The organism is Ruegeria atlantica (genome assembly GCF_013032505.1).
In the GTDB taxonomy this organism is placed as follows: domain Bacteria; phylum Pseudomonadota; class Alphaproteobacteria; order Rhodobacterales; family Rhodobacteraceae; genus Ruegeria; species Ruegeria atlantica_F.
The window spans coordinates 1-55,983 of record NZ_WQCG01000008.1 but is presented as its reverse complement, the minus strand read 5'-3'; the positions used below and the strand labels follow the sequence as shown (position 1 = coordinate 55,983).

The 55,983-nt window shown below is 57.8% G+C and carries 58 protein-coding genes and 1 tRNA gene (1 of these 59 only partly in view); 30 read left to right on the top strand and 29 right to left on the bottom strand.

The features are described from left to right. From GOW92_RS20960 to GOW92_RS20950, 3 genes are all read left to right on the top strand, one after another. Window positions 1–696, top strand: partial view of a pyridoxal phosphate-dependent aminotransferase gene (locus GOW92_RS20960; protein WP_170564453.1) — the 3' portion only. The gene continues 468 nt to the left of window position 1, outside the view; 696 of the gene's 1,164 nt are visible here — the last part of the coding sequence; the start codon falls outside the window, past its left edge; its stop codon occupies window positions 694–696. Between the two features lie 66 nt (window positions 697–762). Beyond that, a complete protein-coding gene (locus GOW92_RS20955) occupies window positions 763–1,983 on the top strand; it encodes an N-acetylmuramoyl-L-alanine amidase (RefSeq protein WP_170564450.1) in 1,221 nt (406 codons plus the stop codon). Between the two features lie 95 nt (window positions 1,984–2,078). Continuing rightward, window positions 2,079–4,565 carry a penicillin-binding protein 1A gene (locus tag GOW92_RS20950; RefSeq protein ID WP_170564448.1) on the top strand — a complete coding sequence of 829 codons (2,487 nt, stop codon included), beginning with the start codon at window positions 2,079–2,081 and terminating at the stop codon, window positions 4,563–4,565. Here GOW92_RS20950 and GOW92_RS20945 read toward each other — a convergent pair. Beyond that, entirely contained in the window at window positions 4,559–5,392 is an 834-nt protein-coding gene (locus GOW92_RS20945) for an aminoglycoside phosphotransferase family protein (protein ID WP_170564446.1), read from the bottom strand. The two genes, GOW92_RS20950 and GOW92_RS20945, sit on opposite strands and share 7 nt — an antisense overlap. A 76-nt stretch (window positions 5,393–5,468) precedes the next feature. Between GOW92_RS20945 and prfB the strand changes: the two genes are divergently transcribed. From prfB to GOW92_RS20930, 3 genes are all read left to right on the top strand, one after another. Beyond that, window positions 5,469–6,596, top strand: a complete 1,128-nt coding sequence (gene prfB / locus GOW92_RS20940) for a peptide chain release factor 2 (protein WP_170564443.1) — start codon at window positions 5,469–5,471, stop codon at window positions 6,594–6,596. 184 nt (window positions 6,597–6,780) lie between these two features. Further along, the gene (locus GOW92_RS20935; RefSeq protein ID WP_170564440.1) at window positions 6,781–8,175 is read left to right on the top strand and encodes an amidase; all 1,395 of its coding nucleotides are present in this window, start codon (window positions 6,781–6,783) and stop codon (window positions 8,173–8,175) included. A 34-nt stretch (window positions 8,176–8,209) separates the two neighbouring features. Beyond that, on the top strand, window positions 8,210–8,992 hold the full coding sequence (locus GOW92_RS20930; protein WP_170564437.1) for a DUF2189 domain-containing protein: 783 nt from the start codon (window positions 8,210–8,212) through the stop codon (window positions 8,990–8,992). A 5-nt stretch (window positions 8,993–8,997) separates the two neighbouring features. On the opposite strand, the gene GOW92_RS20925 is transcribed toward GOW92_RS20930, so the two are convergent. From GOW92_RS20925 to GOW92_RS20915, 3 genes are all read right to left on the bottom strand, one after another. Next, window positions 8,998–9,732, bottom strand: coding sequence for a helix-turn-helix domain-containing protein (locus GOW92_RS20925; RefSeq protein WP_254453105.1), 735 nt, complete (start codon window positions 9,730–9,732; stop codon window positions 8,998–9,000). A 280-nt stretch (window positions 9,733–10,012) separates the two neighbouring features. Then, window positions 10,013–10,573, bottom strand: a complete 561-nt coding sequence (gene ilvN, locus GOW92_RS20920; protein ID WP_170564431.1) for an acetolactate synthase small subunit — start codon at window positions 10,571–10,573, stop codon at window positions 10,013–10,015. 67 nt (window positions 10,574–10,640) lie between these two features. Beyond that, entirely contained in the window at window positions 10,641–12,392 is a 1,752-nt protein-coding gene (locus GOW92_RS20915; RefSeq protein WP_170564428.1) for an acetolactate synthase 3 large subunit, read from the bottom strand. A 422-nt stretch (window positions 12,393–12,814) separates the two neighbouring features. Here GOW92_RS20915 and GOW92_RS20910 point away from each other — a divergent pair, with 422 nt between their 5' ends. Next, window positions 12,815–13,660, top strand: a complete 846-nt coding sequence (locus GOW92_RS20910) for a HalD/BesD family halogenase (RefSeq protein ID WP_170564425.1) — start codon at window positions 12,815–12,817, stop codon at window positions 13,658–13,660. Window positions 13,661–13,708: 48 nt separating this feature from the next. Further along, window positions 13,709–14,092 (top strand): bleomycin resistance protein, encoded by a 384-nt coding sequence (locus GOW92_RS20905; RefSeq protein ID WP_170564423.1) that lies wholly within the window; start codon window positions 13,709–13,711, stop codon window positions 14,090–14,092. Window positions 14,093–14,175: 83 nt separating this feature from the next. Here GOW92_RS20905 and GOW92_RS20900 read toward each other — a convergent pair whose 3' ends face one another. After that, the gene (locus GOW92_RS20900) at window positions 14,176–14,823 is read right to left on the bottom strand and encodes a response regulator transcription factor (RefSeq protein WP_170564419.1); all 648 of its coding nucleotides are present in this window, start codon (window positions 14,821–14,823) and stop codon (window positions 14,176–14,178) included. Beyond that, window positions 14,820–16,253 (bottom strand): cache domain-containing protein, encoded by a 1,434-nt coding sequence (locus GOW92_RS20895; protein WP_170564416.1) that lies wholly within the window; start codon window positions 16,251–16,253, stop codon window positions 14,820–14,822. The genes GOW92_RS20900 and GOW92_RS20895 overlap by 4 nt, the downstream gene beginning before the upstream one ends. 248 nt (window positions 16,254–16,501) lie before the next feature. On the opposite strand from GOW92_RS20895, the gene GOW92_RS20890 reads away from it, so the two are divergent. From GOW92_RS20890 to GOW92_RS20880, 3 genes are all read left to right on the top strand, one after another. Then, complete coding sequence (locus GOW92_RS20890) at window positions 16,502–17,584, top strand: TRAP transporter substrate-binding protein (protein ID WP_170564413.1); 1,083 nt, start codon at window positions 16,502–16,504, stop codon at window positions 17,582–17,584. 121 nt (window positions 17,585–17,705) lie between these two features. Further along, window positions 17,706–18,632 carry a TRAP transporter small permease subunit gene (locus GOW92_RS20885; protein ID WP_170564410.1) on the top strand — a complete coding sequence of 309 codons (927 nt, stop codon included), beginning with the start codon at window positions 17,706–17,708 and terminating at the stop codon, window positions 18,630–18,632. A gap of 17 nt (window positions 18,633–18,649) precedes the next feature. Next, window positions 18,650–21,004, top strand: a complete 2,355-nt coding sequence (locus GOW92_RS20880) for a TRAP transporter large permease subunit (protein ID WP_170564407.1) — start codon at window positions 18,650–18,652, stop codon at window positions 21,002–21,004. Window positions 21,005–21,140: 136 nt separating this feature from the next. On the opposite strand, the gene GOW92_RS20875 is transcribed toward GOW92_RS20880, so the two are convergent. The 4 genes from GOW92_RS20875 to GOW92_RS20860 form a co-directional block, all read right to left on the bottom strand. Continuing rightward, window positions 21,141–21,530 carry a VOC family protein gene (locus GOW92_RS20875; protein ID WP_170564404.1) on the bottom strand — a complete coding sequence of 130 codons (390 nt, stop codon included), beginning with the start codon at window positions 21,528–21,530 and terminating at the stop codon, window positions 21,141–21,143. A 7-nt stretch (window positions 21,531–21,537) separates the two neighbouring features. Beyond that, complete coding sequence (locus GOW92_RS20870; RefSeq protein ID WP_170564401.1) at window positions 21,538–22,362, bottom strand: arginyltransferase; 825 nt, start codon at window positions 22,360–22,362, stop codon at window positions 21,538–21,540. Window positions 22,363–22,439: 77 nt separating this feature from the next. Continuing rightward, window positions 22,440–22,871: an RDD family protein gene (locus tag GOW92_RS20865; RefSeq protein ID WP_170564398.1), complete on the bottom strand. Its 432-nt coding sequence runs from the start codon at window positions 22,869–22,871 to the stop codon at window positions 22,440–22,442. Window positions 22,872–22,935: 64 nt separating this feature from the next. Then, window positions 22,936–23,358 carry a DUF2852 domain-containing protein gene (locus GOW92_RS20860; protein WP_170564395.1) on the bottom strand — a complete coding sequence of 141 codons (423 nt, stop codon included), beginning with the start codon at window positions 23,356–23,358 and terminating at the stop codon, window positions 22,936–22,938. 147 nt (window positions 23,359–23,505) lie between these two features. Between GOW92_RS20860 and GOW92_RS20855 the strand changes: the two genes are divergently transcribed. The 5 genes from GOW92_RS20855 to GOW92_RS20835 are packed head-to-tail and all read left to right on the top strand — an operon-like array spanning window position 23,506 to window position 28,723. Beyond that, on the top strand, window positions 23,506–23,895 hold the full coding sequence (locus GOW92_RS20855) for a nuclear transport factor 2 family protein (RefSeq protein WP_170564392.1): 390 nt from the start codon (window positions 23,506–23,508) through the stop codon (window positions 23,893–23,895). Continuing rightward, on the top strand, window positions 23,892–26,681 hold the full coding sequence (locus tag GOW92_RS20850; RefSeq protein ID WP_170564389.1) for a glutamine-synthetase adenylyltransferase: 2,790 nt from the start codon (window positions 23,892–23,894) through the stop codon (window positions 26,679–26,681). The genes GOW92_RS20855 and GOW92_RS20850 overlap by 4 nt, the downstream gene beginning before the upstream one ends. Beyond that, window positions 26,668–26,940, top strand: a complete 273-nt coding sequence (locus GOW92_RS20845) for a hypothetical protein (protein ID WP_170564386.1) — start codon at window positions 26,668–26,670, stop codon at window positions 26,938–26,940. The genes GOW92_RS20850 and GOW92_RS20845 overlap by 14 nt, the downstream gene beginning before the upstream one ends. A gap of 38 nt (window positions 26,941–26,978) precedes the next feature. Next, a complete protein-coding gene (locus GOW92_RS20840; RefSeq protein ID WP_170564383.1) occupies window positions 26,979–28,181 on the top strand; it encodes an RSP_2647 family RNA methyltransferase in 1,203 nt (400 codons plus the stop codon). Then, on the top strand, window positions 28,178–28,723 hold the full coding sequence (locus tag GOW92_RS20835; protein ID WP_170564380.1) for an RSP_2648 family PIN domain-containing protein: 546 nt from the start codon (window positions 28,178–28,180) through the stop codon (window positions 28,721–28,723). The genes GOW92_RS20840 and GOW92_RS20835 overlap by 4 nt, the downstream gene beginning before the upstream one ends. A 64-nt stretch (window positions 28,724–28,787) precedes the next feature. On the opposite strand, the gene GOW92_RS20830 is transcribed toward GOW92_RS20835, so the two are convergent. Next, the gene (locus GOW92_RS20830) at window positions 28,788–29,477 is read right to left on the bottom strand and encodes a M48 family metallopeptidase (protein WP_170564376.1); all 690 of its coding nucleotides are present in this window, start codon (window positions 29,475–29,477) and stop codon (window positions 28,788–28,790) included. Window positions 29,478–29,691: 214 nt separating this feature from the next. Between GOW92_RS20830 and trhA the strand changes: the two genes are divergently transcribed. After that, on the top strand, window positions 29,692–30,360 hold the full coding sequence (trhA, locus tag GOW92_RS20825; RefSeq protein ID WP_170564373.1) for a PAQR family membrane homeostasis protein TrhA: 669 nt from the start codon (window positions 29,692–29,694) through the stop codon (window positions 30,358–30,360). Between the two features lie 3 nt (window positions 30,361–30,363). Here trhA and GOW92_RS20820 read toward each other — a convergent pair whose 3' ends face one another. The 5 genes from GOW92_RS20820 to GOW92_RS20800 form a co-directional block, all read right to left on the bottom strand. After that, window positions 30,364–31,548: a vWA domain-containing protein gene (locus tag GOW92_RS20820; protein WP_170564370.1), complete on the bottom strand. Its 1,185-nt coding sequence runs from the start codon at window positions 31,546–31,548 to the stop codon at window positions 30,364–30,366. Between the two features lie 3 nt (window positions 31,549–31,551). Next, a complete protein-coding gene (locus GOW92_RS20815) occupies window positions 31,552–31,722 on the bottom strand; it encodes a hypothetical protein (protein WP_170564367.1) in 171 nt (56 codons plus the stop codon). A 3-nt stretch (window positions 31,723–31,725) separates the two neighbouring features. Then, the gene (locus tag GOW92_RS20810) at window positions 31,726–33,093 is read right to left on the bottom strand and encodes a DUF2927 domain-containing protein (RefSeq protein ID WP_170564364.1); all 1,368 of its coding nucleotides are present in this window, start codon (window positions 33,091–33,093) and stop codon (window positions 31,726–31,728) included. After that, window positions 33,090–33,539: a GNAT family N-acetyltransferase gene (locus tag GOW92_RS20805; RefSeq protein ID WP_170564361.1), complete on the bottom strand. Its 450-nt coding sequence runs from the start codon at window positions 33,537–33,539 to the stop codon at window positions 33,090–33,092. The genes GOW92_RS20810 and GOW92_RS20805 overlap by 4 nt, the downstream gene beginning before the upstream one ends. 116 nt (window positions 33,540–33,655) lie before the next feature. After that, entirely contained in the window at window positions 33,656–34,501 is an 846-nt protein-coding gene (locus GOW92_RS20800; protein WP_170564358.1) for an AAA family ATPase, read from the bottom strand. Window positions 34,502–34,873: 372 nt separating this feature from the next. Here GOW92_RS20800 and dksA point away from each other — a divergent pair, with 372 nt between their 5' ends. Then, window positions 34,874–35,296 (top strand): RNA polymerase-binding protein DksA, encoded by a 423-nt coding sequence (dksA, locus tag GOW92_RS20795; RefSeq protein WP_170564817.1) that lies wholly within the window; start codon window positions 34,874–34,876, stop codon window positions 35,294–35,296. A gap of 70 nt (window positions 35,297–35,366) precedes the next feature. Continuing rightward, the gene (locus GOW92_RS20790; RefSeq protein WP_170564355.1) at window positions 35,367–36,518 is read left to right on the top strand and encodes an FAD-dependent monooxygenase; all 1,152 of its coding nucleotides are present in this window, start codon (window positions 35,367–35,369) and stop codon (window positions 36,516–36,518) included. A gap of 4 nt (window positions 36,519–36,522) precedes the next feature. On the opposite strand, the gene xth is transcribed toward GOW92_RS20790, so the two are convergent. Continuing rightward, window positions 36,523–37,302 carry an exodeoxyribonuclease III gene (gene xth, locus GOW92_RS20785; RefSeq protein ID WP_170564352.1) on the bottom strand — a complete coding sequence of 260 codons (780 nt, stop codon included), beginning with the start codon at window positions 37,300–37,302 and terminating at the stop codon, window positions 36,523–36,525. Window positions 37,303–37,362: 60 nt separating this feature from the next. Beyond that, on the bottom strand, window positions 37,363–37,686 hold the full coding sequence (locus tag GOW92_RS20780) for a HesB/IscA family protein (RefSeq protein ID WP_170564349.1): 324 nt from the start codon (window positions 37,684–37,686) through the stop codon (window positions 37,363–37,365). A 76-nt stretch (window positions 37,687–37,762) separates the two neighbouring features. On the opposite strand from GOW92_RS20780, the gene GOW92_RS20775 reads away from it, so the two are divergent. Further along, on the top strand, window positions 37,763–38,905 hold the full coding sequence (locus GOW92_RS20775; RefSeq protein WP_170564346.1) for a deoxyguanosinetriphosphate triphosphohydrolase: 1,143 nt from the start codon (window positions 37,763–37,765) through the stop codon (window positions 38,903–38,905). Here GOW92_RS20775 and GOW92_RS20770 read toward each other — a convergent pair whose 3' ends face one another. Next, window positions 38,906–39,457 (bottom strand): hypothetical protein, encoded by a 552-nt coding sequence (locus tag GOW92_RS20770; RefSeq protein WP_170564343.1) that lies wholly within the window; start codon window positions 39,455–39,457, stop codon window positions 38,906–38,908. A gap of 131 nt (window positions 39,458–39,588) precedes the next feature. Between GOW92_RS20770 and argS the strand changes: the two genes are divergently transcribed. From argS to GOW92_RS20740, 6 genes are all read left to right on the top strand, one after another. After that, window positions 39,589–41,334 (top strand): arginine--tRNA ligase, encoded by a 1,746-nt coding sequence (gene argS, locus GOW92_RS20765; protein WP_170564341.1) that lies wholly within the window; start codon window positions 39,589–39,591, stop codon window positions 41,332–41,334. A gap of 39 nt (window positions 41,335–41,373) precedes the next feature. Continuing rightward, window positions 41,374–42,486, top strand: a complete 1,113-nt coding sequence (locus GOW92_RS20760; RefSeq protein WP_254453104.1) for an SPOR domain-containing protein — start codon at window positions 41,374–41,376, stop codon at window positions 42,484–42,486. Further along, window positions 42,483–43,490 (top strand): beta-N-acetylhexosaminidase, encoded by a 1,008-nt coding sequence (gene nagZ / locus GOW92_RS20755; RefSeq protein WP_170564338.1) that lies wholly within the window; start codon window positions 42,483–42,485, stop codon window positions 43,488–43,490. The genes GOW92_RS20760 and nagZ overlap by 4 nt, the downstream gene beginning before the upstream one ends. After that, entirely contained in the window at window positions 43,480–44,274 is a 795-nt protein-coding gene (locus GOW92_RS20750) for a segregation and condensation protein A (RefSeq protein WP_170564336.1), read from the top strand. The genes nagZ and GOW92_RS20750 overlap by 11 nt, the downstream gene beginning before the upstream one ends. Next, window positions 44,267–44,923, top strand: a complete 657-nt coding sequence (gene scpB / locus GOW92_RS20745) for an SMC-Scp complex subunit ScpB (protein ID WP_170564333.1) — start codon at window positions 44,267–44,269, stop codon at window positions 44,921–44,923. Before GOW92_RS20750 ends, scpB begins: the two co-directional genes overlap by 8 nt. A gap of 63 nt (window positions 44,924–44,986) precedes the next feature. Then, complete coding sequence (locus GOW92_RS20740) at window positions 44,987–45,157, top strand: hypothetical protein (RefSeq protein WP_170564330.1); 171 nt, start codon at window positions 44,987–44,989, stop codon at window positions 45,155–45,157. Window positions 45,158–45,209: 52 nt separating this feature from the next. Here the strand turns inward: GOW92_RS20740 and GOW92_RS20735 are convergent, their stop codons facing one another. The 8 genes from GOW92_RS20735 to GOW92_RS20700 all read right to left on the bottom strand — a co-directional run bounded on the left by GOW92_RS20735 (window position 45,210) and on the right by GOW92_RS20700 (window position 50,600). After that, window positions 45,210–46,286, bottom strand: coding sequence for a 2'-deoxycytidine 5'-triphosphate deaminase (locus GOW92_RS20735; protein WP_170564327.1), 1,077 nt, complete (start codon window positions 46,284–46,286; stop codon window positions 45,210–45,212). A 61-nt stretch (window positions 46,287–46,347) separates the two neighbouring features. Then, window positions 46,348–46,424 (bottom strand) — tRNA-Pro (locus GOW92_RS20730). A gap of 61 nt (window positions 46,425–46,485) precedes the next feature. Continuing rightward, window positions 46,486–47,127 (bottom strand): MerR family transcriptional regulator, encoded by a 642-nt coding sequence (locus tag GOW92_RS20725; RefSeq protein ID WP_170564324.1) that lies wholly within the window; start codon window positions 47,125–47,127, stop codon window positions 46,486–46,488. Window positions 47,128–47,145: 18 nt separating this feature from the next. Continuing rightward, entirely contained in the window at window positions 47,146–47,448 is a 303-nt protein-coding gene (gene ihfA / locus GOW92_RS20720; protein WP_170564321.1) for an integration host factor subunit alpha, read from the bottom strand. Between the two features lie 96 nt (window positions 47,449–47,544). Beyond that, complete coding sequence (locus tag GOW92_RS20715) at window positions 47,545–48,516, bottom strand: beta-ketoacyl-ACP synthase III (RefSeq protein ID WP_170564318.1); 972 nt, start codon at window positions 48,514–48,516, stop codon at window positions 47,545–47,547. A 21-nt stretch (window positions 48,517–48,537) separates the two neighbouring features. Continuing rightward, on the bottom strand, window positions 48,538–49,626 hold the full coding sequence (gene plsX, locus GOW92_RS20710) for a phosphate acyltransferase PlsX (RefSeq protein ID WP_170564315.1): 1,089 nt from the start codon (window positions 49,624–49,626) through the stop codon (window positions 48,538–48,540). Window positions 49,627–49,650: 24 nt separating this feature from the next. Then, window positions 49,651–49,857: a 50S ribosomal protein L32 gene (rpmF, locus tag GOW92_RS20705; protein WP_008756996.1), complete on the bottom strand. Its 207-nt coding sequence runs from the start codon at window positions 49,855–49,857 to the stop codon at window positions 49,651–49,653. 206 nt (window positions 49,858–50,063) lie between these two features. Next, window positions 50,064–50,600 (bottom strand): YceD family protein, encoded by a 537-nt coding sequence (locus GOW92_RS20700; RefSeq protein WP_170564312.1) that lies wholly within the window; start codon window positions 50,598–50,600, stop codon window positions 50,064–50,066. An 84-nt stretch (window positions 50,601–50,684) separates the two neighbouring features. On the opposite strand from GOW92_RS20700, the gene GOW92_RS20695 reads away from it, so the two are divergent. The 3 genes from GOW92_RS20695 to GOW92_RS20685 all read left to right on the top strand — a co-directional run bounded on the left by GOW92_RS20695 (window position 50,685) and on the right by GOW92_RS20685 (window position 53,866). Next, on the top strand, window positions 50,685–51,158 hold the full coding sequence (locus GOW92_RS20695) for an outer membrane protein assembly factor BamE (RefSeq protein ID WP_170564309.1): 474 nt from the start codon (window positions 50,685–50,687) through the stop codon (window positions 51,156–51,158). A gap of 98 nt (window positions 51,159–51,256) precedes the next feature. Beyond that, on the top strand, window positions 51,257–51,991 hold the full coding sequence (locus tag GOW92_RS20690; protein WP_170564306.1) for a GNAT family N-acetyltransferase: 735 nt from the start codon (window positions 51,257–51,259) through the stop codon (window positions 51,989–51,991). Window positions 51,992–52,057: 66 nt separating this feature from the next. Continuing rightward, window positions 52,058–53,866, top strand: a complete 1,809-nt coding sequence (locus GOW92_RS20685) for an ABC-F family ATP-binding cassette domain-containing protein (RefSeq protein ID WP_438826360.1) — start codon at window positions 52,058–52,060, stop codon at window positions 53,864–53,866. On the opposite strand, the gene GOW92_RS20680 is transcribed toward GOW92_RS20685, so the two are convergent. Beyond that, window positions 53,863–54,414 carry a sugar O-acetyltransferase gene (locus tag GOW92_RS20680; protein WP_170564300.1) on the bottom strand — a complete coding sequence of 184 codons (552 nt, stop codon included), beginning with the start codon at window positions 54,412–54,414 and terminating at the stop codon, window positions 53,863–53,865. The genes GOW92_RS20685 and GOW92_RS20680 overlap by 4 nt on opposite strands. A 9-nt stretch (window positions 54,415–54,423) precedes the next feature. Then, complete coding sequence (locus GOW92_RS20675; protein WP_170564297.1) at window positions 54,424–55,179, bottom strand: 3-hydroxyacyl-CoA dehydrogenase; 756 nt, start codon at window positions 55,177–55,179, stop codon at window positions 54,424–54,426. A 241-nt stretch (window positions 55,180–55,420) separates the two neighbouring features. Here GOW92_RS20675 and GOW92_RS20670 point away from each other — a divergent pair. Next, window positions 55,421–55,983 (top strand): hypothetical protein (locus tag GOW92_RS20670; RefSeq protein ID WP_217356568.1); only part of this gene is annotated, 563 nt, incomplete at its 3' end.

Below are 55,983 nucleotides of genomic sequence, written 5' to 3'. Positions count from 1 at the left end.
GGGCTCGACCTGCAGGGCCTGATGGTGGCATCTCCGGCCAATCCCACCGGAACGATGTTGGATCACAAAGCCATGGGCGCGCTAATCGAGGCCGCGCAGGGGCAGGGCGCTTCGTTCATCAGTGACGAGATTTATCACGGACTGGAATATGAGGCCAAAGCTGTTACCGCGCTGGAACTGACGGACGAGTGCTACGTGATCAACTCGTTTTCCAAGTATTTCTCGATGACAGGCTGGCGCGTCGGCTGGATGGTGGTCCCCGAGGATCAGGTGCGTGTGGTCGAACGGATCGCCCAGAACATGTTCATCTGCGCGCCGCACGCCAGTCAGATGGCAGCACTTGCCGCGATGGATTGTGACGGTGAATTGCAGACTAACCTAGACGTCTATCGCCGCAACCGCACATTGATGCTGGAAGGGCTACCCAATGCCGGTTTCACCAATATCGCGCCGCCCGATGGGGCATTCTACGTCTACGCTGACGTCTCGGACCTGACCGATGACAGCCGCGCCTTTGCAGCCGAGATTCTGGAAAAGGCTGGTGTGGCCGTCACGCCCGGTCTGGATTTCGACCCGCTGCGCGGCCATACGACGCTGCGGTTTTCATACGCCCGATCAACGGCAGACATCGAAGAGGGGCTGCAACGTCTGCACCGGTTTATGATGGAACGCGGCGCAATCAAGGAACAGGCTTGAGCCGTTCACAATTGGCCCCGGATGCGATAGGGTGCCAGACAAACGATCTCGGGAAAACTTGAGGCCATGAGCAGGATCATCTACGCCATTGCGCTTTTCTGGGCGCTGTCGACAGCTGCCGTCGCGCATGACTTCAGCGCGCTTGCACGCGTATTGCCGGATGACAGCCGAATTGTGGACGAAGGTCGCGCCGGGGTGCGGGTCAATCTTGGCCTCAGCCAGGGTGTGCCTTACCGCGTCTTCACGTTGCAAGATCCCTACCGAATGGTGCTGGATTTTCAAGAGGTTGACTGGACAGGACTTGACCGAGAGGCCTTTCTGAAGACCGATCGTATCAGCGGGGTTCAATTCGGAGCATATGTTCCCGGCTGGTCACGGATGGTTCTGGATTTGGGCGCACCTTTGGCGGTCGAACGCGCCGAGATGAAAATTGATCAATCGACCGGAGGGGCGCAGCTATCACTGCTCCTGCAAGGAACTGATTTCGATACATTTGCGGCTGGCGCAGGCGCACCCCGTCAACAAGGCTGGGATTTGCCAGAGCCTGCGGTAACCCCGGCCCAACCGCGCCGTGGCGGATCAGGTGCGTTGCGGGTCATGCTCGACCCGGGTCATGGTGGCATTGATCCGGGGGCCGAGGTCGACGGTTCAGACGAAAAGACCTTGATGTTGACCTTCGCGCGCGAGCTTCGCGAACATCTGTTGCGGACCGGAGGGTTCGAGGTCGTCATGACGCGTGTTGATGACCAATTCGTCTCGCTAGAGCGGCGCATTGCGCTGGCGCATCGGGCGGGAGCGGACGTGTTTATCTCACTACACGCGGATATTCTCTCCGAAGGGCGGGCACATGGTGCAGCAGTTTATACCCTGTCCGACGAAGCTTCGGATGTGGCCAGTGACAAACTTGCCGAAAGGCATGACCGGGGTGATCTGATCTCGGGCATTGATCTGAGCGGCGCAGATGATCAAGTGGCCGACGTATTGCTGGATATCGCCCGTCAGGAAACCAAGCCCCGAACCGACGCGCTTGCTCGGGCGCTGGCTGACGGCATGACCCAGCAGGGCGGCCCGATGAACAGCAGGCCGATCCGCACGGCCTCATTCTCTGTTCTTAAGGCGGCGGACATCCCTTCGGTGCTGGTCGAGCTTGGATTTTTGTCCAGTCCGCGCGATTTGAAGAACATCCGAAACCCGGAATGGCGCGTAGGTATGGCGCAGGGCATAGTGGATGGGTTGAAGAAATGGCGACAGGAAGACCTGATAAAACGATCCCTGATTGGTCAGTGACCCTGCGACATAAACCGGCTATTATTGGCCATCGTGTTTTGACCCTGCGCCGGGCCATCACTATATAGACGTCACCGCGAGTAAAAGGCAGTAACGTGATCCGTTTCATTCTTTCGATTTTCGGGGCGATCTTCAGCCTCGTGACTTTGGGTATCTTTATGGCCGCGCTGGTCGTCGGCGCGATCTTTTGGATGTATGGGCGCGATCTGCCCAGCCACGAGTCGCTGGCACAATACAAGCCACCGACGATCAGCCGAATCTATTCGGGCGAAGGCCAGCTGATCGACGAGTTCGCGCAGGAACGCCGTCTGTTCACACCGTCCGAGGAAATCCCCGATCTGGTGAAGCAGGCGTTTATCTCAGCGGAGGACAAGAATTTCTACACCCATCAGGGCTATGACCCGCGCGGTATCATTGCCGCCGGTGTCGAGGCGGTGAAGTCCAAGGGTGAGAATGTTCGGGGTGCCTCGACCATTACGCAGCAGGTGATGAAGAACTTCCTGCTATCCGGTGACCGCCGCGCCGAACGAAAGATTAAGGAAATCATCCTCGCCACCCGGCTTGAGGATACGCTGGACAAGGAACAGATCCTCGAACTTTACATGAACGAGATCTTTCTGGGTCAGAACTCCTATGGCGTGACCGCTGCTGCGCAGACCTATTTCAACAAGACTTTGCAGGAACTGGAACCGCACGAGGCCGCAACCTTGGCCGCGATGCCCAAGGCGCCTTCGGATTATCACCCGGTTCGGCAAAAGGACCGCCTGCTGGCGCGCCGGAACTATGTCCTGCGCGAGATGAACCAGAACGGGTATATCGATCAAGCGACCTATGAGGTCGAAGTCGAAATGCCCCTCCGCTCGGTCCAGAACGGAGATTTCGAAAGTTTCCGTACGGCGTTGCCGCCGCGTGACTATTTCACGGACGAGATCCGCCGCCAACTGAGCGAGGATTTCGGCGAGGGTGAATTCTTTACCGGCGGTTTCGCGGTTCGGGCTTCTGTTGACGAGGCAATGCAGCTTGAGGCAGCCAAGGCCTTGCGCACCGCGTTGCAGAAGTACGACCGTTCACGTGGGAAGTGGCGTGGTACGGGCGAGGTGATCCCAGAAGAAAAACTGGCGGATGAGGCGCAATGGCGCGAAGCTTTGGCCATCATGGAAATTCCCCGCGACGTGGTGCTGCCGACTCAGTGGTATCCGGCCGTTGTTCTGAGTGTGGGTGACCAGCAATTGACCGTAGGGATCGAGGACGGTCCGGCAGACGGCATCGTCCCGCGTGCTGACATCAAATGGATGCAAGGTGATTTTGCGGCGAACTTCAAGCGCGGTGACGTCATTTTGGTCATGGCCGGAGAGGAAGGCCAGTGGTCCGCCCGGCAGGTGCCCGAAGTGCAGGGCGGCTTTGTTGCGATGGACGTGAACTCGGGCCGTGTTTTGGCGATGCAGGGCGGGTTCTCGTATCAGGATTCGGTGTTCAACCGCGCCACGCAGGCGCAGCGCCAGCCCGGCTCCAGCTTTAAACCCTTCGTCTATGCCGCTGCGCTGGACAGTGGTTACAGCCCAGCGACCATCGTCGTGGACGCCCCGATCGAAGTGAACACGCCGCAGGGGCTGTGGCGACCCAAGAACTCTTCGAACAAGTTCTATGGTCCGACGCCGCTGCGCACCGGGATTGAACAATCGCGGAACCTGATGACCATTCGTCTGGCGCAAGAGGTAACCATGCCGGTCGTGGCCGGTTACGCGGAACGCTTTGGCGTCTATGACCGTATGGGTGCGTTTCTGGCGAACTCGCTGGGGTCCGAAGAGACAACTCTGTATAAAATGGTGGCAGCCTACGCGATGTTCGCCAATGGCGGCGAGCGCGTAGAGCCCACGCTGGTCGACCGTATTCAGGACCGGTTCGGCAAGACGATTTATCGCCATGACGACCGGCAATGTCTGGATTGTAACTCGGCATGGATTGAACCGGATGAGTCGCCCACCATCGAGACCAACCGCAGCCAGGTCATGGATGCGATTACCGCGTATCAGCTGACGTCGATGATGAAAGGCGTCGTGGATCGCGGTACCGCGTCGGCCCATGTCAACCTGCCGGTGCCGACTGCGGGCAAGACGGGTACAACGAACGAGTCCAAGGATGCGTGGTTCATCGGCTTTACTTCTAACATCGTTGCCGGTTGCTATATTGGCTACGACCGCCCGCGCCCGATGGGGCGGGGGGCATATGGTGGCACGATGTGCGGTCCCGTTTTCCAGAGCTTTATGGAGAAAGCCGTCGAGAAATACGGTGGTGGTCCGTTTGAGGTGCCAGAAGGTGGCCATTTCATCAAGATCGACCGCTTTAGCGGCGCGCGGCTGCCGGCCGATGCATCGGGCGACTATGTTGTGGCCGAGTATTTCCGCGATGGCGTCGACGGCTTCATTGACCGCGTCTACGACGGTGGATTTGCAATGGGTTCCGACCTGCCACTGTTCGAAGAAGCCAGCTCGGGCCGTCAGGTGACCACGTCGACGGGCAACACAGTGACGGTTGGTCCGAATGCCAGCCAGGGTGACCTTTCAACGGGTGGTCTTTACTGATCATTTGCCAGCAGAAGCAGATGCAACAAATCTGCTTCTGCATCGTATGTGACGGTTCCGTCCGCGCGCCAGAAAATCGACAAGGCACATTTCGCAGCCGCCCATTTGGCAAGTCGAGGCTCGGCGACGTGCATGGCGTTCGCGTAAAGCTTTAGGCCGAACGCAATCTGTTGAGGTCGGCGGACCCGTTCAGGCATGCCCTTGGGGTGGCGCAGGGCATTGGCCAGTTCAAAGGCTGGGTCGCCAATATACCCCTTGGCATCAAAGACCCGATGCCCAGCGGGCGTTGCAATCACATTGTCATGATGCAGATCCCCATGCAGCGGAACAATGGTCTCTTGCGTGTCCAGCAGGTGGCGGCCGATGCTGATCGCGTGAACCATGTCATCCCTCAGCCGGGTTGGGCAGTCGTCTGAGAACTGGCAGTCGAAAATCGGCGCGAAAACCTCATGCAACGTTTTCAGCCCGGTTCCATTGACCGTTGGATTTTCGTGCAATCGACCCGCAGCTGTCGCCAGACCAAGTACAGCTTCATCCGGGCGGCCTGACCGGGCGATGTCTGCCAACGATGGTCCTTCAAGCCACTCGGTCAGAACGGCATTGCGAGCTTCGGCCAGCACGTTCACAGCGCCCCGTTCGCGCCAAAGGCGCATCAGATGTGGGCCGGCTGTTTCATTCCCGCGGTTTGGGCGACGATAGATCTTGAGGGCCGCAGACGTATTGTCCAAAGTCCGGACCTTCCACACGCAAGCATGGCCGGTATCCGCAACGAGCTGAGGGTCTTGCAAATCCCATCTTGTCAGAAACTCGTTCAGCGCGTTTTGCATTCCGTCTCGCCTGTCTTGTGGTGGCCCGCGCCTCTTGCTATCACGCAGGCCTGATTGAGCAAGTTGGGACAAGACCATGCGCGCCGAAACCCAGAACACCGTGGCGGAAATCGAAAAGTCGCTGGAGCTGCTGGCGCAGCGCATGGACTATGAGACCGCCCCTCATCGTCTTGAGGAATTCAACGCGCGGGTCGAAGATCCCAACCTGTGGGACAACCCCGAGAACGCGCAAAAACTGATGCGCGAACGTCAGATGTTGGTGGACGCCATTGAAACCTATGAGTCGATCAAGACCGATCTGAGCGACAATATCGAGCTGATCGAACTTGGTGAGATGGAAGAGGACGAAGAGGTCGTCACTGACGCCGAAGATGCCATTCAGAAATTGGGGGCGAAGGCCGCCAAGAAAGAGCTAGAAGCGTTGCTGGACGGCGAGGCCGATGGTAATGACACGTTCCTCGAAATCAACTCGGGCGCCGGTGGCACTGAAAGCTGTGACTGGGCATCGATGCTGGCGCGCATGTATGTGCGTTGGGCGGAGAAGAAGGGCTATACCGTCGAGCTGCAGTCCGAGACGGCCGGAGAAGAGGCGGGCATCAAATCCGCTGCCTACAAGATTTCGGGTCACAACGCCTATGGCTGGCTGAAATCCGAAAGCGGCGTGCATCGTCTGGTGCGCATTTCTCCGTTCGACTCGGCAGCCAAGCGGCATACGTCGTTCAGCTCGGTCTGGGTCTATCCGGTGGTTGACGACAATATCGAGATCGAGGTGAACCCCTCGGATATCCGCATCGACACCTACCGGTCTTCGGGTGCGGGTGGTCAGCACGTGAACACCACGGACTCGGCGGTGCGGATCACGCACATTCCGACCGGAATCGTTGTGACGAGTTCTGAGAAGTCACAGCACCAGAACCGTGATATTGCTATGAAAGCCCTGAAATCGCGCCTGTACCAGCAGGAGCTGGACCGCCGCAATGCCGATATCAACGCCGCGCATGAGGCCAAGGGCGACGCGGGGTGGGGCAACCAGATCCGGTCCTATGTTTTGCAGCCTTACCAGATGGTGAAGGACCTGCGTACCAACCATGAGACCTCGGACACCAAGGGTGTTCTGGACGGCGATCTCGATGGGTTCATGGCCGCTACGCTTGCAATGGATGTTGCGGGAAAAAGCCGGTCCGAGGCTCAAGGCGACAGTTGATTAGAGTAAGGTGCGCTGCCCCTTCTTCGCAAGCGTAGTTTCCCCTGGGATACATTCAGACAGAAAGGGACCCGCGCGCCGATGTGCGCGTGGTAAAAGGTATATGTAAAACACGGGTTTAATTGGTGTTGTGGCCCCGTTAGGCTGATCGCGACTTAGGAACACTGAATGCGATGGGTGCCGAATGGATTTAAGCCAGACAACCGCGACTGCTTTGCTGGCTGAGCTTTCGGCTCGACGCCTTTCTGCCTCTGATCTGATGCGTGCAACCTTGGATCGTATCAGATCAGTCAACGGGCCCCTGAATGCGATTGTTGCCCTGCGTGACGAGGAGGCTTTGATGGCCGAAGCGCGCGCGCTGGATGAGGGGCCGGTGATGGGGCCACTGCATGGGTTGCCGATTGCGGTCAAGGACCTGGTGAATGTTGCCGGAGTGGTGTCGTCGCAAGGATCCCCGCTGTTTCGCGATCATGTCCCGGACCAGGACGATCTGATAGCGGCGCGGATGCGCGCTGCGGGCGCAATCCTGATCGGCAAAACGAATACGCCAGAATTCGGTTTGGGCTCGCACACATTCAATCCTGTCTATGGTGCAACGTGTAACCCATATGACCACTCCAAGACGTGCGGTGGATCCTCGGGCGGGGCGGCCGTTGCACTGGCGACCGGGATGGTAGTTCTGGCGGATGGCTCGGACATGATGGGCAGTCTTCGAAATCCAGCAGCGTGGAACAATGTCTATGGGTTTCGTCCCAGCTGGGGGCGCATACCGCCTGAGCCGGCGGGGGACGTATTCCTTCACCAGTTGTCCACGCTTGGTCCAATGGCCCGAACACCTGAAGATCTGGGTGTCCTGTTGGATGTGATATCAGGACCGGACCCGCGTCATCCTGCAACCCCGCACAGCCCGGCAGTGTCCCCGGTACAGGCGGCAGATCTATCCGGCATGCGAATTGGTTGGTTGGGCGACTGGGGTGGAGCGTTCCCGTTTGAAGACGGTATTTTGGACCTGTGCCGGGACGCCCTGTCCGTTTTCGTGCGGTTGGGGGCGCAGGTTGAACCCGTCGCCCCGCCGTTTGATGCGGAACAAATGTTTGAAAGCTGGTCGACATTGCGATCCTGGAGCGTGGCGGCTGGCCTGGATGCGCAGTCAGAACAGCGGGCACAGTTGAAAGACACGGCGCAATGGGAGCTGGACCGCGGGCAAGCCTTGACGGCGATGCAAGTGCATCAGGCGAGTGTTGTACGATCGGATTGGTTCCGACGAGCGGCTGAGTTGTTTGAAGTGTATGATGGGCTGATCCTGCCATCCGCACAGGTCTGGCCATTTGAGCTTTCGGTTCCGTTTCCCCCTGAGATCGCGGGCAAAAGCATGGATACCTATCACCGCTGGATGCAGGTCATGGTTCCGGTCAGTCTGATTGGATTGCCATGTCTGTCGGTTCCGGTGGGTTTTGGGGAAGGTGGGTTACCTATGGGTATGCAGGTCTTTGGCCCGCGTGGGGCGGATGCGCGTATACTTGCGATCGGAGCCACATATCACGCCGCAACAAGGTGGCCTCAAAAACAACCGGCTTGAGGAAAACGCCGGAAAAAGGGAGGAGAAACAGAGCATGGAAAAACCCTTTGGGGTCCCGGATATGGGACCGGTGAATGCCGAAATTTTGCGCGAGGCGTTGCGCCGGGCCTGGGCGGATTTCCGTCGCGCGCCTGTTTTTGGGTTATTGTTCGGTGCGTTCTATGTGCTGGCGGGGTGGGCTATGGCGTGGATCACGGTGCAGACTCAGACGTCTTATTGGCTTGTGCTGGCCGCGATCGGTTTCCCTTTGCTTGGCCCATTCGCAGCGGTGGGGCTTTATGAGGTGTCACACCGGCTGGAACAGGGTGAACCATTGAATTTCAAAGAGGTTTTTGGCGTGGTCGTGCAGCAGAGCCGCCGTCAATTGCCGTCCATCTGCGCGATCATCGTAGTGATTTTTCTGTTTTGGTTCTTTCTGGGCCATATGATCTTTGCGCTGTTCATGGGGCTGTCGACCATGACCAACGTTTCCAGTTCGCTTGAGGTCTTTTTGACGCCCAATGGCCTGACAATGCTGGCTGTCGGAAGCGTTGTGGGGGCCATTTTTGCGATCATTCTTTATATGATCACAGTCCTATCAATTCCGATGTTGCTTGACCGGGAACTGGACTTCGTGACCGCGATGATCGCAAGTTTTGCCTATGTCCGTGCGAACCCGACGGTCATGTTGGGGTGGGGGGTGTTCGTGGCTGTTGTGACATTTCTGGCAATGATCCCGTGGTTTTTGGGACTGCTTATAGTGCTGCCGTTACTGGGGCATGCCAGCTGGCATTTGTATCGCCTGATCACTCTGGCAGGAGGCGGTAAAGACGCCTGAAAGACCTAAGCGGCGCTTTGCTTGAACCGCTTGGCTGCGCGCGCCGCTGGCAGCGCGGCCTTGGCCTGGGTGCCCAGGTAGTCTAGCGATATGCGGCGCATTGTGGTCGCTTGGGCGTTTGTTTTGGACAGGCAAATTGCAATACCACGCCACCGCTCGGAATTTTCCTCAGCGCCGCGCGTCACAAGATAGATACGGCTGTTTTGGGCTGCACGGCTGGCCATTAGGATAAAGATCTGGCGCCCGGCACAGGCTGCAATGCCCTGAACCTCACGTCTGGTTGTGTCCGCCGGTATCCCTTCATTTTCCGGCTCATAGCTGCGCACCAACGTGCACTGCGGCAAGCGTCGCGTGTGGATCAGACGGTGCCGTGGCATGGGACTTCCGTCCAGCCCTGTTTCGGTTGCGTAATAAAAGCCTGCCGGCAACAGGTTTTCGGTCAGTGTCGAGGGGCCGGATCCCAAAAACTCGGTCAGGGCCGAGGCGGCGGGATGTTCCGGAGGCGTTTCAATTTCATCCAACGGTAACAATAGGATACGAGCATCGACTTCGAAGAACCGGCACATGCGATCCAGAACATCGGGGCGGGGAAAGCTCTCGCCCGCCAGATATCTGTTGAATTGGGTTCTGTTGATGCCAAGCTGTCGGCATAGTTCGGAGACGGACGAATATTGCCGCGACAATTGTCGCAGATTGGCGCCGAACATCCGGCGTAATTCATCAGGACTGCGGATACTCATGGTCATTTCTGTCCCAGGTTCCAGAGTGTAATTCCAAAAGCGCGACGCACCCGACCTAGTGGCCGTTCATGCATTCTCAATCGTACTGAGGACCCTAGCTGGCGCATCCCAACACCACGCTACACCCCGACGTTAACGTTGGGGCAGGTAAACGCAATAGACTTTATGTCATTTTGTATGATCTTTTCGGCGCATTCATGCGCATAAGCAACATGCCGTTGTTTATTGAGCACGTTGTGGGAGTTTCCTCGCCCCACCTCTTCGGGGCGAGGGACAAAAGTCAATCGCCGCGCAGAAGGGCGGCCACGCCGGTGCGCGCGATCTCAACCAGACCCAGCGGGCGCATCAGGTCGGCGAAAGCGTCGATCTTGTCCGGGGCACCGGTGATCTCGAAGATGAACGAATTCAACGTGCTATCGACGACGCTGGCGCGGAAGATATCGGCCAGACGCAGTGCCTCGACCCGCTTGTCACCTGCGCCGACAACCTTGATGATGGCCAGTTCGCGCTCGACCGATGAGCCTTCGACGGTCAGGTCATGCACGTCCCGCACCGAGACGATCCGACCCAGTTGAGCCTTGATCTGCTCGATCACCTGAGGGGTGCCCGTGGTTACAATGGTGATGCGGCTTAGGTGGCCGGTATGATCAACTTCGGCGACGGTCAGGCTTTCGATGTTGTAGCCACGGCCCGAGAACAACCCGATAACGCGGGCCAGAACACCGGGTTCGTTCTCGACCAGAACCGCGATGGTATGGCGTTCCTGCACGTCCGAGAAGGTGGGGCGTAGGTTATAGGCGGAATGGCGTGTTGCGCCTTTTTTGATATGTAGGGCAGACATTTATGTCCCTTTCATAATCCAGTGATGGCCGGGCACTGGGGTGCCCGACAAAATCCGTCAAAACTTGTCAGACCAGAACCGAGCCTTTGGAGTCGATCACGCCCTGCGTCTCGGCTTCGCCCAGCAACATCTCGTTATGCGCTTTGCCCGACGGGATCATGGGGAAGCAGTTCTCGTGCTTTTCAACAAGGCAGTCAAAGATCACCGGACCGTCGTAATTGATCATCTCCATGATCGCGTCGTCCAGATCGGCGGGGTCGGAGCACAGGATGCCCTTGGCCCCAAAGGCCTCGGCGAGTTTGACGAAATCGGGCAGGGCCTCGGACCACGAATGCGAGTAGCGCTCACCATGCAGCAGCTCCTGCCATTGGCGGACCATGCCAAGGCGTTCGTTGTTCAGGATGAACTGTTTAACGGGCAGGCGGTACTGTGCCGCAGTGCCCATTTCCTGCATGTTCATCAGCCACGATGCCTCTCCCGCAACGTTGATGACCAACGCGTCAGGATGCGCCATTTGCACCCCGATAGAGGCTGGGAAGCCATAGCCCATTGTGCCCAGACCACCCGAGGTCATCCAGCGGTTTGGATCTTCGAAACCCAGATACTGCGCGGCCCACATCTGGTGCTGCCCAACCTCTGTTGTCACGTAACGGTCGTGGTTTTTGGTCAGTTCCTCAAGACGTTGCAGCGCGTATTGCGGTTTGATCGTCTTTTCGCTGTTGGTGTAGGCCAGACAATTGACCTTGCGCCAGTCGCCGATCTGGTTCTGCCACTGCTGAACGCTGGCGGCATCGGTCTTGCGACCGCGTGCCTTCCAGACCTTGAGGATATCCTCAAGCACGTGGGCCACGTCCCCGACAATCGGAATGTCCACGCGGATCACCTTGTTGATCGAGGATGGGTCGATGTCGATATGTGCCTTCTTCGAATTCGGCGAGAACGCGTCGATCCGCCCGGTGATGCGGTCATCGAAACGTGCGCCGATGTTGATCATCAGGTCGCAGTCGTGCATCGCCAGGTTGGCCTCGTAAAGGCCATGCATACCCAGCATGCCAAGCCAGTTTTTGCCCGACGCCGGGTAGGCGCCCAGACCCATCAGGGTCGAAGTGATCGGAAAGCCGGTTGCATCGACCAGTTCCCGCAGCAACTGGCTGGCGGCCGCGCCGGAATTGATGACGCCGCCGCCGGTATAGAAGACGGGTTTCTTCGCGGTTTCCATTGCGGCAACCAGTTCGGTGATCTCTTCAAGATCGCCTTTCAAAACCGGCTGGTAATGCGAGGTAGAAGCGTTCGGAGTGCTGTACTCGCCCGAGGCGAACTGGACGTCCTTGGGAATATCGACAAGCACCGGGCCGGGTCGACCCGAGGTGGCGACGTGGAACGCCTCGTGCATCGTTTCAGCCAGCGAGTTCGTATCCTTGACCAACCAGTTGTGCTTGGTGCAGGGGCGGGTGATGCCAACGGTGTCAGCCTCCTGGAACGCGTCCGAGCCGATCATGAACGTCGGAACCTGTCCGGTCAGAACCACAATCGGGATCGAATCCAGCAGCGCATCCGTTAGGCCGGTCACAGCGTTTGTTGCGCCGGGGCCAGAGGTCACAAGGGCAACACCGGGTTTGCCGGTTGACCGCGCGTAGCCTTCGGCTGCGTGAACCGCGCCCTGTTCATGCCGCACCAGAATGTGACGGATATCGTTTTGCAGAAAGATTTCGTCATAGATCGGTAGCACGGCGCCGCCGGGGTATCCGAATACCGTGTCCACGCCCTGATCCTTGAGGGCCTGAACTACCATCTTTGCGCCGGTCATCTCACGTGTCATCTGCTTTGCTCCGTTCGCGACATGTGTCTTGCGTTTGACAAAAAAAAGCCCCCGAGATTTTCGGAGGCGCATGGGTTCGATTATGGTTTACCGTTACCGGCCCATGCGCGTGTTTCCTACGATTACGACTAGCGTTCTCATCGCCAGAGGCTCCTTCTTTGCGTGCAGGGACATTATGAGCCGAGGAAAGGGGCGTCAACAGGCAATTGCACCAATTTTCTAACTCGCAGGGTTAATTTTGCGACATTTTATTGCGCAGATTGACGCATGCGGGGAATATTCAGGAAAAGTCCCCTCTTTTGCGCCCAAAACGCTGCCTCGAGGGCGGTCAAAAAGCGGCATCGCAATGTCCGAAACAAGCATGATGGGCGGTTTTGACTGCTGCACGCTGAGATTGACCGAACAAAAAAGGGAGGCGGAGGATGATCCATGATCTGATAGATCTGGGGCGATATCCGATCGATTGCCCGGGCTCGCGCGCATATGATCGGTTGATTGATGATCTGCGCCGAGAGTTGGATCAGGACGGCTGCGCCGTTCTGCCCGGTTTTATTCATCCCGAGGGACTGGCGCTGCTATTGAAAGAGGCGGACACAGTGGCCAATCGAGCGCATCGTTCGTTCAACCGCACCAACGCCTATTTCACACGGGACGACCCTCGGTTGGATAGTAATCACCCGATACGACGGTTTTATGACCGGTCAAATGCCTTCGTTCCGGCAGACAATTTTACCAAATCAGGCCCGTTGCGCCGTATCTATGAATTCGAGGGATTTTTGCCCTTCATACGCGATGGGCTGAATGAGCCGGAAGATCGGTTCTTTCGCTATGACGATCCGCTGGCGGACGTGATCGTGAACGTGGTCGAGGAAGGGCAGGGCTTTCCCTGGCATTTCGATACCAACAACTACACGGTGACGTTGGCCATTCAGAATGGCGAAGCGGGTGGGGCTTTTGAATACGTGCCGAACCTGCGCAGTTCTAAGGATGAAAATTTTTCGTCCGTGGCCTCTGTGCTGGACGGAAACCGCGCGCTGGTCAGGACGTTGGAGTTGCAACCCGGGGATCTGCAGGTTTTCAAAGGCAGGTACGCGCTGCACCGGGTCGCGCCGGTCAAAGGCGCACGCAGCCGTTATGTCGGCATCTTTTCTTTTGTCGAAGCCGAAGGCATGTGTGGCGGGGTTGAACGAACACGCCAATTATATGGGCGCGTTCTGCCACACCATCACAAGCGTGAGGGTTTGCGACAGGATCGTCTGTTGGATTGACCTGTGTTATGTTGCGGGATGTCGGAACGTTGGAAACCGGAGGCTAACGTGCCTGAAATTTTACAACTTACACCATTCGTTTTGTGTTCTTCCCTTCAAAACCAGATTGATTTCTATTGCGACCGACTGGGGTTCACCTGCGGTTTCAGGCAGGACAATTATGCGTTTCTGTCGCGCGGCAAAGTCGCCATCCGGCTATTGGAATGCCCGCCCCGTGAAGATGGTCGTGCATTAGGGGACGATCAGTCTTTTTACATCGACGTAGACGGAATTGACGATCTTTATGAAAGTCTGAAGGAAGGGCTGACCGATCTACCCGAAGGGCGCGTGCGTGCTCCGTTTGATCAACCGTATCTGCAACGCGAGTTTCACGTTCTCGACGAGGATGGAACGTTGGTATTTTTCGGTGAGGACATTCGACCAAGGTCATAAGGCCAAAGGCTCCCGCCCGCCGTCGATGCGCCTTTGGCGCACCTCCTTCGGTTGGGCCGGGCAGCGTGGGCCGCGCTGCGGGGTCAAAAGCCGGGGCTTGTGCCCTGCAAAACGCCATGTTCAAGCGCGTAACGGGTCAGGCCGGCGGTGGATGAAATCCCCAATTTGCGCTTGATGTTCTTGCGGTGCGTTTCAACGGTTCTGACAGAGATGTCCAGCGCTGCGGCGACTTCCTTGTTGGATTTGCCCTGTGCCAATTCCAGCAGGATTGTCTGTTCACGTCCGGTTAGTGCTTCACGGGCGCTGTCGCCTTTGGGCTGCAGCGATCCGCTGGCCCCGGTGCAAAGATACTGCTCACCACGCATCACCACGTCGATTGCCTGTTTGATCTCGTCTGTGGGAACGTCCTTGAGAACGTACCCGCTGGCACCGTGGCTGAGCGCGGTCGAGATGTATTCGCGGCTGTCATGCATGGACAGGATCAGAATGCGTGTTTGAGGTAGCCGTTCAAGGATGATCTCGGTCGCGCTTAGTCCCCCAAGGCCGGGCATGTTGAGGTCCATCAGGATCACGTCCGGTGCCAGATCGGTGGCCTGATCAACGGCCTCTTGTCCGCTGCTCAGCGTTCCGACCACCTCGATCTCATCATAGCTTTCAAGGATTGACTGAATCCCCTCGGCGACCATCGGGTGGTCGTCGACGATAAGAACCCGGATTGTCTGATCGCTCATGTACCGGCCTTTCGGTTAGGCGTTGCGTCTTCTTGCGGCGGCAGCATGTGGCTGAGGGGCAGGCTGACCTCAATCACCGTGCCGCTGCGTGGGGCGCGTGATGACAGAATGCGCAACGATCCGTCAAGCTGTTCGATCCGTTCCTGCATGTTGCGCAGGCCGATACCGGGGTTAGCCGGATCAGGAGTGGTGCGTAACCCACGGCCATTGTCGGTTATCCGCATTGTTGCGCCTTTCTTGTGGCCGCGCAGGTCGATTGTAACACGGGTAGCGCCGGAGTGGCGTTCAATATTGGTCAATGCCTCTTGAGCAATACGGTAGAGGGCGATTTTGCTATCCTGATCCAGCCGATTGCGGAACACCACGGTTGAGAATTCGGTCTCGATCCCGGTGCGTTCACAGAAATCGTCGGTCAGAGCCTTGAGGGCAGGGCCAAGGCCCAGATCGTCCAGAACGCCGGGCCGTAGATCTCGGCTGATGCGGCGGACTTCGGTAATGGCTGACCCAAGCGTATCGATCCCCTTGTCCAGCGGCTCGCGCGCACCGTCGTCATCACCGCGTGACAAACGGCGGCGCGCATTGTCCAGAGTATAGCGCACGCCTACGAGGATCTGGCTGATGCCGTCATGAAGTTCGCGCGCCACGCGGCCACGCTCTTCTTCTTGCGCGTCGAAAACCCGCTGTGTCAGTTCCTTGAGTTTGGCATCTGCCAGACGGCGTTCGCGGACGTTCAGCAACATGCCCGAGGCGAAGACGACCAACACCGCAGCAAGAACAATAGCGCCGATATACGAGAACGTCCGTTGCACGCGGGCCTCGACCTCGGCCCGCGCGTTGGCGACTGTCGCGACGATGTCGTCGATGAAAACTCCTGTGCCGACAGCCCACCGCCAGTCCTGCAGGCCGACCACATAGGCGATCATTTGTGCCTCTTCGCCTGTCGAAGGTTTTTGCCACATGAAACTGTGCCAGCCCGCACCTTGACGGGCCAGGCTGATGAATTCGTCCACAACAGGGATGCCGTCGCTATCGGTCAGCCCCTCCCAGTTCCGGTTGATGAATTCGGTCTGGCGCGGGCTGACTAGATTGTTGCCGTCATAGTCATAGACAAAAAAGAACCCGTCCTTGCCGTAGATCATCGCTGACAGGATTTGCGTCACAAGGTTCTGCGCGACCTTATCCTCTGTGGATGCCCGTCCGTAGATGTAGGCAAACCCGTTTCGAGCCTGCGTGACATAGTTCTTAAGCTCTTCTTTCTTGGCTTCAATCAGTCGCCGCTCAAGCGCTTCAATTTCGCGTTCGGCGGTTGCCCGGGATTCCTGAACCACGAAGAACGCAATCGCGGCCACTGCGACGACCAGAGGGATCGCCGCCACAAGCGACAATTTCTGACCATAGGTCAGCGAGATCAGATTACGGAATCCCCTCATAGGCGAATCGATACGCAAGCAGGCGGGAAATTGCAAAATTTTTGGTGAATTGGCGCATATGAGAGGGTTAGAGCGCAGTAATATTTTGTATTTGTCACAGTTTGCGCCCGGGAAAGCACCAAAAACGCTATCCCCTACGTAGTACTAGGTATTCACATTCACATCTTGGTCATTAGGCTGACGCGCACTTAAAACGACTGCGCCCGGCATTCGCCCGGGTTTTGAATATGTAGGGGAGGAACACTCATATGGATCGTCGTTCATTTCTGAAAACATCTGCTCTGGGCGGCTCGGCAGCTGCAGCCACCACACTGGCGGCGCCGGCTTATGCGCAGGGCAAGCGCACGCTGACCATGGTCACTTCGTGGGGTCGCGGCCTGGCTGGTGTTTTCGACAGCGCTCAGCGTTGCGCCGACAGCATCACCACGATGTCGGATGGCAACCTGACCGTTGACATCAAAGCCGCCGGCGAACTGGTTGGTGCGTTTGAGGTCTTTGACGCGGTTTCGTCGGGTCAGGCCGACATGTACCACGCGGCGGACTATTACTTTGTGGGTCAGCACCCGGGCTATGCCTTCTTCACCGCTGTTCCGTTCGGCATGACTGCGCAGGAACTGGTAAACTGGTACTACCACGACGGCGGCATGGAGCTGCATGACGAACTGGGTCAGATCTTTGGCCTGAAGTCGTTCCTGGCCGGTAACACTGGTGCGCAAGCCGGTGGCTGGTATTCGAAAGAGATCAACGGCCCCGAAGACTTCCAGGGTCTGAAGTTCCGTATGCCGGGCCTTGGCGGTCAGGCACTGGGCAAACTGGGCGCATCCGTTCAGAACATCCCGGGTTCGGAAGTGTATCAGGCGCTGTCCTCGGGTGCGATCGACGGCACCGAGTGGATCGGCCCCTGGGCGGACGAAAAGGCCGGTTTCCAGGAGATCACCAAGACCTACTACACCGCGGGCTTCCACGAGCCGGGCGCTGGTCTGTCTCTGGCAACCAACCGCGAAGTGTTCGACAGCCTGACACCTGCGCAGCAGAAGATCATCGAAATCGCGGCAGCTGAAGCGCACCAGTGGAACCTGGCGCAATTCCTGGCCAACAACGGTGCAGCCCTGCAGCGTCTACAGTCGGGTGGCGTCAAGGTTATGGAATTCCCGGACGCGGTTTGGGATGCCTTTGGTCAGGCCAGCCAGGAAGTTCTGGACGAAAACATGGGCGACGAGCTGTTCAAGAAGATCCACGACAGCGCGATGGAGTCGATGGCAGCGTCGTCCGCGTGGAACAACCTGTCGTCGGGTGTTTACACCGCACAGCGCGACCGCGTCCGCGGCTAAACGTTTTCCAAACGATCAAATGGTTTCTCCGCCTACGCGGGGAAACCTCTCTCTGTTGCGTATGCGCGGACCCATCAAACCGCTATAATCAGCAGTGCAACTGATACGACCTGGGGACAACATGCAGGACGAAAACGGTATCTCGTTCTTCGGCGCCCTGTGGAACGGACTTTTGTGGTTCGTTCAAAACATTGCCGAAGCCTTCCTTAATTTCGGATACGCCATCACGCATCCGCAACTCTGGCTGAACTGGTCGGACAAAGAAGCGATCATGCGCTTTGTCTATTACGGTGGATCGGTCGAGTTCTTCTTTGTGGTTTTCACCCTCTTTCTGGTTCTGACAGCCATCGGTCTGTATTACCGGAATTTCATGTGGGGGATGGTGCGGGTCCTTGAAGGGTTCGCCAATACTACCGGGCGGTTCTTTGCGTGGGCCGGTTTGCTGATGGTCATTCAGCAGATCGTTATCGTGTTCATGCAGCGCGTGTTTACCCGCCCGGATATGTCCTTTGGCCTGGGTATCCCGTTTCAGATGGATATCAGTTGGTTTGCCGAAGAACTGAAACTGTATAACGCGATGGTTGTCTGCCTTTGCTGCACTTACACATTCGTGCAAGGCGGTCATGTACGCGTTGACCTTATCTATGCCGGCATCAGCCACCGCGCCAAGCGCGTGGTCGACATGCTGGGTGCTGTTTTCTTCATGATGCCAATGGCAGTGCTTACATGGATGTATGGCTGGTACTTCATGTGGCGGCACCTGATCGTGCCGAAACCTTCGGCCAGCGACACGCTGGACCGTCTGGTGATGAAATCCCGCGCGCTGCGCTGGAACGTCGAAACCATCGGATTCAGCCCAAACGGGTTCAACGGATACTTCCTGTTTAAGATTCTGTTGGTGGCCTTTGCAGCCATGGTGTTCCTGCACGCAATCGCATTCCTGTACCGCTCGTATCTGGAGTTTGTGGAAGGACCGGACAGCGTTGGAAAATACCTCGACAAGGACAGCCTTGGTGAGGGCGAAGAAGCCTACGAAGGCGCACATTAGGGACGGAGACCCAGACTATGTTATTCGGACTTGATGGCGTCGAGATAGGCCTCATTATCGTATTCTTCTGCCTCTTCGGGGGTATTCTTTCCGGCTTTCCGGTGGCGTTCGCCATCGGTGGCGCAGGAATTATCTCATTTGGGATCATCGCGGCGCTGGACAGTGCCGGGCTGCTGATCCACCAGGCGATCGACACAGGCTCGCAAGCCTATCGGGATGTTGTGAACTCGGGCGTCAAACCCGATGTAATATCTGTGTTCCGATACCCCGACTTACCAAGGATCGCTGAGCCGGTCTTTGTGCAGGGGTGGGAAACCGCTTTGGACCGCAACGTATCGTTCATCGTGAACCGCATGAACGAGCGGGTTCTGGCGGGGCAATCCATCGAAACCTTGCTGGCTGTGCTGATGTTCGTCTTGATGGGCATCACGCTGGAACGCTCGAAAATCGCAAACGACTTGCTGACAACCATGGCGCGCGTATTTGGGCCGCTGCCGGGTGGTCTGGCCGTATCGATTGTGGTCGTAGGCGCATTTCTTGCGGCCTCGACCGGGATCGTTGGCGCCACGGTGGTCACAATGGGCCTGCTGGCTTTGCCGACCATGTTGCGAAACAACTATTCGCCGGAACTGGCGACGGGTGTGATCGCGGCGTCGGGTACTTTGGGGCAGATCATCCCGCCCTCCATTGTGATTGTTCTTTTGGGCACGTTGGCGGGCGACCTTTATTCGACCGCACAGGAAACCCGAGCCCAGGACGCAGGCTGTACCGACGCGCTGACTTATCTGGGTGAACCTGCAGTGGTTTCTGTTGGTACGTTGTTCCAGGCGGCTTTGTTGCCCGGGATCATGTTGGCGTTACTCTATGCGATTTACGCATTTTGCTATGCCTTGCTGAACCCGGAAAAGGCACCTGCGGTCGAAATATCTGGCGGCAGCGGTGAACCGATAACGCGCAGTGAAGGTCTGACCTGGTTGCTTGGCGCGCCTGTGGCTCTGATCGTTGGCGCGGTTCTGCTGGGAAGCTCGGGGGTCATTGGCAGTCAGAACATCAACGTCTCCGCGTTCTCTGACATCGGTACGGGTGCGTCGCTGCGCACAAATGTTTCCGAGGAGTGCAAGGTTTCGATGATAGAGCTGCATGGGCAATCCGCCTGGGATCAGGCCGTGTCCGAGCAGGAGGCGATTGACGCCGCAGGCGGAGTTGCCAATGCCGAACGCCTGAGCGAAGAGGAACTGGCCGCGGCGCGCGAAGCCAAGATCGCCGCAGCTGCGCCCATTGGCACCGGCGTTGCAGTGATGGTTGTTTTGCTGGGGCTCACGCTGGTCATGGGTCGCGGCATTGCGCCGTCCAAACCGACGCAGCCGTTGATCTTAGGGGCGATTGGTCTGCTGCTGATGTTGCTGGTTGATATTCTGTTGATTGCACCGACAACGTCTTCGGGATTGACTTTCGTCCTTCTGGCTTTGCCCTTTGCCTTGGCAATATACGGGTGCAAAGAGGCGGCGGCCCGATGTGCTACGAACGATCTGATCCGGGTGGTCTTCCCACCATTGGTTTTGATTATCGCGGTGCTTGGTTCAATCTTGGGCGGTGTGACCAACCCAACTCCAGCGGCAGCGCTAGGGGCGGGCGGAGCGATCATGCTGGCAGCTTATCGCAAGCTGCAGGATCAGGAGCGTTCCGGTAAGGTGATCATCTGGGCCACGTTTGCCGTGATAATCGCGTTGCTGATGGGCGTGAACTTTGATCTGCGCATCAATCAGAGCAATGTGAACTTTGAGACCTGGGTCGCCTTTATAATTGCTTACGGTGCTTATATTTACGCTCTGTTCGGCCTGCTGTTTGGGTGCTGGGTTCTGTTCACCAGCGGTGTTCTGACGCCTGTTGTGCGTGAGACGGCCAAGGTGACCTCGATGGTGTTTACCATCCTGATCGGATCGCAACTGCTGAACCTGGTTGTGATCTCGTTCGGTGGTGAGCACTATATTCAGCAGTTCCTGCGCAGTTTTGACAACGAGTTCACGGTCTTCCTGATCGTGATGCTGGTTCTGTTCATTCTGGGCTTCGTGCTGGATTTCCTCGAGATCATCTACATCGTGATCCCAATCGTTGGTCCTGTAATCTACGGAGGCTCGTTCGATCCGAAATGGGTGACAATTATGGTGGCGGTGAACCTGCAGACGTCGTTCCTGACACCGCCTTTCGGGTTTGCGCTGTTCTACCTCAGGGGCGTTGCACCCAAGGAGGTCACAACAGGCCACATCTATCGCGGCATTATCCCGTTCGTGATCATTCAAGTGGTCGGGATTGCGATCCTGTGGTTCTTCCCATCGATCGTGACCATTGTACCGGATCTGATCCCGAACTGATCCGGAGAAGATGATCCAATAGAAAAGGGGGCCTTTTTGGCCCCCTTTGCTTTGGTATTTGGGGAAGGGGCGCTGCCCCTTCTTGGCCGGCGGCCATTTCATCCCCGGGATGCTTTTGGACCAGATGAAGCTCCGATCAGGTGAACTGGATCAGATCCCAACGATTTCCAAACGGGTCCTGCCAGACAGCGACGGTGCCATAGGGCTCATTGCGCGGGTCCTCTTCGAAATGGACCCCCGCGGCAGTCATTGCAGCGTGGTCACGCCGGAAATCATCCGTTTGCAGGAAAAAGCTGACGCGCCCGCCGGTTTGATTGCCCACGGCACCAATCTGGCTTGGTCCAACTGCTTGGGCCAAAAGTATTGATCCGTCCCCCGTTCCCGGTGGCGCGACACGGACCCAGCGTTTTCCATCACCAAGATCGATGTCCTGAAGCAGTGTGAAATTGAGTGTTCGCGTATAGAACGCGATCGCTTCGTCGTAGTCGGGCACCACAAGGGTGACCGCAAACAGGGTCTGGTTCATGGGGCTATCAGCCTTTGGTGGGGTGGCGGTCGGGCAATTGGATGCTGGCCACCTGTTCCGCGATGGGTGCGGTGGACAAGGGGTGGTGGCTGGACTCTGTCAGCTCGGACGGATTGTTCACACTGATCCACTCGCCGCGGTAATAGGCTTCGAGCCCGGAGAAACGGGCTTTGTAGCCCATCTTGGGGCTGCCCGGCACCCAGTATCCAAGGTAAACATAGGGCAAACCGGCCTCGCGCGCGATGTCGATGTGATCGAGAATCATGTAGGTGCCCAGCGAGCTCTGCGGTTGCTGAGGGTCGTAGAACGAGTAGACCATGCTAAGGCCGTCATCCAGAACATCGGTCAGGCTGACGCCGATCAGATCTCCGGTTTCGGAATCGGCATATTCCACGACCCGGCTGCGGATCGGGGTCTCTTCGATCATCGCAGCGAACTCGAAAACGTCCATATCGGCCATTCCACCATCCGCATGGCGGGTGTCCAGGTAGCGCCGGAAGAGCTCGTATTGCTCATCCGTTGCCCAGGGTGAGTTTGCCCTGCGTTGCAGGTAGGCATTGCGTTTAGCCGCACGTTTCTGACTTTTGCTTGGGCGGAAGGCAGAAACGTCGATCCGCGCGGATAAGCAAGCAGCGCAGTCGGAACAGGACGGTCGGTAAAGCACATTTTGCGACCTGCGAAATCCTTGTTGGGACAATGCGTTATTCAGCTGATCTGCACCTTCCCCTTGAAGTGCAGTGAATAACTTACGCTCCATCCGGCCCTCAAGGTAAGGGCAAGGCTGTGGGGCCGTCACATAGAATTGTGGCGCGATTGGCAGCGTGTGTCGCATAAACGATCTGTGTCTCCTAGGATCAGATGATAACAACCGATCCCAAAACCGCCAAGTGATTCACGCTGTTGAATTTTTTACGCGCGCTGGTTGATCATGACCGTTCCAAGGAACGCATCGGTAAGGCCCTGACCGCGCGCGCTGGTCAGCATCATGATGACCGAGATGATCTGAATGACGGGAAATGCCATGCTGACGAAGTAACCGGCTGTGTGGGCTACTGCCTTGCCTAAATCCATCCGGGATCCGAATGAATCGCGCAGCTCGATCCCCATAAAGCGCATGCCTAGTGTGGCCGAGCCGTTTGCGATGGTGATAACGCGATAGGCGAAACTGACGACGGCATAGATGAGGGCCAGTATGAAAAAGCCCAGACCAAAGGTCAGCAGGATGGCTACGGTACACAGCAGAGAGATAAAGGCGATGTCGAACAGCCAGGCGAAAAAACGCTTGGTTGCGACAGACTGATAGAATTCAGGCTGTCGGTCTGGGTCAGGCAAGTGCGTCATATTTTGATTTCCGGGTGAGATTTTGGACACCCTGTCCCGAAATTCGGGACAGGGCAAGGGCTGCTTAGGCGCGTTCGCCGTTTTCAGCGTCATCGCTGTTTTCGCGGGCGCGCTCGTCCATGAACTGGTCGAATTCGGCTTTGTCCTTTGCGTCACGCAGGCGGCGCAAGAAGGCCTCAAAGTCCTGTTGTTCGCGTTCCAGCCGCGCCAAGGTGTCGGACTTGTAGGCATCAAATGCGCTGTTGCCCGATGGCTTCATCGCGCTCATGTGGCTGTGCCAGGATTTTCGACGGCTGCAGGATTTGCTGAACATGCGTTTGCTCCAGATCATATAGGCCAGAAGAGCCAGGCCAACGGGCCAGAAAAAGATGAAACCAAGGACCATGGCGGCGATCCAGGCCCCTTTGCCCTTGTCATCCATCCAGGCTTCGGCACGAGAGAGCCACCCCGGATTTTGTGGGACGGCGTGGTCGGACAATGCGGTCATTTGGGTTCTCCGGGTTTGATGTAAATTGCGTTCACATTGACTAGATGGGAACTGAAATGGGGGTTGCAAGGGGGTAATGTGAAAATGATTTACATTTTGTAACTTGCTGCGGTTGACCTTGCTGCGTAACGGGCGCACTTTCCGCCTATGCAACATGTTGAAAACACGACACCCCCGACACTTGATGAAATTCTAAATCTGGAAAAGCAGGTTTGGACCGCCCTTATGGAAGGCAATGCAGCCGCGGACCGGGCTTTGCTGAGTGCAGATTTCCTTGGAGTTTATCCGACCGGCTTTGCAAATCGGGACGATCATGTCGGACAGTTTGCCGACGCGCCAACGATGGCGCGCTATGAATTGAGCGATACGCGGTTGCGGGTTCTGACCTCGGATGTCGTTTTGCTATCGTATCGGGCAGACTATCAACGACCCGGCGATGAAAATTGGGAGGCGATGCTGATCTCGTCTCTTTGGGAACGACGGCATGACGTTTGGGTCAACAGTTTCAGCCAGGATACGCCGTTGGAGGCTAAATGAGCGGGCCGCTTTCCATTCAGCGGCTGCCGCGTGCGTTCGATCCATCACTGGGCGACGAAGCACGCGCGTCGGTCGGTGGCATTACACCCGAACAGGGTGAGTTGATTGCGGGGGCGGCCGGTTCCAGCCCCTATCTAAAAAGCTTGATTGACCACGAAAAGGATTGGCTGTCCGCGGCGCTGCATCAGCCTGATGACGCGCTGGCCGACGTGCTGCGGGTTGCACGAGAACTACCGCCAGATCAGTTGAAGCCGGGACTACGGCTGGCCAAACGCCGGATGGCGTTGCTGACTGCTCTGGCAGATCTGGCAGGCGCTTGGCCGCTAGAGAAAGTAACCGCAGCGCTAACTGATTTTGGCGCGTTGGCGGCGGATGTGGCAGCCAAGGCCGAGATCGCCAACCTGATCCGGCGTGGTAAGCTGCCGGGGATGGGGCCGGAAGATGTCGAGACCGCAGCCGGGATGATTATCCTGGCGATGGGCAAGATGGGCGCGCACGAGTTGAACTACAGCTCGGATATCGACCTAATCGTCCTGTTTGATGAGACGCGGTTTGACCCCGATGACTTCTACGAGGCGCGGCAAGGCATGGTGCGGGCGACACGCAATTTCTGCGCCACTCTCAGCGACAAGACTGCGGATGGGTATGTATTCCGCACCGATCTGCGTTTGCGCCCGGACCCGGCGGTCACGCCAGTCTGCATGGCGGCCGAGGCAGCCGAGCGGTACTATGAAAGCTTGGGCCGCACATGGGAGCGCGCGGCCTATATTAAGGCGCGCCCTTGCGCCGGCGATATTGCGGCCGGACAAAGGTTTCTGGACACGCTGCGGCCGTTTGTATGGCGACGACATCTGGATTTCGCCGCCATTCAGGACGCTCACGACATGCGTTTGCGTATCCGAGAGAACAAGGGAACAGGTGGTTCGCTGAGTATTCCGGGCCATGACATGAAGCTGGGACAGGGCGGCATTCGCGAGATTGAGTTCTTTACCCAGACACGCCAATTGATTGCGGGTGGGCGCGACGCGGACCTGCGCGTTCGTGGAACCGTTCCCGGCTTGGCGGCTCTGGCCGAAAAAGGCTGGGTCCCGCAGGACGTGGCAGACAAGCTGACTGATCATTACCGCGCCCATCGCGAGGTCGAGCATCGCATACAAATGGTCCATGACGCCCAGACCCACAAAGTGCCGCAATCGCCTGATGGGATAGAACGCGTCGCCTGCCTGATGGGGATCGACGCTGCGGACTTGACAAATGATCTGACGAAACGCCTGACGGAAGTGCACGAGCTTACCGAGGGCTTTTTCGCCCCCGGTTCATCAACGCGCGCTCCGGTTGGTGAGGCGGATTTTGACCAGAACGTTCTGGCCCGCTGGACAACATATCCCGCTCTGCGATCACAACGTGGCGCGCGCATATTCGAACGACTGAAGCCCGAGCTGCTATCGCGACTGGCAAAAACGGCGCAACCGGACGAAGCTCTGCGGGCGCTAGACGGTTTTCTGTCCGGCTTACCCGCTGGTGTTCAGTTGTTTTCCCTGTTCGAGGCCAACCCTCATTTGATTGATCTTCTGATCGATATCGTCGGCACATCCCACGCGCTTGCGGCCCATCTGTCGCGCAATGCGTCTGTTTTTGATGCGGTTATTGGGGGCAGCTTCTTTAGCGACTGGCCCGGGCAGGCCACGTTGCAGGCTGATCTGAATCAGGCACTTTCGCAAGAAACGGATTACGAAAGCCAGCTGGATCTGGCGCGCCGCTGGTGCAAGGAATGGCATTTCCGCGTCGGTGTTCATCATTTGCGTGGGCTGATCGACGGCAAAGAAGCCGGGCGACAATATGCTGAGCTTGCCAGTGCTGTGATCGCCGCCATCCTGCCGCGCGTGTCCGCGCAGTTCGCCAGCAAACATGGACCTGCTCCGGGACGTGGTGCAACCGTGCTGGGCATGGGCTCGCTTGGGGCAGGGCAGATCAACTCGCAATCCGACCTCGATATGATCGTGATCTATGATCCTCTGGATCAGGATACGTCCGAGGGGCCCCGTCCTTTGGCCACTCGCACCTACTACGCGCGTTTCACGCAGGCGCTGATCACGGCGCTGTCCGCGCCGATGTCGCAGGGGCGTTTGTATGAGGTCGATATGCGCCTGCGCCCGTCTGGAAATCAGGGTCCGGTGGCGACAAGCTGGGCCAGCTTTACCAACTATCAGCAAAACGAGGCCTGGGTTTGGGAACATCTCGCCCTGACACGGGCTCACGTGATCGCCGGAGATGGCGGTCTGGCCCAAGATATCGAGGCGTTCCGCACAAACTTGCTGTCGCAACCGCGCGACCGGCAGAAGGTCCTGCACGAAGTGGCCGACATGCGTGCCCGCTTGGCTGCAGCCAAATCGCCAGCCGGGATCTGGGATGCCAAAAACGGCCCGGGCCGAATGATGGATATCGAGCTGATGGCCGAAACCGGGGCATTGTTGTCGGGTGTGGCGCAGCGTGATGTGCATTCCGGATTGGATGGAGCCGTCGCTGCTGGTTTGTTGGACGTCGCTCAGGCGCAAACGCTGAAGGACTGCTACGACCTATGCTGGTCCGTGCAATGCGCGGCGCGTCTGTTGTCCGGCAAGCTCATTGAGGCCGACAAGGTCGGCGAAGGCGGCTCTGCCTTCCTTTGCCGAGCGACCGGGTTTGAGCAGGTTGAACAGTTGCAAGGTGCACTGCAAGACAACTACAGCACGGCTGCTGGGATTATTGGTGGCGTGATCAGGGGTGAGGAAGATGGCGCAGAGTAAGGACCCAAATGACCACAAAGGGTTGATCCGCGAAGCTTATCGGATTGAAGGTATCACTTTGCCAGAGTGCCGCAGCATTTTTCTGGACTGGGCGCTGAGCTTGCCTCCGGAACGGGATCAGTCGCAGGCGTTGATTGATCTGCACGCCGCCTATTCCCAGCAGGACGCCAATCACCCGATGACGCAGGTTTTGGCCGAGGGGTTGCAATCCGCCAAAACCCCCAAGCGACGGGGCGGTTGGCGATCGCGCGACCGCTAGGGCTTTTCCCTTGGTGCGTTCGCGACTATGAGGGCGTCATGACCCAAACCGCCGACCGCCCCCGTATCCGCCTGAAACCCAAAGCCAACGCACGTGGCCTGCGCCACGGTTTTCCCTGGGTGTATGCCAATGACATCGTGACCGACCGACGGACGCGCAAGATCCCGGCAGGCGCATTGGCGGTGCTTGAGGATGACAAACGGGCGCCCATCGCGCTGGTTGCCGTGAACCCGGACTCCAAAATTATGTGCCGCGTTCTGGACCGCGATCTGGACGGGCAACTGGATGCCGCGTGGTTCGAAACCCGTCTGCGCCGCGCGCTCGAGATGCGGGAACGTCTTTTCGAGGCCCCGTATTACCGTCTGATCCATGCCGAAGCGGACGGCTTTCCAGGTGTCATCATCGACCGGTTCGGAGATGCATGTGTGATCCAACCCAATGCAGCCTGGGCCGAGGTGCATCTGGAAACTCTGACCGAAGCACTCGTCACTGTGACAGGCGTGACAACCGTGCTCAAAAACGCCTCAGGCAGAACCCGAGGGCTGGAAGGCTTGGACGACGTGAACGTTACGTTGCGCGGCACCGCGCAAGATGCGCCGCTATCAGTGCCGATGAATGGCGCGACCTATATGGCCGATCTGACTGGCGGCCAGAAAACCGGACTGTTCTACGACCAACGGCCCAACCATGCTTTCGCCGCGCGATTGGTGCAACCGGGCGCGCAGGTGCTGGACGTGTTCAGTCACGTGGGTGGTTTCGGACTGGCCATGCTGGCCGGTGGTGCAGGGCAGGCGCTGTCAGTGGATGGGTCTGCAGCTGCGCTGGACCTTGCGGCCCAAGGGGCTGAGGCCTCTGGTTTTGCAGACAAGTTCCGGACCCGCCAGGGAGATGCCTTCGAAGTCCTGACCCAATTGGGCGAAGAAGGCACGCAGTTCGATGTCGTCATCTGCGACCCGCCAGCTTTCGCGCCTTCGAAACAAGCCCTGGACGCGGGCCTGCGTGCATATGAACGAGTGGCCCGTCTGGCGGCGGCTCTGGTCAAACCCGGCGGCTATCTGGGTCTGTGCTCGTGTTCACACGCGGCCGATCTGGGCCGGTTCCGCGACGCCTCGTCTCGCGGGATTGGCCGTGCAGGAAGACAGGCGCAACTGATCCATACAGGGTTTGCCGGTCCCGACCATCCGCAACTGCCGCAATTGGCGGAAAGCGGTTACCTCAAAGCCGTGTTCTACCGGTTGTGAAGGCAGTTCTGGATACCTGCGTCATCTATCCTACGGTGATGCGAGAGATGCTGTTAGGCGCGGCCAAACTGGGCCATTTCACGCCTGTCTGGTCGGCGCGTATCCTCGAAGAATGGGCGCGCGCGGCCCGAAAGCTGGGCCCTGTGGGCGAGGCGCAGGCCCGTGCCGAAATTGCACTGGTGCAAGCCAAATGGCCTAAAGCAGAATTTCCTGCAGTAACAAATGTCGAACAACGCCTCTGGCTGCCGGACACTGCAGATATCCATGTTCTGGCAACCGCCGTGGCATCTTCGGCAGACGTGATCGTTACAGTCAATGCCAAGGATTTCCCCCGAAACATCTTGTCGGAAGAAGGGCTGGACCGCCGCGATCCGGACAGTCTGTTGCAAGGCTTTTGGCAATCCGACCCCGACGGTATGGGCGACACAGCCAACCGCGTCCTTGCCGAAGCCAATCGCCTGTCAGGTGATCAATGGACTCTGCGCACGCTGATGAAAAAAGCCCGTCTCCCGCGTTTGGGCAAAGCTCTGTCAACGCAGTAAGGGTCCACTTTCATCTGGCCATTCATATAAAGGGGAGCATGAGGCTGGCCCCTCGCTGTGCAACCTATCCGCCAGCGCCCCAGCGCTGCTCAAGAGCTTCCAACGCTGCAATCCGCTCATCCGTTTTGGGATGGCTCATCAACCAGGCGGGCACAACACCAGCACGCTGCTGCGTCAGGTCTTCCAGCTTGTGAAACAGGGATTTCTGCGGCCCGATCCCAATCCCGGCCTTGGTCAGCAAAGCGGCAGCATATTCATCAGCCTCATACTCATCGCCACGCGACAGACGCGAGGCCAGCAGGTGTGTGAGCATGTTGGCGATCCATGCGCCAATGAACGGGATAAAGCGATTTAGAAGCATCATCAGTGCGGCCCGCAACGCGTTTTGACCAGAAAAATCGATCATCCGGCGGCGCGCATGACCCAGCGCCACATGGCCAAGCTCATGCGCGATGACGCTTGCCATTTCTTCGGCCGAAACCTCGCCACTGCGAAACTTGCGATAGAACCCACGAGTTATGAAGATACGTCCGTCAGGTGCCGCCAACCCGTTCACCGGGTCTACCTCATAAATGTAAACGGGCACCCGGTCGATCTCTAGCGCTGCGGCCAGTTGGTCGGTCATCCGTTTCAGTGCAGGATCGGCCAGTTCTGTCGATCTTGCATCCAGGTCCCGATGGGTGCGCCAAACAGATATCCGGTACATCACGAGCGCATAGGCTATGGCCAGCAGGATTGGGGTTAGGCGCAACATGCTTCAAATATGGTTCCGGGCAGGGGGATAGGCAACCGCTTCACGCGCAATTGTCCCGCGAAAAAGAAAGGTCTAAATCGAAGGCAACGCCACGCATTTGCGGCTGACGGACCGTCTTTTGAGTGAGAGCCGAAGCGATCAATATGTCGTCACAGTATGAAACACTCCGGCCCGCGGCCTTGCCGGGCCCAGGGCTGCGCAATAGCTTTGCAATATGAGGTCTTTTGCCGATATCCGCCCGGCCTATAGCCAAGCAGAGCGTTATAGTGATGGCGTGGTGCATATCATCGGAATTGCGGCAGCTATCGTTGCAGTTCCCTTTCTCATTGCGCTGACAGCCCAATACCGGACGGAGCCCGTCGCGGTTCTGGGAGCCTCGATTTACGGGTTCACACTGCTTTTGATGCTATCGTTTTCAGCACTGTACAACATGGTAGAGTCCGACAGGTGGGGCGACCTGTTGCAACGGCTGGATCATTCTGGAATTTACGTCAAGATAGCAGGTACTTACACGCCATTCATCATGTTGTCCGGGGTCCAGATGCCCGGCCTTTTGATCGGGCTTTGGTCCTCCGCAACTTTGGGTTCGATCCTCAAGATGATCGACCCGCATCGGTTCCGCTGGTTTGGGCTGGCGTTATACGTAGGAATGGGATGGGCCGCAGTTTGGGCGGGGCAATCGTTACTGACTGATCTGTCACAGCCCGTCGTGGTTCTGATGATCGCGGGCGGACTTGTCTATACGGCAGGAATTGCCTTCTATCTGTCAGACTGGCTGCCGTTCCATAACACGATCTGGCATGCTTTCGTCCTGACCGGTAGCGTGCTGTTTTTCCTTGCGGTTTCGCTCCGCATTGCTTGGGCGCCGGTTCTGCAGATCTGACGTTCAGCGGGTCAGCTCGCGCATCCCCTGTTCCAACCCGGCTAGCGTCATCGGCACCATGCGGTCCTCGAAAACCTCGCGGATCATGCCGATGGAATGTGTGTATTCCCAGTATTTTTCGGGCACAGGGTTGATCCACAGATTTGATGTCCACTGATCTCGGGCACGCTGCAGCCAGACCTGACCGGCTTCCTTGTTCCAGTGCTCGTTTGCACCGCCGGGATAGGCGATTTCATATGGGCTCATCGAGGCGTCGCCGACGAAGATACACTTGTAGTCAGGACCATAGGTCCGCAGCACCTCGTGTGTCGGGGTCTGTTGATCCCAGCGGCGGTGATTGTCGCGCCAAACACCCTCATAGAGGCAGTTGTGAAAGTAGTAATATTCCAAATGCTTGAACTCGGTTCTTGCAGCGGAAAACAACTCTTCTACGACCTTGATATGCGGGTCCATCGAGCCGCCGACATCCAGAAACAACAGCACCTTGACCGCGTTGTGGCGTTCGGGTCGAGTCTTGACGTCAAGATAGCCATGTTCAGCCGTGGCGCGGATGGTGCCGTCCAGATCCAGTTCCTCGGCCGCACCTTCGCGGGCCCAGCGGCGCAGGCGCTTTAGCGCGACTTTGATGTTACGGGTGCCGAGTTCAACAGTATCGTCCAGGTTCTTGAATTCGCGCTTGTCCCACACCTTGACGGCGCGCTGATGGCGGCTTTCTTTCTGGCCGATGCGCACGCCCTCGGGGTTATATCCATAGGCCCCGAATGGCGAGGTTCCGGCGGTGCCGATCCATTTGTTACCGCCCTGATGGCGACCCTGCTGATCCTTGAGACGTTCGCGCAGCGTCTCCATCAGCTTGTCAAAGCCGCCCAGGGCCTCGATCTCGGCCTTTTCTTCGTCTGACAGGTGTTTCTCGGCCATCTTGGCCAGCCATTCTGCGGGGATATCCACGGCTTCAAGCACCTGCTCAAAGCTGATCTCTTCAAGACCCTGGAAACTGGTGGCGAAGGCCTGATCGAACTTGTCGATGTTGCGTTCGTCCTTCACCATCGACACGCGGGCGAGGTAATAGAACGCTTCGACATCATAGGTCGCCAACCCCTTTTTCATACCTTCCAGAAAGGTCAGGTATTCGCGCAGTGATACGGGAATGCCTGCTTTGCGGAGGTTTTCGAAAAAGGGGAGAAACATACTTTATCCCACCAAACGGATCAAAATCAGAGATAGCACCAGCCCGACAATGGCAAAAGCGATGCCATAGCCAGCGGCATATTGGGCCATATCCGCACCGCTGCCATTGCGTTTGCGTGCGGTCAGCGCGCCAAGGATCGCCCCCAGTAGCGCCATTCCCAAAACTACGACCATGCGTTATCCGCCTCTGTTGTTGGTGGGCGGGCCTTCCGCAACTTCCTGCATCAGCGACCGGACCACGACATCTGAGCCAAAGCCGTATCGCGCCCATGCAAGACTGTCCAGTCTGACGGTACGTGCCTGATTTGGTCGTCCGGCCTGATTGAGCGCTTCTGATTTCAACAAAAGCAGAGTGGCCAATTGAGCGGCGTTTTCAGCCCGCGACATAACAGCTATTGCCTTGTCTAATTCAGGCAGGATTTTCGGTCCTCTGCCCTGCGCAAGTGCAAATGCAGCAGTTTGCGTAGTCACATAGGCCTGGTGGATTTCGGTTCCCGGCGTCGCACGCAGATACTGCATGGCAATGTCGTATTGTTTGATCGCTTCGCGGGCATCGTCGAATTGTGCCATGCGGCCGAGGATATAGTGCGGATATGCCCGCCGGTGGTCGGTCCAACCCTGTTCACGTCCGATCTGGACAGCTCTTTCCGCAGCTCTCACTCGGTTGCGAGTGCTTGGCCGGGATCCAAGGGATTTTTGAACAGCGTTGATCCATTCACGCGGGGTGTCCGAAACGGATTGCGAAGGCAGTGTATCGCCGCGTGGGTTCAGTCGGCTGAGAATGCCGGGCAAAACGGCCTGAACCTGTTCGCGTGTCATTCCGCTGCGCAATTCGGGCGAATAAGCCGTGCGCAGGATCAGCATGTCAAAACCGGTCAGAATGGTATGGATGTTGTCGTCGTTGAACACCGAATCCGGCAGATGGTACAGGTCATTCAGCGGCCCCAGAGCCTGTGCCAATTCTTCATGCAGGCAATCGCGTTTCTCTTGCGGGCTGACGTCATAAGGAATGAAAATGCCCAACCGTTCGCGACTGCGCAGCGCAGTCCAACTGCTTTTCCTTTTGCGCCGGTCCTTGCGGTATTCTTCAAAGCTGGACGCGTTGGGAACCACGAAACAAGCGGCTTGGGGCAGGATGCGCTGGATCTGTTCCTGGCTGACGGCCTCGATGGTGATATTGGCCTGGCCTTCCGTGATCTGTCGAATGTCGATCCCGGCCTCGCGTTGCAGACGCGTTAACAATCGGGTCAGATCGCGTTGCATTGACGGTGTGGGCGAACCGGTCAGCCGAACAGTGACAGGGGTCTCGAACCGAGTGAAGACGGGTAATGTGGCGCCGCCTTCGAGCGCAAAGTGCAACGAAAGGAAATCATCCGCAATATTAGCGTTCGATCGGGCAGGAGGCTGTGGGCGCGTTGACGTGAATGCTTTGGTGGGCGGCAGGTTTGCCTCGATCACCTTGACACGGGTCTGGGGTTCGGAGGGGGTGACCGCAGTGCAGCCAGCCAGGGCCAAGCCAAACAGGATCGCCGCGCCCCTGATCATCCGCGCTGATACCGGATAAATGGCGTTTGCTTGCCGATACGATCATAGAGTTTACGTGCCGTATGGTTGAACTCTTGCGTCAGCCAATAGACGGACGGTGCGCCTTGACGATCGGCTTCTTCGTATACAGCCTCAATTAATGCGCGGCCAACACCGGTTCCACGTGCCTCGGAGCGGGCAAACAGATCTTGCAGATAACAGACGCTTTCTTCTTTCCACGCGTGTCGGTGAAACAGGTAGTGGGTCAGACCAACAAGCTTACCATTCGCTTCGGCAACGAAGCAGGAAAAGTCGTTGGGATCATTGCCCAGCAACCGAGCGAAGGTGCTGTCATATGTTTGATCCGGCACGGTCGTTTCATAAAACGCCAGATAGTCGCGCCACATCTCGGCCCATTCGGCGCGATCTTCGGGCTGCAGCGCCCGGATATTGAGGGTGTCAGACAAGCATTGGCTCCTATGTCGTCAGGCCGGACTGCCCGACGACGCCGGACGGCCTTTTGGCCAATGCTGACACCCGGCCCCCCGCAAGGCAAGCGGGGATCACCAAGTGTTCACTATTCTCAGCGTTTGCTGCGTGCCATGAAGGCGAGACGTTCAAACAGGTGCACGTCCTGTTCGTTCTTCAGCAATGCCCCATGCAGCTTGGGCAGTGCGTTGGCCCCATCGCGTTTGAGGTCCTCGGCGGTCAGGTCTTCGGCCAGCAACAGCTTAAGCCAGTCCAGCACTTCCGAGGTCGATGGTTTCTTTTTCAGCCCCTGCGTGTCGCGGATTTCGTAGAACTGGGTCAGGGCCGTGGTCAGCAGCGCATCCTTGATACCGGGGTGGTGCACCTCGACGATACGGCGCATGGTGGCGTCATCCGGGAAGCGGATATAGTGGAAAAAACAGCGCCGCAGGAACGCGTCGGGCAGTTCCTTTTCGTTATTCGAGGTGATGATCACGATGGGGCGGTTCTTGGCTTTGATGGTATCCCCGGTCTCGTAGACGTGGAATTCCATCTTATCGAGTTCCTGCAGCAGATCGTTGGGAAACTCGATATCTGCCTTATCGATCTCGTCGATCAGCAGCACGACCTTCTCATCAGCCTCAAAAGCCTGCCACAGTTTACCCTTGCGAATATAGTTCGACACGTCATGGACCCGTTCGTCGCCCAATTGGCTGTCGCGCAGGCGGCTGACCGCGTCATACTCATACAAGCCCTGCTGCGCGCGGGTGGTGGATTTCACGTTCCACTCGATCATTTTCAACCCCAACGCGCCGGCTACCTGTTTAGCCAACTCGGTCTTGCCGGTTCCGGGCTCACCCTTGACCAGCAGAGGACGTTCCAGTGTAACAGCGGCGTTCACCGCAATGGTCAGGTCATCGGTGGCAACATACTCGGCTGTGCCTTGGAAACGTGCGGTCATGGGCCCCTCATCTAAATCGCGCGGCATGTGTCCTTGGGGTTATAGCGGGGCGAAAAATTTGACAAGACAGGTCGCTGCGTCGTGCAGCGCGAATTTGACGTGCAACTCCAATGCCTTTAGTTGATTCGGCCGCTAACACAGGACGGGGCAATTTGGGGGGTGCCTCAAAAAAGCCTGCCAATTTTCACAGAAAAACAAGGATTTGTTGTTGTAAGTCTCATATTTAGATGAGCTGAGGCAGTACGCAACCGGGACTACGTTTCCATAGTGACATTCTTCCCGCCGTCGGATAAACGCTCCGCAGAAGGGGATTGCCGCATGTCAGGTGAAGCAAAGGTGACCGGCGTTGCAGGCCACACCGAGGGAGCAAAAATGAAGCAGGAAGTATTTCTGCCGGAGGATTATCGTCCAGCCGAAGACGAGCCATTTATGAACGACAAGCAGTTAGAGTATTTTCGTCGTAAGCTGCTGGATTGGAAGACCGAACTTTTGGCAGGCAGCCGCGACACGATCGAAGGGCTGCAGGACAACACCCGCAACATTCCGGACGTCGCAGACCGCGCAAGCGAAGAAACTGATCGTGCGTTGGAACTGCGGACTCGTGATCGCCAGCGCAAGCTGGTGGCCAAGATCGACTCGGCCCTGCGCCGGATTGACGAGGGCGAGTACGGGTATTGCGAGATGACGGGCGACCCGATTTCGCTGAAACGTCTGGATGCGCGCCCGATCGCGACCATGACGCTGGAAGCGCAAGAGCGCCACGAACGTCGTGAGAAAGTTCACCGCGACGATTGATCGCTGAAAAATCCAGAATTCTTAAACGCCGGGGTCTTTCGCTCCGGCGTTTTTGCGTTAAGCCGGTGTCATGAAAATCAACGGTCTGAAAATTGGCGTGGTCGGCGGTGGTATTGGCGGGATCGCGGCCGCTTTGGCGTTACGGTTGCGCGGGGCTCAGGTTGTGGTTTTTGAGCAGGCAGCCGAACTGACCGAAGTTGGCGCCGGCTTGCAGATCAGCGAAAACGGAATGGTCGTGCTGCGTGCTCTGAATGTTGTGAACGAAACGCCAGAGGCGGGTTTGCGGTCTTACGGAACGGTGCTGCGGGATTACCGCAGCGGGCGATCTGTCAGTGAGATACCGGCCCCGGCCGCTGGATCCACATACTACTATCATCGTGCCGACCTGTTGGGGTTGTTGCACAAAGCGGCGCATCGGGAAGGTGTCGAGTTTCGACTGGGCGCACGGGTCGCGCAGGTGCGCAAGCATTCGTCCGAAGCCGAGGTTGTCCTGGAAGACGGTACAAATCTACGCGTCGATTGTGCGATTGCTGCAGATGGTGGACGAAGCGAAATTCGTGCCGATCTGAATGGCCCTGAAACGGCGAAGTTCACGCATCAAGTGGCCTGGCGGGCTACGATCCCTTGGCAGCGTCGTGATCAAAAACCATGCGCGGTTCTGACCATGGGGCCGGGGCGGCATGTCGTTACTTACCCGCTTCGCGATCATACAATGATGAATATCGTAGCGATTGAAGAACGGTCAGACTGGGAAGAAGAAGGCTGGCGTCGGCGCGGAGACCCTGAAGATTTACGGGCGCGATTTGCCGATTTTGGCGGAGTTGTGGGAGACATCCTCGGACAGGTTCGGGAACCTCATATTTGGGCGTTGTTCCTGCGACCGGTCGCAGGGCACTGGCAGAATGGGCGCATCGCGCTGTTAGGGGATGCGGCACACCCGACACTTCCGTTTATGGCACAAGGCGCCTGTCTTGCGCTTGAGGATGCCTGGGTGTTGGCGCGATCCTTTGATGACCAGTCCGGGATCGAACAGGCGTTCGCCTCTTACGAAACCAGCAGACTTAGAAGGGCGCAACGCGTTGTTGCCGCGGCTGGGTCCAACGCCAGGAATTTTCATCTGCGCGGCCCGATGCGCTTGGCCGCACAGGCCGCTCTGATGGCGGTCGGGCCACGCTTGTCCCGGAAATACGACTGGATTTACAGCTACGACGCGACGGCCTGAGGTTTCACAGGTCCAAGTCGACCCAGACCGGAACATGGTCCGAGGGCTTTTCATGACCACGAATCTCGGCATCAATCCGGCAATCGCGCAACAGATCGGCGGCCTGGGGCGTAAGCAGGAAATGGTCGATACGAATCCCGTCATTACGGTTCCATGCGCCGGCTTGATAATCCCAGAACGAATAATGGTCCGGACCTTGGGTCACGGCGCGGAACGCTTCGGTAAAACCAAGGTTCAGGATCTTGCGAAACGCCGCACGGCTTTCTGGCCGAAAGAGAGCGTCCTCGCGCCACGCATCCGGACGTTTGGCGTCTTCGGCCTGTGGGATGATGTTATAGTCCCCGGCCATCAGCGCGGGTTCTTCTCTCGCCAATAATTCTTGCGCTCGATCATACAGCCGCTCCATCCAGGACAGCTTGTATTCGTATTTTGGGCCCGGCACCGGATTGCCATTCGGCAAGTACAATCCGCAGATGCGCAGCGCCTTATTGCCCACGACCGTCGCTTCGATCCAGCGTGCCTGTTCATCTTCCTCATCGCCAGGCAGGCCGCGGGACACATCTTCAAGCGGCAGCTTGGACAATATTGCTACGCCGTTAAAACTTTTTTGTCCGTGCGTCTCGACGTTATAGCCGCGCTCCTCAAACAGCTCGCGGGGAAAATTCTCGTCGATCGACTTGATCTCTTGCAGCAAAACGACGTCCGGCTGTGCGTCATCCAGCCAACGCGGCAGGGCCTCGGCCCGCGCTTTGATGCCGTTGATGTTGAACGTGGCGATTTTCATGCGCGATCCTCCGGCTGGCTGCCGGTTGATCTATCCCTCAACCGCGCGGGCAGGGCAAGGTCACATTGAAAATGAAGTGCCGCAGCCGCAGGATGAGGTTGCGTTCGGGTTTTCGATCACAAACCGCGCACCGATCAGTTCCTGGGTGAAATCGATCACCGCGTTTTCCAAAAACGGCAGCGAGATCGAGTCGACGATCACTTTTTGACCTCTGCCTTCCAGCACAAGGTCGTCCTCTTTGGGTTCGTCCAGCGCAATTTCGTATTGAAAACCGGAACATCCGCCGCCTTCCACTGCAACGCGCAGGGCCTGACCCTGATCCGCCGCGCCAATTTCGGCGAGACGTTCAAAGGCGCGTTCTGTAACTGTAGGGGGCAGATTCATGCCGGGCTCCAAAGGTTTATTTCCTTTACGCCTTACAATATAGAAAGTGCAAGGACAGGCGACAAGGACAAGACCTTTGGACAGAGCGGGTTTTGCCTCGGACCCCAATCGCGCAAGAGGGCGGTTGGTGTCAGAGGAAGAGAGCAGTTTCAGGTCATGCTTTCAGCGAGATCGGGACAGGATCATACACGCCAGCGCTTTTCGGCGGCTCAAGCACAAGACCCAAGTGTTTGTTGAACATGAAGGTGATAGCTATCGCACCCGTCTGACACATTCCATCGAAGTGGCCCAAGTTGCGCGGACGATTGCAGGAGCTTTGGGCCTGAACGGTGAACTGACCGAGGCCGTGGCTTTGGCGCATGATCTCGGGCATACGCCGTTCGGACATACCGGCGAGGATGCTCTGCATACGCTTATGAGGCCCTATGGCGGATTTGACCACAACGCTCAGGCCATTCGCATCGTGACCAAGTTGGAACGCCACTATGCCGAATTCGACGGATGCAACCTGACGTGGGAATGTCTTGAGGGGATTGCCAAGCACAACGGGCCGGTCACAGGTGAGTTGCCATGGGCACTGGCCGAATGCAACGAAGCGTTTGATCTGGAACTGCATACCCATGCCAGTGCCGAGGCGCAGGTTGCGGCGCTTTCAGACGATATCGCCTACAACAATCATGATTTGCTGGATGGCTTGCGTGCTGGTCTGTTTTCCGATGATGAAATCCAACAATTGCCTATCGTGGGCGATTGTTATGCCGCGGTGGACCGGAAGTATCCCGGTCTGGACGCTTACCGCCGAAGGCACGAGGCGCTCCGGCGCGTATTCGGCGTTATGGTTTCTGACGTTATCGTCACATCGCGCGGGTTGATTGCAAGCTCAGGGGCGCGGACCGTCGAGGAAATCCGCAATCTTGGATACCCAGTGATCCGGTTCTCGGGCGGCCTATGGGCGCAACTCAAGCAGATCCGCGCCTTTCTGTTCAAGCAGATGTACCGCGCACCCAGCGTTATGGACGTGCGTGCAGAGGTCAGCAAGGTTGTCGAAGATCTGTTCCCAATTTATCTGAATGATCCGAAACAGATGCCCGCGCGGTGGCATGAAGATATCGAGGCCGCCAGCGATGAAACGGCGCTGGCGCGAATTGTCTCGGACTATATTGCAGGAATGACCGACCGGTTTGCCTTGCAGGATCATGCCAGGCTGGCTGGTGCCTGATCACTCGATCCCGATATAAGCAAGCGCCCAGACCTGCTGACCCGACTGGTCGGCGGCCAATTCGGCGTCTTCTGTTGGGGGGAAGACGATCATGGTCGGGCCATAGCCGCCAATTCCCATCGGGGTCCCGTCGGCATGGGTTGCCACAATGGGTTGGTGGGTTGCGATGCTGTCCCATAGAATTTCAGACTGATAGCCATCCATAGCCATTGGCTTGGCGGTTTTCCCTTCGGCACCGGCCATGATCATTACATCTGACAGGCGGGGGCCGGAAAAGGCGATGTCGCGTTGATTGCCCTCTGGGCCGTATGGGATTGTGATCTCAACCTGTTTCAAGCCGTCCAGCATGGATGCGTCAAACCCGGCCGCGCCGTCGTGCTGAACCTCAAGGAATCCAAGTAATCCTCCGTCGTTCTCACCGCGGGCGGGAAGGTTGGTTTCCGAGACAGCTCCGCCAAGGGTCAGAAGCACATGGCCTTGGGCCGGGGGCATGTCCGCCCAAACCGGCACGGCAGATGTCAGAACAAAGGCGAGGGGCAGGGCAAGGCGCATGGGTATTTCTCCGGCTGGAATTTTCACCGAGATTAGTTATGTCTACCGCTAATCCAAGCGGAAACTGCTCGCTTCCATTGACCTTGCCGGTTTGCGTGGTAAACCGCCGAGCAAGCAAAAGGACATCCGAAATGAACCTGTTTTCCGAGATCCGCGGCCTGGTACTTGACGCGCTGGCACAGATGCAGTCCGAAGGCGCTCTGCCCGAGGGGTTGAGCTTTGACAACGTGGCAGTCGAACCGCCGCGCGATGCCGCGCATGGCGACATGGCGACCAACGCGGCGATGGTGCTGGCAAAACCGGCCAAGATGAAACCGCGTGATATTGCCGATGTTCTGGCCGGGAAACTGGCGGCGGACGACCGGATCACCAGTGCCGAAGTGGCCGGACCAGGGTTTCTGAACCTGCGGCTGGCGCCGTCGGTTTGGCAGGGTATTCTGTCAGCTGTGCTCGATAAGGGCACCGATTATGGCCGCTCGACCATGGGTCACGGGCAGAAAGTGAACGTGGAGTATGTCTCGGCAAACCCCACCGGTCCTTTGCATGTGGGCCATACGCGGGGCGCGGTGTTCGGGGACGCTCTGGCGAGCCTTCTGGCCTATTCCGGCCACGATGTGACACGCGAATACTATATCAACGATGGCGGCGCGCAGGTCGACGTGCTGGCGAGGTCCGCGTACGAACGATATCGCGAGGCCAATGGCCTGAGCCCTGAGATTGCCGAAGGGCTGTATCCGGGCGACTACCTGATCCCGATCGGTGAGGCGCTGAAAGAGAAATACGGCGACAGCCTGATCGACAAGCCCGAGGCTGAGTGGCTGGAAGAACTGCGCGAGTTCTCGACCGACGCGATGATGGATCTGATCCGGGCCGACCTGAAGGCGCTGGGTGTCGAGATGGATGTGTTCTTCTCGGAGAAATCCCTCTATGGCACAGGCCGGATCGAAGCTGCGCTGCAATCCCTGACCGACAAGGGCTTGATCTACGAAGGCGTGCTGGAACCACCCAAAGGCAAAAAGCCCGAGGATTGGGAGCCACGAGAGCAGACCCTGTTCAAGTCCACCGAGCATGGCGATGACGTCGACCGCCCGGTCAAGAAATCGGACGGCAGCTGGACCTATTTCGCCCCGGATATCGCCTATCACTATGACAAGGTGACTCGTGGCTTTGACGCGTTGATCGACGTGTTCGGGGCGGATCACGGTGGTTATGTCAAGCGGATGAAGGCGGCTGTTTCAGCGCTGTCTGATGGCAAAGTGCCGTTGGATATCAAGCTGACCCAATTGGTGAAACTGTGGAAGAATGGCGAGCCGTTCAAGATGTCCAAGCGGGCAGGGAACTTTGTCACCCTGCGCGATGTGGTTGATCAGGTGGGGCCGGATGTGACCCGCTTCGTCATGCTGACGCGCAAGAACGATGCGCCGTTGGATTTCGATTTCGACAAGGTGTTGGAACAAAGCCGCGAGAATCCTGTGTTCTACGTGCAATACGCCCATGCCCGTGTCATGAGTGTGCTGCGCCGGGCCGCCGAGGCGGATATCGCCACGGATGATGCGACCCTCAAGGGTGCTGACCTGGGCAAGATCGACCATGCCTCGGAACTGACGGTCGCTAAAAAGCTAGCAGAATGGCCGCGTTTGATCGAAATTGCCGCACGCACCAACGAACCGCATCGGGTTGCCTTTTACCTGTATGAACTGGCCGGCGATTTTCACGCGCTCTGGAACAAGGGCAATGATGAAACCCAACTGCGTTTCATTCAGGATGGCGATGTTGCCACAAGCCAATCAAAAATCGCATTGGCCCGGGCCGTTTCTGTTGTGATTTCAGCGGGCTTGGGTATTCTTGGCGTTACTCCGGCGCAGGAGATGCGGTAACTAACACCGCCCGAACCGCCGGTCTGAGGCAGACAAGAAATGACCCGCGCGCCACTTTTTAAGGCGCAATCGGGCGGTGAGGCGGACATGGCAAGTTACGATTACTCAGGGCAAATGCGCCCTGAGGAGATGCATTACACGAATCAGCCACATCCTGAGGATGGGTATGAGTATTCCGACGACTCTTATGGCTATGAACAGGCACCGCGAGGGGCTGGATTAGGTCGCATCGTCAACGTCATGGGCGCTGTAGCGTCACTGGCACTGGTCGCCGGGATCGGCGTCTGGGGTTTTAAACTGGTGATGCGTGATGTCAGCGGTGTGCCCGTTGTTCGTGCCATCGAAGGACCGATGCGAATTCAGCCGGAAAACCCCGGCGGCACCCCAGCCGACCACCAGGGTCTGGCCGTCAACGCTGTAGCCGCTGTCGGAACAGCAGCACCTCCGGCCGATCGCCTGATCCTTGCACCGCGTCCGGTTTCCCTGACAGATGAAGACACGCCGGTTGAACCGTTGAAGCCGACCCAGGCCGTGCACGTCGTCGAAGAAGAGATCTCGGATCAAGAGGCCGCGAAACTGCGCCAGAATACGGTTGATGCCCTGGTCGCCGAGCTGGCTGGAGGAGCAGCGAAGGCAGATGAACCTGCCGAGCAGGGCGTTCAGCTCGCGTCTTTGGCATTGCCCGAGGAAGAGCCCGCCATTGATCCTGCCGATCTAGCCGCGCAATTGCCAGACCCGGAACTGGCGGCATTGCCGGGTGTTCGTCGTTCGCTGCGTCCGACCACGCGACCTGCGCGCAGGACGGCCAGCGGGATTTCAGCAAATAGCAACACCGAGGCCGCCATCAACGCCGCTGTCAAAGCCGCGGTCGGGTTGGATGTAGATCCAAATACACTGTCCAAGGGGACACGCATGGCCCAGTTGGGCGCATATGAAAGCTCGGATGTGGCCCACGCGGAGTGGGATCGTCTGAACGGTCGATTTGGCGAGTATATGGATGGAAAACAACGCGTTATCCAGAAAACATCAAGTGGTGGCCGGACGTTCTATCGCTTGCGTGTTCTTGGGTTTGAGGACCTGAGCGACTCGCGTCAGTTCTGTGCTGCGCTGGTCGCGCAAGGAGCTGACTGTATCCCGGTTGCCGTTCGGTGACATTTGGCGCTGCGATCTCTGATGCCGAAGGCCTGCGCCTGACATCTGAAGAAAAGAACCTGTTCCGTCAAATGAACCCATTTGGGTTCATTCTGTTCGCGCGAAATGTTGATAGTGCCGACCAAGTGCGCGCCTTGTGCGACGATTTCCGCGAAGCTGTTGGACGCAATTGCCTGATCACCATCGATCAGGAAGGGGGCCGCGTGCAGCGTCTGCGTGCTCCATTGGCGCGCGAATGGATGCCACCCTTGGATCACGCCGGGCGTGCCGGGGATCAGGCGGAACGCGCCATGTATCTGCGGTACCGGCTGATCGCAAAGGAACTGTTCGAGCTTGGCATTGACAGCAACTGCGCCCCCATGGTCGATCTGGCGCGGGACGATACACATGCGTTTTTGAAGAACCGCTGTTATGGCTCTGACCCTAAACGGGTATCAGCGCTTGGGCGGGCGGTTGCCAAGGGCCACCTGGATGGCGGTGTTCTACCTGTACTCAAGCATATGCCGGGTCATGGATTGGCCACTCTGGACAGCCACCACGATCTACCGCACGTAGACCTGAAACAGGAACAGCTTGAGCAAGCGGATTTCGAACCCTTTCGATCTTTGAATGACCTGCCAATGGGGATGACAGCGCATCTGGTCTATGACCGGATCGATCCTCAACCAGCTACGATATCCCCGACGATGATCGGTCTTATCCGCGACAAAATCGGTTTTGATGGCCTAATCATGACCGACGATATCTCGATGAAAGCGCTGAGTGGCGCACCCGAGGATGTTACGCGTCAGGCGCTGGCCGCAGGCTGCGACGTGGTTTTGCATTGTAACGGAACGTTTGAGGCCCGCGCCAAGGTGCTGGAAGCCGCCGGCGAAATGACTGAGCAGGCACAAAAGCGCGCGGAAAAGGCACTGTCGATGCGGCAAAAGCCTGCGGAACTTGACATCCCCGCGACTGAGGCTGAACTATCTGCCCTAATGGGCGGGCAGGTATATGAACGATAATCTCTTCAGTGAAGATCCGGTCTCGGTCGCGGATCGTCTTGCGGCTGAGGCTCTGATTGTTGATGTCGACGGGTTCGAAGGCCCGTTGGACGTGCTTTTGACCCTGTCACGTACCCAAAAGGTCGACCTGCGGAAAATTTCGGTTCTAGCTTTGGCGCAGCAGTATCTGGCCTTCGTGGAAAAGGCGCGCGCGCTGCGGATTGAACTGGCTGCTGACTATCTGGTGATGGCCGCCTGGCTGGCCTTCCTGAAGTCCCGTCTGTTGCTGCCGCCGGACCCGGATGATGAAGGACCTTCTGGTGAGGAACTGGCGGCACACCTGGCGTTCCAGTTGGAACGCTTGCAGGCCATGCGCGACTCAGCCGCACGTCTGATGGCGCGTGACCAGTTGGGGCGCGATTTCTTCAAACGCGGGCAGGGTGAGGATATCACCCGTATCCGTACCGTAACGTACTCTGCCACGCTGCTGGATCTGATGCAGGGATATGCCCGCATCCGCACGCGCGACGAGTTTCGCCCGTTCGTCATGGATCGCGACGCCGTGTTCACAATGGAACAAGCGCTGGAGCGGATGCGCCCGTTGATCGGGTTTGCGGGCGCTTGGACGGATATGGAAACCTATCTGCCAGAAGGTTGGGATGCTGACCCGGTGCGCCGCCGCTCGGCCACGGCAGCGACCTTTGCGGCCTCGCTGGAACTGGTGAAAGAAGGACATATGGAGATGAAGCAAACCGAGACGTTTGCTCCGATCCATTTGCGCAAAAGGACTGACACACGTGACTGATGAACCGCAAGACGAAGGCACCGGCACCCTGTTCGAAGCGCCCCCCCTGGCGGAGCAGGAGCGCATGGTCGAGGCCGTTCTGTTCGCCAGTTCCGAACCGGTAACGATCGCCGATCTTGAGGCGCGGATGCCCCACGGCAGCGATGCCGCGCAAGCAGTTGAAATTCTTCAGAAACGTTATGAGGGCCGTGGCGTTCGTGTCGTCCGTGTCGGCGAAGCCTGGGCCATTCGCACCGCGCCCGACCTGGGCTTTCTGATGCAAAAGGAAACGGTCGAAACCCGCAAGCTGAGCCGCGCGGCCATCGAAACGCTGGCCATTGTCGCCTATCATCAGCCTTGCACGCGGGCCGAGATCGAGGAGATCCGAGGTGTCTCGGTCTCGCGCGGTACAATCGACCAATTGCTGGAAATGGAGTGGATCCGTCTGGGCCGCCGTCGGATGACACCGGGCCGCCCGGTAACATTTGTGGTTACGCCGCAGTTTCTGGACCACTTTGGATTGGAAAACGCCCGTGATCTACCGGGCCTCAAGGAACTGCGGGCTGCTGGTTTGTTGGAGAACCGGCCGCCGCCGGGCACGATCCCATTGGGAGAGGGGGCCGAGGACGCCGAAGAAGATGATCAGACCGAACTGTTCGAGGAAGAGTGATAACTTGGCCCTTTTGTTGCCGTTGGAATCACCTATGTTGTGGCCAATCTGAGGAGTTGAGCAATGAATATGAATCGCATCATCGACATGATCATTCGGCAGATCATGCGGCGGGTCGTCAACAAAGGCATCGACAAGGGTTTTGATGTGGCTGGTCGGATGGGCAAGCCCAAGCAAAGATCAGCTGTGCCTCATGACTCGGGCGCAAAGGACGACAGCAACCGCCAAGCCTAGCAAGCAGAACTGGCGCAGCGCGCGTTTCGTATGTGCGCCGGTTCCAGAGGTATCAAACAGCCTTGAAGTGTTTGGACAGCTTCAGCCCCTGTCCCTGATAGTTTGACGCAATACCGGCGCCATAAAGCTGGGTGGGCATTTCAGCCATTTTCTCATAGACAAGTCGTCCAACAACTTGCCCGTGTTCCAGAACAAAGGGGGCTTCGTGGCAGCGTACTTCCAGCACACCGCGTGATCCCGCTCCGCCCGCTGCAGCATGACCGAACCCTGGGTCGAAGAAGCCGGCATAGTGAACTCGGAACTCGCCTACCATCGCAAGATAGGGGGCCATTTCGGCCGCATACATTGGCGGGATATGGACCGCCTCGCGGCTGACAAGAATATAGAATGCGCCAGGATCCAGGATGATGCGGCCGTCAGTAGTTCGCACCTCTTCCCAGTATTCCTGTGGGTCGTATTCGCCGATACGGTCCAGATCGATCACACCTGTATGCGGCTTGGCGCGATAGCCAACCAGATCGGTATCGGTCAATTGCAGATCGACTGAGAACCCCAGCCCGTCCTGAATGACCGCGGGTCCATCGACCAATGGGGATTCATTGTGCAGCGCGGTCAGCTCCGCGTCGCTGAGTACCGCTTGACCTTGGCGAAAGCGAATCTGGTTCAGCCGCATGCCCGGACGCACCAGTACCGAAAATGAGCGTGGGCAGATCTCGGCAAAAAGCGGCCCCGTGTAACCGGCGGGCACGCGATCAAATTCTGTGCCACCATCTGTGATCGTGCGGGTCAACAGATCCAGCCGCCCGGTCGAGCTTTTGGCATTTGCAACCGCGCTGATATCGGCGGGCAGGGCCAGCGATTCCATTAGCGGCACCAGATAGACGCAGCCTTTTTCAAGAACAGCACCGTCGCTAATATCGATGCGGTGCATCTCGAACTCGGCCAGACGATCCGCGACCGAGCGTCCTTCGCCCGCCAAGAACGATGCGCGAACCCGGTAAGCAACTGTACCTAAACGTAAATCTAGGCTGGCGGGTTGGACTTGCGCCGCGATTACATCGGGCTTGGCGGTGATTTCACCGCGCGCGATCATCGCTTCGATCTGTTGGTTTGGGCATACACCTGTCATTTCGATCCCCCCTGATGCCAGAGCGGGATCTGGCCTGTCTGCCATAAACGTCGGTGTGATTTGGTCGGGCTAGCAGGACTCGAACCTGCGACCTTCCGTCCCCCAGACGGACGCGCTACCAGGCTGCGCCATAGCCCGACGTTGAGGTGTTCATAAAGACTTTCCCGGCGGGGGCAAGAGGAAATCATCGCCTTTTTTCTTATCCTGCCGACCGGTTCTCAATTCGGTTGAATACAGCGCGTAAGTCCTTGGCGATGGGCGCGATCCGACGCAGAAGATCGTCGTCGAACTCGGTCCGTTCCCACGCTTGTGTGGCTATGCCGCCCATCAGCGGGGCCTCATCCAGATATTCGGGCGCGGGCTGAGGGGGCTCTGCTTTCGGTTGTTTCGGGGCAGGAGGGGGCGTCTCGGCCTGAGGGGCATGTTCTGCAGGCTTGGCTGCTTCGGCATTCGGTGCCGGATCGCCCAGATCCATATCGATCTGGTCGGTGGGCGCAGTGGGCTTGGCGGCAAAGGGCACGACAACGTTTTCGTCTGCCGGGGCGCTCTCGGGCGCGGCTGGCTCATCCAGACTGGGCGACAGCGAGGAGACATAGGCCACCCCTTGTTCGCGCAGGATGCGCTGGACACCTTTGATGGTGATGCCGTCCTCATGCAGCAGTTTCTTGATGCCGCCCAACAGGCGCATATCATTGGGCCGGTAATATCGGCGGCCACCAGCACGTTTGACGGGTTTGACCTGACTGAATCGGCTTTCCCAGAAGCGCAGGACATGAGCCTGAACGCCCAACCAGTCCGCAACTTCACTTATTGTGCGAAAGGCGTCGGGGGACTTGCTCATGATTGTTTCGTCCCGAACTTACTTGCGGTTCCCTGCGGCGACGCGATCCTTCATCAGGTGCGACGGGCGGAACGTCAGAACACGTCGAGGTTGAATTGGCACCTCTTCGCCGGTTTTGGGGTTACGACCGATGCGGGCGGTTTTGTCTCGAACACTGAACGTGCCAAAAGACGAAATCTTGACCTGCTCACCGCGGACAAGGGCGTCCGACATGTGGTTCAGAACGCTTTCGACAAGCTGTGCGCTTTCATTGCGTGAAAGGCCCACCTCGCGGAAAACAGCCTCGCTCAGATCCATTCGCGTCAGTGTTTTTTCGCCCATACCATTTCCCCTGTTGATAACGCAGAATATGGCGAGGGGAAATTCGCTGTCAATATCAATGAATTGCACGAGGCTGTGTAAGCCGTTTTGCGCCGGTTACCAGCGTAGAACCACAGCGCCCCAAGCCAGACCGCCTCCGATGGCTTCGGTCACGATCAGGTCGCCGGGTTTGATCTGGCCCCGCTGTTTGCCCACCGAAAGGGCAAGGGGAATCGATGCGGCAGAGGTGTTGCCGTGATCCTGAACTGTCACCACGACATTATCCATCGGCAGACCCATTTTCTTGGCGGTGCCCTGAATGATGCGGATATTGGCCTGATGTGGCACGATCCAATCGACGTCCGAACTGCCGAGGCCGGCACGCCCAAGTGCGGTTTCTGCAGTTTTTGCCAGCTTTTCGACCGCGTGGCGGAATACCTGATTTCCCTGCATGCGCAAATGTCCGGTTGACTGGGTCGACACGCCACCGTCTACATAAAGCAAGTCCTTGTAACGCCCGTCGGAATTCAGATCAGTCGAAAGAATGCCGCGATCCTGCGCGGTGCCTTCACCCTCTTGCAGTTCCAGGACCAGCGCACCAGCACCGTCGCCAAACAGCACACAGGTGGATCGATCAGTCCAATCCATGATGCGCGAAAACGTCTCGGCACCGATGACCAGCACACGTTTGGCCTGACCGGACACGATCAACGCGTTGGCGTTGCTGAGGGCAAAGACAAAACCTGCGCAGACGGCCTGAACATCAAACGCAAACCCGTGCGTCATGCCAAGGCGCGCCTGAACCATGGTCGCGGCTGAAGGGAAGGTCAGGTCGGCGGTCGATGTCGCCAGAACGATTGCGTCGATATCCTCGGCTGTTAGGCCGGCATCGGCCAGGGCGGCCTCGGCAGCGTTGGTCGCAAGATCAGACGTGGTTTCGCCATCGGCAGCAAAGTGGCGGCGCTCGATTCCTGATCGCGACCTTATCCACTCATCCGAGGTATCGAGTGTCTTTTCAAATTCGGAATTCGGAACGATGCGCTCTGGCAAATAGTGTCCGACACCTACAACAACTGAACGGCCTGCCATTTGGGGTTACTGCCTTTATTGTTATTCGCCCGCCTTTGGCGGTACGTGCGCGGCATCTTGTGCAAGCTGGGCTGTCGATGCAACCCGTGCCGCTAATTTTTCGGCAAAACCCGACTGCGCCAGGGTGAAGGCCAGTTTGATCGCTGCCGAAACTCCGGTGGCATCAGCGCCACCATGTGATTTGACCACGGTTCCGTTAAGGCCAAGGAATACACCGCCATTCACGCGGCGCGGGTCGATGCGTTTTTTCAGCCGTTGCAGAGAGGTGATGGCCAGAATCGACGCAAGCCGTGACAGGGGGGAATACTTGAAGGCTTCGCGCAGAAGATCACCGATCAGGCTTGCGGTGCCTTCGCCGGTTTTGATAGCGACATTTCCGGTAAAGCCATCGGTAACAATGACATCGGCCTTGTCACCAGGAATGTCGCTGCCTTCCACGAATCCAACGAAGTCAAAATTCGCCTGCTCCGCGAAGTCCGTGATCATCGTGTGGGCTTCTTTCAGCTCGGCCCGACCTTTGTGTTCTTCGGTGCCGACATTAAGCAAACCGATCCGAGGCCGATCCAGCGCCATGCCGTTGCGGGCATACGAGGCCCCCATCAGCGCATATTGTAGAAGATCCTTGGCGTCGGCCCGCACATCGGCGCCGACATCCAGCATCACGTTGAACCCTTGCGGGTTGCGCGACGGCCACAGAATCGCGATTGCCGGACGGTTAACGCCCGGCAATTTACGCAACCGCATCATCGACAGCGCCATCAGCGCGCCGGTATTGCCGCAGGACACTGCTCCATGCGCTTCGCCTTTGCGCACCGATTCCAGCGTCGACCACATCGACGTTTGCTTGCCGCTTCGAACAACCTGGCTGGGCTTGTCCTCCATCGTGACCACGTCAGGGCAATCACGAAAAACGACGCGTCCCTGCAGGACACGCCGTTTGGCGACAAGTTTGCGCAGCTTTTGCTCGGGCCCGTGCAGAACGAAGGCGAGGTCGGGATTCTTGTTTGCCGATTTGGCAATGCCCGCAACGACAGTCGCGGGCCCCGAATCTCCACCCATAGCGTCAACCGAGATGGTAATCCGTCCGGTTTGCGTGGGCTGTTCCGTCATGCCTTGGCCTACGAGTTATGAGGCTTAGGCCGCGTCTTCGTCCAGGTCGATTTCGTCGGCCTGAGCGACGACTTCACGGTCATCATAGTGGCCGCAGGACGCGCAGACGTGGTGCGGGCGCTTCAGCTCGCCACAGTTGGGGCATTCGTTCGGGTTTGCAGCAACCAGAGCGTCATGTGCGCGGCGGTTGTTGCGGCGCGACTTGGAAACTTTGTTCTGTTGGACAGCCATGGTCTCAACCTTTGTCTATTAAGGGTCAGCAGATTCGCTGCTGGCCGGGTTTCATTCTTCGTTTTTCTCGTGGTTTGACGCGCGTTTAGGGGACGGGCCCCGCAATGTCCAACCCAAATTCCGATGAGCGCGCGAAAATACTGCGATTCTCGACATGTTCAAGCGATTTTTCTGGAGGCCTGCTATGACAGGAAATCAGACCTATGTCACTCGTCTTTTTTCAAAGCATCGCGCAAATTCGCCAGTCCGGCAAACGGCTTTGCGTCCTCGTCCGTCATCGCCTGTTTGCCCGGTTCGGCATAGTCCGCCTGTTCCAACTCTGCGCCGTCCTTGCGCGGATATTGGGGCAGGGCCAGCGACAGCGCCTCGACCATCACCAATGCAGGGTCGATCTCCGGGCCCAACGGTTCGGTCTCATCGCCTTCAGGAATTTCAAACTCGGGCTCGTCAGGGTCTTGCCAGTCGGCCATATAGACCCGTGATACCGGCACATCGATCCGCGTGGTCACGGGTTCAAGCGTCACGACGCAGGGCTGAGTCACCGTTGCCCCCAGTTTTCCGGAAAGAATCCAATCGCGTTTGCCTTGTGCCCTTACGTCACCCACAAAGCTGAGCTTGCGCAAACCCAACAGACCCAGATCTGTTTTGATCGCGTCCAACCCCTTGCTATCGGGGCGTAGATCAAACGGAGTCGGCGCATTTTGGGGCAGGTCGGCCACCCGCAGAGATGTATTGCTATTCATTCGTGACCCTTTCGTGTGTTGAACCGGGGCTGCGGTTTATGTAATCGGATAGGGTCCGCAAGGTCCCAAGGCAAGAGGATGTAAATGTTGAAGGTTGTGAACAGGTTGAAACCAGCGTCCAAAACGCTTGTCTTTGCGGCCTGTCTGGTTGTGGCTGGCGCGTGCACGCCCATCTTCAAGAATCACGGATACGTCCCGCCAGCCGACCAGCTGGCCGAGATCAAAGTGGGCGTGGACACCCGTGACAGCGTGGTTGAAACCATCGGTGCCCCTTCCTCTGCCGGATTGGTGAAGGATTCGGGTTTCTACTATGTACGCTCGCGCGTGCGCCACTACGGCCCAAAGCGGCCCGAAGTCGTATCGCGCGAACTGGTTGCGATCAGCTTTGACCAGCGTGGCGTTGTGCGGAATATCGAACGGTTTGGACTTGAAGACGGGTATGTGGTGGTTCTTGACCGCCGCGTGACCGAATCCAGCGTTCAGAACCGCAGTTTCCTGCGTCAGCTGTTGGGTAACATCGGCAACTTTAACCCGGCGAACATTCCGGGCGCGAATTAAGTCTCTGTCGCCACTTGCTACAGTCACAGGACGGTCACATGTTCTGTGGTAGAACCGCTGCAACAAGAAGCAGGTCAGCAACCGCGGAGGATGCGACCATGGCATTAATGTTGGGAAAGGGCAGGTACCGGGCACGTTTGGCGCAGTCCGAGCGGGACGTTGTGGCCGCTCAGAGGTTGCGAACCCTTGCTTTTGGTACTGATCAGGTTGACCGCGATGAGTTTGATCCGATCTGTGCGCATCTTCTTGTCGAAGATTCGCGCAGCGATGGAGCGTTGGTGTGTTGCTTCAGAATGCTGACAATGGAACACGGGGCCGAGATTGACCGCAGTTATTCGGCCCGGTTCTATGATCTGTCCGCGCTGCGGGAATTTGACGGCCGCATGGTCGAGATGGGCAGATTCTGTATCCACCCGGACTGGACCGACCCGGATATTCTACGTGTCGCCTGGGGCGCGATGACCAAATATGTGGACCAGAATAACGTAAAGATGTTGTTCGGCTGCTCGTCCTTTGCCGGGACCGAGACCGTCGAATACCTGGATGCATTTGCTATGCTGAAACATCGGCATCTGGCGCCAAAACGCTGGTTGCCAAGGGCCAAAGCCCCCGATGTGTTCAAGTTTGCCACGCGCCTGCGGCGTAGACCCGATGCGAAAAAGGCAATGCTGCGCATGCCGCCTTTGTTGCGCACCTATCTGATGATGGGGGGCTGGGTCAGCGATCACGCGGTGGTGGATCGCAATATGAACACGCTACACGTGTTCACAGGGCTAGAGATTGGCGCGATTCCTCCAGCACGTAAACGGCTGCTCCGGGCGGTGGTCCGGTAGTTTGAGTATTTTCGAAAAGGTGAAGGGGGGCGTTGACGCCTTGTGCTGACCGGTTTAGCTGGCGGCATGGCGAGAATTCCTTTGTTGCAGATGTCCGGCATTTCCCTGACTTTCGGGGGTGATCCGGTGTTTTCGGGGTTGGATCTGGTGGTTCAGCCGGGCGACCGTGTGGCCTTGGTCGGGCGGAACGGGTCGGGAAAGTCGACCCTGATGAAAGTCATGGCGGGCCTTGTTGAGCCTGATCACGGAGACATCGTGGTGCCGCCGGGGAAATCCGTTGGCTACATGGAGCAGGACCCCGGCATGGAAGGGTTCGCCACCTTGGGTGATTATGCGTCCAGCGGATTGGAACCGGGCGAGCTGTATAAAGTCGAACGCGCCGGCGAGGGGCTGAAATTCGATCCATCCCGCCCGGTTGAAACCGCTTCGGGTGGCGAACGTCGCAGAGCGGCATTGGCCAAACTGATGGCCGAAGCGCCCGATCTGATGCTGCTGGACGAGCCGACGAACCATCTCGATATCGAAGCGATTGCCTGGCTGGAACGCGAATTGGGATCGACCCGAGCAGCCTTTGTTCTGATTTCACACGACCGTGCGTTTTTGCGCGCTCTGACCCGCGCGACGCTATGGATCGATCGCGGCATGGTGCGGCGGCAAGAACAAGGGTTCGAGGCTTTTGAGACCTGGCGCGACAAGATTTGGGAAGAAGAAGATCAGCAGCGACACAAGCTGAACCGATTGATCAAGTCCGAAGCCAAATGGGCCGTCGAAGGCATCAGTGCACGGCGCAAGCGGAATCAGGGTCGGGTGCGGGCTTTGCAGGCTTTGCGTGCTGAGAAGGCTGCGCAGATCAAACGTCAGGGATCGGCGGCAATGTCATTGGAGGCAGGGCCAAAATCCGGACGAAAAGTGATTGAAGCCAAAGGTTTGTCCAAGACCTTTGGCACGCATCAGATCGTTAGAAACTTTGATCTGCTAGCGCAACGTGGGGATCGCGTTGCTTTTGTCGGGCCCAACGGTGTGGGCAAGACGACGTTGCTTAAGATGTTGCTCGGACAGGAACAGCCCGATGAGGGGACGGTAACGCTGGGCACCAACCTTGAGATTGCGGTGTTCGATCAGGCCCGCGCGCAGCTGGATCCCGAAATGACACTGTGGGACAGCCTGACCGGGGACCCCGAAATGCGGGTGTCAGGCAAGGCGGATCAAGTGATGGTTGGTGGCCAACCCAAGCATGTGGTCGGCTACCTCAAGGAATTCCTGTTTGATGATGCGCAGGCAAGAGCCGCTGTTAAGTCATTGTCTGGAGGCGAAAAAGCGCGTCTTCTGCTGGCTAAACTGATGGCCAAATCGTCAAATCTGTTGGTGCTGGACGAACCGACCAACGATCTCGATGTCGAAACTCTGGACCTTTTGCAGGAGTTGCTGGACGACTATGACGGCACTGTCCTGCTGGTCAGCCACGATCGGGATTTTTTGGACAGGGTTGCCACCACGACGATTGCGATGGAGGGCAATGGCCGCGCGACCGTCTATGCGGGCGGTTGGTCGGATTACATCGCGCAAAGGGGCGATGTCGTCGAAAAGAAGACTGAAAAAGCAAGGGCTTCGAAGTCGAAGCAAAAGCAAGATACGCAGCCGAAATCCGGGCTTTCCTTCTCGGAAAAACACCGGCTAGAGAAACTTCCCGCCGAGATTGCCCGCCTGGAAGCTGAAATAGGCAAGCTGGAAGAGCTTATGTCAGACCCCGAGCTGTTTACCCGTGAACCGATCAAGTTCCAAAAAGCAACCGATGCGCTGGTCGAACGGCAAGAGAAGCTGTCAGCCGCAGAAGAAGAGTGGCTGGAGCTTGAGGAAAAGGCCGAGGGCGCTTAGGGGCGCGTCAACGGTCGTGCAGGATTTCCGACAACGGTTTCCCCGGCCGCTACGTCTTTGGTTACAACGCTGCCAGCGCCAATGATGGCGTTGTCGCCGATAGTGACGCCGGGCATAACGATAGCACCTCCGCCAACCCAGACGTTTCGGCCAATGGTAACGGGTATCCCAATTTCCAAACCTTTTGCCCGCTCATCGGGGTCTTTGGCGTGCTGCGCGCAATAGATTTGCGCGTGTGGGCCAAACATTGTGTCATCACCGATCCGAACCTGCGCGGTGTCCAAAATCACGCAGCCCGCGTTGAAATAGACCCGCGCGCCGAGGCGGATATTTAGACCGTAAGCGCAATGAAACGGAGCCTCGAGTAAGCAGTCTGGCCCAACGCTTGTGAACAACGCTCGCAGCTCGGGTGCCATGGCACCACGGGCATCAGGAGGGCAGGTGTTATGCGTGTGGACTGCAAGCCGGGCGCGTGTGCGCAGCGCCTCAAGCTCCGGGTCCAGGCAACAATACCACTGCCCGGACTGCATCTTTTCCTGCTCTGTCATGGGACAGGCTTAGCGCATGCGAAGGGCTCCGTCGATGCGAATGACCTCTCCGTTCAGATAGCCCATCTCGACGATGAAGCCGGCCAGTCGCCCGTATTCGCGCGGATCGCCCAGACGGGCAGGGTTGGGGACATCTGCTGCCAATTGTTGTTGTACTTCCTCAGGCAGGCCCGCGAGCATCGGCGTCATGAAAATCCCCGGTGCGATGGTCATCACCCGAACCCCGGTTGACGCCAGATCGCGTGCCATCGGCAGTGTCATTCCGACCACGCCACCCTTCGACGCCGCATAGGCCGCTTGTCCCTTTTGCCCGTCGAATGCTGCGATTGAGGCCGTGTTGATGATTACTCCGCGCGCGCCGTCCGGTTCGGGATCATTCTTTGCCATCTCGGCTGCCGCTAGGCGTGAAACGTTGAACGTGCCCACCAGATTGATGTCGATTGTGCGCTGAAACGCGTCCAAAGGGTGGGGGCCATCCTTGCCGACTGTCTTGATCCCATAGGCGATCCCGGCGCAGTTCACCGCGACCGTGATGCGGCCCATCTTGTCCTTTGCATGCTCAATTGCCGACGCGACTGAGGTTTCGTCTGTCACATCCGTTTCTGTAAAATGCCCACCGATCTCTGCGGCCACTTTTGGGCCGCGCTCAGCGTCGCGGTCCAGAAGCGTCACCTGCGCGCCCTGTTCTGCGAAATAGCGGGCTGTTGCCTCACCCAGACCTGACGCGCCGCCAGTTATGATTGCCGCGGATGTCGATAGTTGCATCACGGATACCTCTCCAAAATTTTGACACTTTTCTGCCACTTTTGATGTGGCGGTCTTAATAGATGTTGTATATTTGGCCTATCGGACCGTCACAACTGGTGTTGTGCCCGAGTTTAATGAGTGGTGGTGAGCCAAAGTTAACGCATCTTCAGCGGATATTTATCCGTACTTCATTTGCGGCTCCCACTTGGTAACGGAAGACCCTGACGCACTTGGGTGTTAAGGCGCAAGGAGCTAAATGATGCGAATTAAACTGAAATCTAGCGTTTCGGCTTTGGTGGCCTCTCCGTTTGTTGGGGCGCTTTTGGTGACCACAGCGCAAGCTGCATCTGGGGTTTGCGACGCACGCACAGCACGGATCGCAGCAAATGCAGGAGACTACCAAACACTGTGTGATTGCACTCAAGTGACCCCGAGTTTCCTGAACCGGCTGCAGAAGCATTCCGATTTCGATTCGATCCTGGCTGCAACTGGTCAACAGTGCCCCGGTTTGGCCGCATTGTTGACGGATTTTTCAACTGGGACGATCGCGGCGGTGACCTCGAATGGCGAAGATCGTGATTCCAGCCAATCATCTGGGAGCGGTTCCAATTCCAGCGGTGAGAATGGCTCGGGCGGCGAGTCTTCTGGAGGAGGTAGCTCCTCTGGCGGTGGGTCTGGCGGCGGGTCTGGTGGCGGTGCACCAGGCGGTCCCGGCGGAGCACCAGGTGGCCCAGGCGGTGGAGACGGCGGCGGCAGCGGCGGTGGAAACGGCGGCGGCAGCGGCGGTGGAGACGGCGGCGGCAGCGGCGGTGGAGACGGCGG

Bases quoted from the DNA above. Each gene is read 5' to 3' on its own strand.
- GOW92_RS20955 (WP_170564450.1), top strand. From the start codon at position 763: ATGAGCAGGATCATCTACGCCATTGCGCTTTTCTGGGCGCTGTCGACA.
- GOW92_RS20945 (WP_170564446.1), bottom strand. From the start codon at position 5,392: ATGCAAAACGCGCTGAACGAGTTTCTGACAAGATGGGATTTGCAAGAC.
- prfB (WP_170564443.1), top strand. From the start codon at position 5,469: ATGCGCGCCGAAACCCAGAACACCGTGGCGGAAATCGAAAAGTCGCTG.
- GOW92_RS20935 (WP_170564440.1), top strand. From the start codon at position 6,781: ATGGATTTAAGCCAGACAACCGCGACTGCTTTGCTGGCTGAGCTTTCG.
- GOW92_RS20930 (WP_170564437.1), top strand. From the start codon at position 8,210: ATGGAAAAACCCTTTGGGGTCCCGGATATGGGACCGGTGAATGCCGAA.
- GOW92_RS20925 (WP_254453105.1), bottom strand. From the start codon at position 9,732: ATGAGTATCCGCAGTCCTGATGAATTACGCCGGATGTTCGGCGCCAAT.
- ilvN (WP_170564431.1), bottom strand. From the start codon at position 10,573: ATGTCTGCCCTACATATCAAAAAAGGCGCAACACGCCATTCCGCCTAT.
- GOW92_RS20915 (WP_170564428.1), bottom strand. From the start codon at position 12,392: ATGACACGTGAGATGACCGGCGCAAAGATGGTAGTTCAGGCCCTCAAG.
- GOW92_RS20910 (WP_170564425.1), top strand. From the start codon at position 12,815: ATGATCCATGATCTGATAGATCTGGGGCGATATCCGATCGATTGCCCG.
- GOW92_RS20900 (WP_170564419.1), bottom strand. From the start codon at position 14,823: ATGAGCGATCAGACAATCCGGGTTCTTATCGTCGACGACCACCCGATG.
- GOW92_RS20895 (WP_170564416.1), bottom strand. From the start codon at position 16,253: ATGAGGGGATTCCGTAATCTGATCTCGCTGACCTATGGTCAGAAATTG.
- GOW92_RS20890 (WP_170564413.1), top strand. From the start codon at position 16,502: ATGGATCGTCGTTCATTTCTGAAAACATCTGCTCTGGGCGGCTCGGCA.
- GOW92_RS20885 (WP_170564410.1), top strand. From the start codon at position 17,706: ATGCAGGACGAAAACGGTATCTCGTTCTTCGGCGCCCTGTGGAACGGA.
- GOW92_RS20880 (WP_170564407.1), top strand. From the start codon at position 18,650: ATGTTATTCGGACTTGATGGCGTCGAGATAGGCCTCATTATCGTATTC.
- GOW92_RS20875 (WP_170564404.1), bottom strand. From the start codon at position 21,530: ATGAACCAGACCCTGTTTGCGGTCACCCTTGTGGTGCCCGACTACGAC.
- GOW92_RS20870 (WP_170564401.1), bottom strand. From the start codon at position 22,362: ATGCGACACACGCTGCCAATCGCGCCACAATTCTATGTGACGGCCCCA.
- GOW92_RS20865 (WP_170564398.1), bottom strand. From the start codon at position 22,871: ATGACGCACTTGCCTGACCCAGACCGACAGCCTGAATTCTATCAGTCT.
- GOW92_RS20860 (WP_170564395.1), bottom strand. From the start codon at position 23,358: ATGACCGCATTGTCCGACCACGCCGTCCCACAAAATCCGGGGTGGCTC.
- GOW92_RS20855 (WP_170564392.1), top strand. From the start codon at position 23,506: ATGCAACATGTTGAAAACACGACACCCCCGACACTTGATGAAATTCTA.
- GOW92_RS20850 (WP_170564389.1), top strand. From the start codon at position 23,892: ATGAGCGGGCCGCTTTCCATTCAGCGGCTGCCGCGTGCGTTCGATCCA.
- GOW92_RS20845 (WP_170564386.1), top strand. From the start codon at position 26,668: ATGGCGCAGAGTAAGGACCCAAATGACCACAAAGGGTTGATCCGCGAA.
- GOW92_RS20840 (WP_170564383.1), top strand. From the start codon at position 26,979: ATGACCCAAACCGCCGACCGCCCCCGTATCCGCCTGAAACCCAAAGCC.
- GOW92_RS20830 (WP_170564376.1), bottom strand. From the start codon at position 29,477: ATGTTGCGCCTAACCCCAATCCTGCTGGCCATAGCCTATGCGCTCGTG.
- trhA (WP_170564373.1), top strand. From the start codon at position 29,692: ATGAGGTCTTTTGCCGATATCCGCCCGGCCTATAGCCAAGCAGAGCGT.
- GOW92_RS20820 (WP_170564370.1), bottom strand. From the start codon at position 31,548: ATGTTTCTCCCCTTTTTCGAAAACCTCCGCAAAGCAGGCATTCCCGTA.
- GOW92_RS20815 (WP_170564367.1), bottom strand. From the start codon at position 31,722: ATGGTCGTAGTTTTGGGAATGGCGCTACTGGGGGCGATCCTTGGCGCG.
- GOW92_RS20810 (WP_170564364.1), bottom strand. From the start codon at position 33,093: ATGATCAGGGGCGCGGCGATCCTGTTTGGCTTGGCCCTGGCTGGCTGC.
- GOW92_RS20800 (WP_170564358.1), bottom strand. From the start codon at position 34,501: ATGACCGCACGTTTCCAAGGCACAGCCGAGTATGTTGCCACCGATGAC.
- dksA (WP_170564817.1), top strand. From the start codon at position 34,874: ATGAAGCAGGAAGTATTTCTGCCGGAGGATTATCGTCCAGCCGAAGAC.
- GOW92_RS20790 (WP_170564355.1), top strand. From the start codon at position 35,367: ATGAAAATCAACGGTCTGAAAATTGGCGTGGTCGGCGGTGGTATTGGC.
- xth (WP_170564352.1), bottom strand. From the start codon at position 37,302: ATGAAAATCGCCACGTTCAACATCAACGGCATCAAAGCGCGGGCCGAG.
- GOW92_RS20780 (WP_170564349.1), bottom strand. From the start codon at position 37,686: ATGAATCTGCCCCCTACAGTTACAGAACGCGCCTTTGAACGTCTCGCC.
- GOW92_RS20770 (WP_170564343.1), bottom strand. From the start codon at position 39,457: ATGCGCCTTGCCCTGCCCCTCGCCTTTGTTCTGACATCTGCCGTGCCG.
- argS (WP_170564341.1), top strand. From the start codon at position 39,589: ATGAACCTGTTTTCCGAGATCCGCGGCCTGGTACTTGACGCGCTGGCA.
- GOW92_RS20760 (WP_254453104.1), top strand. From the start codon at position 41,374: ATGACCCGCGCGCCACTTTTTAAGGCGCAATCGGGCGGTGAGGCGGAC.
- GOW92_RS20750 (WP_170564336.1), top strand. From the start codon at position 43,480: ATGAACGATAATCTCTTCAGTGAAGATCCGGTCTCGGTCGCGGATCGT.
- GOW92_RS20740 (WP_170564330.1), top strand. From the start codon at position 44,987: ATGAATATGAATCGCATCATCGACATGATCATTCGGCAGATCATGCGG.
- GOW92_RS20735 (WP_170564327.1), bottom strand. From the start codon at position 46,286: ATGACAGGTGTATGCCCAAACCAACAGATCGAAGCGATGATCGCGCGC.
- GOW92_RS20725 (WP_170564324.1), bottom strand. From the start codon at position 47,127: ATGAGCAAGTCCCCCGACGCCTTTCGCACAATAAGTGAAGTTGCGGAC.
- ihfA (WP_170564321.1), bottom strand. From the start codon at position 47,448: ATGGGCGAAAAAACACTGACGCGAATGGATCTGAGCGAGGCTGTTTTC.
- GOW92_RS20715 (WP_170564318.1), bottom strand. From the start codon at position 48,516: ATGGCAGGCCGTTCAGTTGTTGTAGGTGTCGGACACTATTTGCCAGAG.
- plsX (WP_170564315.1), bottom strand. From the start codon at position 49,626: ATGACGGAACAGCCCACGCAAACCGGACGGATTACCATCTCGGTTGAC.
- rpmF (WP_008756996.1), bottom strand. From the start codon at position 49,857: ATGGCTGTCCAACAGAACAAAGTTTCCAAGTCGCGCCGCAACAACCGC.
- GOW92_RS20700 (WP_170564312.1), bottom strand. From the start codon at position 50,600: ATGAATAGCAATACATCTCTGCGGGTGGCCGACCTGCCCCAAAATGCG.
- GOW92_RS20695 (WP_170564309.1), top strand. From the start codon at position 50,685: ATGTTGAAGGTTGTGAACAGGTTGAAACCAGCGTCCAAAACGCTTGTC.
- GOW92_RS20690 (WP_170564306.1), top strand. From the start codon at position 51,257: ATGGCATTAATGTTGGGAAAGGGCAGGTACCGGGCACGTTTGGCGCAG.
- GOW92_RS20685 (WP_438826360.1), top strand. From the start codon at position 52,058: ATGGCGAGAATTCCTTTGTTGCAGATGTCCGGCATTTCCCTGACTTTC.
- GOW92_RS20680 (WP_170564300.1), bottom strand. From the start codon at position 54,414: ATGACAGAGCAGGAAAAGATGCAGTCCGGGCAGTGGTATTGTTGCCTG.
- GOW92_RS20675 (WP_170564297.1), bottom strand. From the start codon at position 55,179: ATGCAACTATCGACATCCGCGGCAATCATAACTGGCGGCGCGTCAGGT.